The 51555-nt window shown below is 73.2% G+C and carries 23 protein-coding genes and 2 pseudogenes (1 of these 25 cut by a window edge); 8 read left to right on the top strand and 17 right to left on the bottom strand.

The window, feature by feature from the left end; translation table 11 throughout:
- The 8 genes and pseudogenes from RNC47_RS15730 to RNC47_RS15765 form a co-directional block, all read right to left on the bottom strand.
- A pseudogene (locus RNC47_RS15730) lies at positions 1-4640 on the bottom strand (type I polyketide synthase) (its annotated part extends 220 nt beyond the left edge of the window); the annotation flags it as partial.
- A 50-nt stretch (positions 4641-4690) separates the two neighbouring features.
- Positions 4691-15367 carry a type I polyketide synthase gene (locus RNC47_RS15735; RefSeq protein WP_311599277.1) on the bottom strand — a complete coding sequence of 3559 codons (10677 nt, stop codon included), beginning with the start codon at positions 15365-15367 and terminating at the stop codon, positions 4691-4693.
- 202 nt (positions 15368-15569) lie between these two features.
- Positions 15570-16286 (bottom strand): class I SAM-dependent DNA methyltransferase, encoded by a 717-nt coding sequence (locus tag RNC47_RS15740; protein WP_311599279.1) that lies wholly within the window; start codon positions 16284-16286, stop codon positions 15570-15572.
- Positions 16287-16382: 96 nt separating this feature from the next.
- Positions 16383-27749, bottom strand: a pseudogene (locus tag RNC47_RS15745) (type I polyketide synthase); the annotation flags it as partial.
- A complete protein-coding gene (locus RNC47_RS15750) occupies positions 27746-29008 on the bottom strand; it encodes an activator-dependent family glycosyltransferase (protein ID WP_311599282.1) in 1263 nt (420 codons plus the stop codon). The gene RNC47_RS15750 and the pseudogene RNC47_RS15745, both read right to left, overlap by 4 nt.
- Before the next feature lie 54 nt (positions 29009-29062).
- The gene (locus RNC47_RS15755; RefSeq protein ID WP_311599284.1) at positions 29063-30064 is read right to left on the bottom strand and encodes an NAD-dependent epimerase/dehydratase family protein; all 1002 of its coding nucleotides are present in this window, start codon (positions 30062-30064) and stop codon (positions 29063-29065) included.
- A 39-nt stretch (positions 30065-30103) separates the two neighbouring features.
- Positions 30104-31420: an activator-dependent family glycosyltransferase gene (locus RNC47_RS15760; protein ID WP_311599286.1), complete on the bottom strand. Its 1317-nt coding sequence runs from the start codon at positions 31418-31420 to the stop codon at positions 30104-30106.
- 46 nt (positions 31421-31466) lie between these two features.
- On the bottom strand, positions 31467-32687 hold the full coding sequence (locus RNC47_RS15765; RefSeq protein ID WP_311599288.1) for an FAD-dependent oxidoreductase: 1221 nt from the start codon (positions 32685-32687) through the stop codon (positions 31467-31469).
- Positions 32688-32948: 261 nt separating this feature from the next.
- On the opposite strand from RNC47_RS15765, the gene RNC47_RS15770 reads away from it, so the two are divergent.
- The gene (locus RNC47_RS15770; RefSeq protein ID WP_311599290.1) at positions 32949-34196 is read left to right on the top strand and encodes a cytochrome P450 family protein; all 1248 of its coding nucleotides are present in this window, start codon (positions 32949-32951) and stop codon (positions 34194-34196) included.
- A gap of 62 nt (positions 34197-34258) precedes the next feature.
- On the opposite strand, the gene rfbA is transcribed toward RNC47_RS15770, so the two are convergent.
- Positions 34259-35134: a glucose-1-phosphate thymidylyltransferase RfbA gene (gene rfbA / locus RNC47_RS15775; RefSeq protein ID WP_311599291.1), complete on the bottom strand. Its 876-nt coding sequence runs from the start codon at positions 35132-35134 to the stop codon at positions 34259-34261.
- A 250-nt stretch (positions 35135-35384) separates the two neighbouring features.
- Here rfbA and RNC47_RS15780 point away from each other — a divergent pair, with 250 nt between their 5' ends.
- From RNC47_RS15780 to RNC47_RS15795, 4 genes are all read left to right on the top strand, one after another.
- Positions 35385-36494: a DegT/DnrJ/EryC1/StrS family aminotransferase gene (locus RNC47_RS15780; RefSeq protein ID WP_311599292.1), complete on the top strand. Its 1110-nt coding sequence runs from the start codon at positions 35385-35387 to the stop codon at positions 36492-36494.
- Positions 36495-36642: 148 nt separating this feature from the next.
- Entirely contained in the window at positions 36643-37857 is a 1215-nt protein-coding gene (locus RNC47_RS15785; RefSeq protein WP_311599294.1) for a class I SAM-dependent methyltransferase, read from the top strand.
- Between the two features lie 28 nt (positions 37858-37885).
- Positions 37886-39352: an NDP-hexose 2,3-dehydratase family protein gene (locus RNC47_RS15790; protein WP_311599296.1), complete on the top strand. Its 1467-nt coding sequence runs from the start codon at positions 37886-37888 to the stop codon at positions 39350-39352.
- A gap of 30 nt (positions 39353-39382) precedes the next feature.
- Positions 39383-40579: a class I SAM-dependent methyltransferase gene (locus tag RNC47_RS15795; protein ID WP_311599299.1), complete on the top strand. Its 1197-nt coding sequence runs from the start codon at positions 39383-39385 to the stop codon at positions 40577-40579.
- 15 nt (positions 40580-40594) lie between these two features.
- On the opposite strand, the gene RNC47_RS15800 is transcribed toward RNC47_RS15795, so the two are convergent.
- From RNC47_RS15800 to RNC47_RS15810, 3 genes are read right to left on the bottom strand one after another with little or no spacing between them, the layout of a single operon-like run.
- On the bottom strand, positions 40595-41947 hold the full coding sequence (locus RNC47_RS15800) for a carotenoid oxygenase family protein (protein ID WP_311599301.1): 1353 nt from the start codon (positions 41945-41947) through the stop codon (positions 40595-40597).
- A gap of 20 nt (positions 41948-41967) precedes the next feature.
- Positions 41968-42771 (bottom strand): ABC transporter permease, encoded by an 804-nt coding sequence (locus RNC47_RS15805; RefSeq protein WP_311599303.1) that lies wholly within the window; start codon positions 42769-42771, stop codon positions 41968-41970.
- A 5-nt stretch (positions 42772-42776) separates the two neighbouring features.
- Complete coding sequence (locus RNC47_RS15810) at positions 42777-43760, bottom strand: ATP-binding cassette domain-containing protein (protein ID WP_311599304.1); 984 nt, start codon at positions 43758-43760, stop codon at positions 42777-42779.
- Between the two features lie 92 nt (positions 43761-43852).
- Between RNC47_RS15810 and RNC47_RS15815 the strand changes: the two genes are divergently transcribed.
- Positions 43853-44626: a TetR/AcrR family transcriptional regulator gene (locus tag RNC47_RS15815; RefSeq protein ID WP_311599305.1), complete on the top strand. Its 774-nt coding sequence runs from the start codon at positions 43853-43855 to the stop codon at positions 44624-44626.
- Here the strand turns inward: RNC47_RS15815 and RNC47_RS15820 are convergent.
- The 3 genes from RNC47_RS15820 to RNC47_RS15830 are packed head-to-tail and all read right to left on the bottom strand — an operon-like array spanning position 44614 to position 47584.
- Complete coding sequence (locus tag RNC47_RS15820; protein ID WP_311599307.1) at positions 44614-45933, bottom strand: activator-dependent family glycosyltransferase; 1320 nt, start codon at positions 45931-45933, stop codon at positions 44614-44616. The two genes, RNC47_RS15815 and RNC47_RS15820, sit on opposite strands and share 13 nt — an antisense overlap.
- A 46-nt stretch (positions 45934-45979) precedes the next feature.
- Positions 45980-47269 carry an activator-dependent family glycosyltransferase gene (locus RNC47_RS15825; RefSeq protein ID WP_311599308.1) on the bottom strand — a complete coding sequence of 430 codons (1290 nt, stop codon included), beginning with the start codon at positions 47267-47269 and terminating at the stop codon, positions 45980-45982.
- A 12-nt stretch (positions 47270-47281) separates the two neighbouring features.
- Entirely contained in the window at positions 47282-47584 is a 303-nt protein-coding gene (locus tag RNC47_RS15830) for a hypothetical protein (RefSeq protein WP_311599310.1), read from the bottom strand.
- Between the two features lie 229 nt (positions 47585-47813).
- Here RNC47_RS15830 and RNC47_RS15835 point away from each other — a divergent pair, with 229 nt between their 5' ends.
- Together RNC47_RS15835 and RNC47_RS15840 are read left to right on the top strand one after the other, a co-directional pair.
- Positions 47814-48254 (top strand): enediyne antibiotic chromoprotein, encoded by a 441-nt coding sequence (locus RNC47_RS15835; RefSeq protein WP_311599312.1) that lies wholly within the window; start codon positions 47814-47816, stop codon positions 48252-48254.
- 261 nt (positions 48255-48515) lie between these two features.
- A complete protein-coding gene (locus RNC47_RS15840; RefSeq protein ID WP_311599314.1) occupies positions 48516-49511 on the top strand; it encodes a serine hydrolase in 996 nt (331 codons plus the stop codon).
- Here RNC47_RS15840 and mycP read toward each other — a convergent pair.
- Together mycP and RNC47_RS15850 are read right to left on the bottom strand one after the other, a co-directional pair.
- The gene (gene mycP / locus RNC47_RS15845) at positions 49453-50712 is read right to left on the bottom strand and encodes a type VII secretion-associated serine protease mycosin (protein ID WP_311599315.1); all 1260 of its coding nucleotides are present in this window, start codon (positions 50710-50712) and stop codon (positions 49453-49455) included. The two genes, RNC47_RS15840 and mycP, sit on opposite strands and share 59 nt — an antisense overlap.
- Positions 50709-51555, bottom strand: an 847-nt coding sequence (locus tag RNC47_RS15850) for a hypothetical protein (protein ID WP_311599316.1), incomplete at its 5' end; no start/stop codon positions are given. The genes mycP and RNC47_RS15850, both read right to left, overlap by 4 nt.

Raw genomic sequence — 51555 nt, forward strand, 5'->3', positions numbered from 1 at the left:
GGGACGGCGTGACCATCCCCGTCGTCCGGCTGCTCGCCGTCCCCGCCGCCGAGGGCCGCGGCCAGGTATCCGGCCAGTGCCTTGGCGGTGGCGTGGTCGAAGACGACGGTGGCCGGCAGCCGCAGCCCGGTGCGGGCGTTCAGCCGGTTGCGCAGGTCGACGGCGCCGACCGAGTCGAAGCCGAGGTCCTTGAAGGCCCTGCCCGGTTCGACGGCCGTGGGCCCGTCGTGCCCTAGGACGACCGCGGCCTGGCTCCGCACCAGGTCGAGCGCCAGCCGGTCCCGCTCCCCCGGGGGCGCCTGGGCGAACCGGGTCGCGAAGGCCCGCGCCGCCGCGTCCTCGGGGCCGGGGGTCCCCGGCGCGTCGTCGTCGAGCGCGGCCACCGCCTCGGGCAGGGCACGCAGCAGCGGGCGGGGGCGCGCGAGGGCGTAGACGGGCGCGAACCTGCGCCAGTCGATGTCGGCGACGACGAGGTGGCTTTCGGAGTCGGTGAGCGCCTGATCGAGCGCCTGGAGCGCCCGTTCGGGCGCCATCTCGGTCAGCCCCGTGCGCCGCAGCGCGGCTCCGGACTCGGCGTCCACCATGCCGCCCCCGGCCCAGGAGCCCCACGCCACGGAGGTGGCGGCGGCGCCACGGGCCCTGCGGCGCTGCGCGAGGCCGTCGAGGTAGGCGTTGGCCGCCGCGTAGGCGGGCCGGCCGGCGGTGCCCCACACGGCGGCGCCCGAGGAGAACAGCACGAAGGCGTCGAGGTCCCGGTCGCCGAGCAGCCGGTCGAGGTGGCGCGCCCCGGCGGTCTTGGCGCGGGTGAGGTCCGCGATCCGCTCGGGGGTGGTCTCGGCCAGCGGCGGTTCCTCCTCCAGGACGCCCGCCGCGTGGAACACGGCGGTCAGCGGCTCGTCGTCGGGCAGCGCGTCGAGCAGTGCGCGCAGCGCGTCGCCGTCGGCGACGTCGCAGGCGGCGACGGTCACCCGGGCGCCCAGGGCGGTGAGTTCCGCCTCCAGCCGCGCCGCGCCCGCCGCCGCGGGCCCGCGCCGACCGGCCAGGACCAGGTGGTCGGCCCCGTTCCCGGCCAGGGCGCGGGCGACGTGGGAGCCGACGGCGCCGGTGCCGCCGGTGACCAGCACCGTGCCGCGCGGGCGCCACGGCTCGACGGTGGTGGCGGGTTCCGGCCGGGGGGCGCGCACCAGCCGGCGCGCGTACCCGCCGTCGGGCCGGATCGCGACCTGGTCCTCGCCGGTGGTGCCGCACAGCGTCGCGCGGAGCCGGTCCGCCGCCCGGCCGTCGACGGGCCCGGTCAGGTCGACCATGCCGCCCCAGGAACCGGGACGGTCCAGACCCAGCACCGTGCCGAGCCCCCACAGGGCGCTGGCCGCCGGATCCACGTCCTCGTGGCTCCGCACGGCCACGGCGCCGCGGGTCAACAGCCACTGGGGAGCGGCGACCTCGGCGTCGGCCAGCGCCTGCGTCAGGGCCACGGCCTCGGCGAGCCGGTCCCGGTCGGCGCCGCGCTCGGGGTCTGCACCGGGCTCGGGGTCGTCGAACGCCAGCAGCGACAGCACGCCGGCGATCGGCTGCCCCGCCACGGCGGCGCGCAGCCGGTCGGCGAGCTGGCCCCGCCGGGTGTCGGGCGTCTCGACCAGGACCAGGTCCGCCGGCTGGGCGGCGAGGGCGTCCGCCAGCGCCGAGGCCGGTTCCGCGTCGGGCGGGGCGACGAGCAGCCAGCGGCCCCGCAGCGGGCCGGCGGCCGCGGCGCCGGGCAGCGGCTGCCACTCCACCCGGTACCGCCAGGAGTTCACCGTGGCCGCCTCGGTCTGGGCGCGGTGCCAGTCGGAGAGCGCGGGCACGACCCGGCTCAGGTCCTCGGCGGCGACCCCGAGGCGGGCGCCGAGGCCGCCCAGGTCGCCCTCCTCGACGGCCCGCCAGAAGTCGTGGTCGACCCGGTGTTCGGGGGAAGGGACGACCGCGGGCCGCGCGGGAAGGCCGTCCTCCTCGTGCCAGTACCGGCGGGTCAGGAACGGGTAGGTCGGCAGGTCGGCCTGCCCGCCGCCGGGGAAGAACGTCGCCCAGTCCACCGGCACCCCGGACACGTGGAGTTCGGCGGCCGAGGCGGCGAACCGGCCGAGACCGCCCTCGCCGCGCCGCAGGGTGCCGGTCACCACGGCGGCGTGGTCGAGATCCTCCAGGGTCTCCTGGACGCTCGCCGCCAGCACGGGGTGCGCGCTCACCTCGACGAAGGCCGTGCAGCCGCGACCGGCGAGTTCGCGCACCACCGGGGCGAAGCGGACGGTGCGGCGAAGGTTGGCGTACCAGTACCGCGAGTCGAGCTCTCCCGCCCCGACCCACGCTCCGGTGACGGTCGACAGCATCGGCACGTCCGGCTCGCCCGGATCGAGCGGCGCGAGGTCGTCCAGCAGCCGACGCTCCAGGAGTTCGACGTCCGCGGAGTGCGAGGCGTAGTCCACCGGCACCCGCTTGGCCGGTACGCGCTCGGCCAGGAGCTCGGCCCGCAGCTCGTCGAGCGCGGCGCCCGGGCCGGACAGCACGACGGACCGGACGCCGTTGTCGGCGGCGACCGCGATCCCGTCGCCCCGGCGTTCCAGGCGCGGCACCAGCTGCTCGGCGGAGAGCGCGACATGGAGCATGCCGCCGTCGCGGTCGGCGAGCAGCTGGCCGATGGCCCCGCTGCGCAGCGCGACCACGCGCGCCCCGTCGTCGAGCGAGAGCGCGCCGGCGACGCAGGCCGCCGCGATCTCGCCCTGCGAGTGGCCGATGACGGCGTCGGGTTCCACCCCGTGCGCCCGCCACACCGCCGCCAGCGACACCATGACGGCCCACAGCACGGGCTGCACCACGTCCACCCGCTCGTGCGCGGGAGCCGCCGGCTCCCCGCGCAGCACCTCGGTGAGCGACCAGTCGACGTACGGGGCGAGCGCCTTCTCGCACGCCTCGACGCGTTCCGCGAAGACCGGCGACTCGTCGAGGAGTTCGGCGGCCATCCCGACCCACTGGCTGCCCTGCCCGGGGAAGACGAACACGGTCCTGCCGCCCGGCTTCGCTCTTCCTGTGACCACGCCGGGCCGCGGCCGGTCGGCCGCCAGGTCGCGCAGGGCGTCGAGCAGCCGCTCCCGGTCCCTTCCGATCACGACCGCCCGGTCCTCGAACGCGGTGCGGCGGGTGGCGAGGGAGTGTCCCACGTCGGCGAGGGCGACGCCGGGACGGTCCGCCAGGGCGTCGGCGAGCCGCCGCGCCTGTTCGGCCAGCGCCTCCGGGCCGCGGGCCGAGAGCACCAGCGGCGCCACCGGGGGGTCGGCCGGGGGCGCGCCCCCGGCCGGTTCGTCCTCGGCCTGTTCGATGATGACGTGCGCGTTGGTGCCACTGATGCCGAAGGAGGACACGGCGGCCCGCCGTGGCCGGCCCGCGTCCGGCCAGTCCCGTTCCTCGGTCAGCAGCGCGACCGTCCCGGACGACCAGTCGACGTGCGGTGTCGGCTCGGAGACGTGCAGGGTCCTGGGGAGCCGCGCCTCGCGGACGGCCATGACCGCCTTGATCACGCCGCCGACCCCGGACGCCGCCTGGGCGTGCCCGAGGTTCGACTTGAGCGAGCCGAGCCACAGCGGGCGGTCGGCGGTGTGGCCCTGCCCGTAGGTGGCGAGCAGCGCCTGCGCCTCGATCGGGTCGCCGAGGGCGGTGCCGGTGCCGTGCGCCTCCACCAGGTCCACCTCCGAGGAGGCGAGGCCGGCCGCGGCCAGCGCCCGCTCGATGACCTGGACCTGGGCCGGCCCGTTGGGCGCGGCGAAGCCGTTGGACGCGCCGTCCTGGTTGACGGCGCTGCCCCGCACCACGGCCAGCACCCGGTGCCCGTTCCTGCGGGCGTCCGACAGCCGCTCCATGACCAGGACGCCGACGCCCTCGGCCCAGGCGGTGCCGTCGGCGTCACCGGAGAAGGCCTTGCAGCGGGCGTCGGGCGCAAGGCCCCGCTGGCGGCTGAAGTCCACGAACATCTCGGGGGTGCCCATCACGGTGACCCCGCCGGCCAGCGCCAGGGTGCACTCGCCGCCGCGCAGCGCCCCGGCGGCCAGGTGGAGGGCGACCAGGGAGGACGAGCAGGCGGTGTCCACGGTGACCGCGGGCCCGCGCAGGCCGAGGCTGTAGGCGACCTGGCCGGACACCAGGCTGCCGCCGGGGCTGCCGCCCAGGTAGTCGTGGTACATCAGCCCCGCGTAGACGCCTGTCTGGCTGCCGTGCAGGGAGCGCGGATCGATTCCCGCCCGCTCGACCGCCTCCCAGGCCACCTGGAGCAGCAGTCGCTGCTGCGGATCGGCGCGCCGGGCCTCGCGGGGGCTGATGCCGAAGAACTCGGCGTCGAACTCGGCCGCCTCGTAGAGGAACCCGCCCTGCCGCACATAGGTCCTGTCCTGTTGCCCGGGCTCGGGGTCGTAGATCGCGTCGACGTCCCAGCCCCGGTCGGCGGGGAAGTCCCCCACGGCGTGCCGGCCCTCGGCGACCAGCCGCCACAGGTCGTCCGGCGAGGCCACGCCGCCTGGGTAGCGGCAGCCCATGCCGATGACGGCGATCGGCTCGCCCTCCCGCAGCTCGTACTCGCGCAGCCGCCGCCGCGTCTGACGCAGGTCGGTCGTCGCACGCTTGAGGTAGTCACGCAGCTTGTCGTCGTTCGCCATGGCCCGCCCGTTCACGAGATGCCGAGTTCGTCGTCGAGCACGTGGAAGAGTTCGTCGTCCGTCGCCATGGCGAGGTCGTCGGCCCCGCCCTCCTCCGCGGTGTCCCGGTCGCCGCGCCATCCGCGCAGCAGTGCTTCGAGGCGGGCGGTGATCCTCGCCCGGTCGGCGCCCGTCCGCTCCGCTGCCGCGAGCGCCGCTTCGAGCCGTTCGACGCCCTCGACGACCGGCTGGAGGGCGTCCGCGGCCGGCTCCGGGGTCAGCAGGTCACGCAGGTGCCAGGACAGTGCCTCGGGTGTGGGGTGGTCGAAGACCACGGTCGCCGGCAGCGTCGTCCCGGCCGCCGCGCCGAGCCGGTTCCGCAGTTCGACGGCGGCCAGTGAGTCGAAGCCCATCTCCTGGAACGCCCGTCGGGGTTCCACGGCGGCCGGCGACGCGTGCCCGAGCACCGCGGCGGCCTGGGCACGGACGGCGTCGAGCAGGAAGGCGTCGCGCTCCGTCTCGGGCAGCCCGGCCAGGGCGCGCGCGAGGCCGCCGGCGGTGTCCCCGCGGGCGGGAACCGGGGCTTCGCGCCGGGTGGCTCCGCCCGCCAGGCCGCGCAGGACGACGGGTATCTCGTCCGGGGCTCTGCGACGCAGCGCCGGGAGCGTCACCTTCAGCGGCACGGCCAGTGCTGCCCGGTCGGGTGGCGCGCACAGCGCGGCGTCCAGGAGCGCCAGGCCCTCGTCCGTGGTGAGCGGCGGCAGGCCGAGCCGGTCGAGCCGCCGCAGCGCCTGCTCGTCGAGCTGCCCCAGCATGCCGGCGTCCTCCGCCCAGGCCCCCCAGGCCAGGGAGAGCGCGGGCAGCCCCATGGCCCGCCGGTGCGCGGCGAGCGCGTCGAGGAACACGTTCGCGGCGGCGTAGGTGGCCTGTCCGGCGCCCAGTACGTAGCCGGCCGCCGAGGAGAAGAGCACGAACGCCGACAGGTCGAGCCCCAGGGTCAGTTCGTGCAGGTTCCAGGCCCCGTCCCCCTTCGGCCGCAGGACGGCGTCCAGGTGATCGGGCGTCACCGCGTCGACGAGCGCGTTGTCCGCGACACCGGCGGCATGGACCACGGCGGTCAGGGGGTGTTCCGGGGGGATGGCGGCGAGGAGTGCGGCGAGGGCGTCCCGATCCGCGACATCGCAGGCCGCGACCGTCACCTCGGCACCCAGTTCGGTGAGCTCCGCCCGGAGTTCGCCGGCCCCTGCGGCATCCTGACCACGGCGGCTGACCAGCAACAGCTGCCGGACACCATGCCGAACGACGAGGTGTCGGGCCACCACCGCGCCGAGCCCACCCGTCCCACCCGTGACCAACACCGTCCCCACCGCATCGAACCCCACCCCGGGGCCCGGGGCGCCCGTGGTATCCGGAGCCTCCCGAACGAGCCGCGGCACCAGCCGCTCACCGTCACGCAGGCAGCTCTCCGGCTCAGCCGGGTCCAGGGCGCCGCGCAGCACCTGCGACGACAACGGCCGGTCATCCACGTCCAGCAGGGCGAACCGGCCGGGGTGCTCGGCCAGCGCCGACCTGACCACCCCCCACACCGGCGCCGTCTCGAGGGCGGCGGGCGGATCGTCCCCGACGCCGACCGCGCCGGTGGTGACCAGCACGAGCCGGGAGGACGCGAAGGCCGGCTCGCTGAGCCAGGTGCGCACCGCCGCCAGCACGGCGTTGCCCACTTCCCGCACGCCGTCGAGGACGTTCTTGCTGTCGGTGCCCGGGCAGTTCAGCAGCACGGTACGGGGCACAGCCGCGCCGCCGCCCGCGACATCGCGGAGGTCGGTGAACACCGGAACCGAAGAACCCAACGCCGACGCCAAGCGGCTGGCGCCGGGCCCCACCACGGCGACGTCGGCGGAGGACACCGTCTCGTCGGCCACGGGTGAGCGCGCGGCGGGCTGCCATGCCAGTCGGAACATGGTGTCGGGTGTGGTGGGGTCGACGGGGCGGACGGCCAACGACTCGACCGAGACCACGGGTTGCCCCTGCCCGTCCGCGACGAGCAACGACACCGCGCCGGTGCCGGTATCGGCGTCGGCTGGGGCGATGCGGACCCGCAAGGAACCCGTCCCAGGACCGTGCACCACCACGCCGGACCAGGAGAACGGCAACACCGGACCAGCGGCCACCTGATCACTGTCGAGGAGTTGGGCATGCAACGCCGCGTCCAACAACGCCGGATGAAGCCAGAACCCCGACACATCCACCCCAGCCCCCTCCGGCACCGCGACCTCGGCGAACACCTCCTCCCCACGCCGCCACACCGCGCTCAGACCACGAAACGCCGGCCCATAGCCATACCCCGAGCTCTCCAACTCCTCATACACACCCCCCAACCCCACCTCCACCGCCCCCACCGGCGGCCACACCACCAACCCCTCCCCACCCCCACCGGAGACCTCCAAAAACCCAGCCGCATGCCGCACCCACCCCTCAACGTCATTCCCGGCACGGGAGTGAATCGCGAACCCACGCCGCCCCTCCCCATCCGCACCATCCACACTCACCCGCAGATCGACCGCTCCCCGCTCAGGCACCTCCAACGGAGCCTGGAGCGTCAACTCCCCCACCACCCCACACCCCACCTCAACCCCAGCCCGCACCGCCAACTCCACAAACGCCGTCCCCGGCAACAACACCCGCCCCAACACCCGGTGATCCCCCAACCACCCCTGCCGGTCAACCGACAACCGCCCCGTCAGAACAACCCCACCCGACTCAGGCAACTCCACCACCACACCCACCAACGGATGCTCAGCCGACACCACACCCCAACCACCCAGACCAGACCCCGAATCCAACCAAAACCGCCTGCGTTGGAAGGGATAGGTGGGCAGGTCGATCAGGCGGGCCCCGGTGCCGGCGAACAACGCTTCCCAGTCCAGGTCGGTACCGGTGGTGTGCAGTCGAGCCAGGGCCACCAGCACGCTGCGGGACTCGTCGGTGTCCTTGGCGAGAAGCGGCACACACACCGCCTCCCGCCCCTCGGACAGGCAGCCCAGCAACATGGCAGTGCAGGTCGCATCCGGACCGATCTCCACGAACCGGTCCATGCCCTGGGCCTCTACGGTCCGGATGGCGTCGGCGAACCGCACCGGCCGCCGCACCTGCGACACCCAATACCCCGGATCACACCAATCCCCGGCCCCACCCGTCACGGTCGACACGATGCCGACACGCGGCTCCCGGTAGGTCAGCCCCTCGGCCACCGCCCGGAACTCCCCCAACATCGGCTCCATGAGCGCCGAATGGAACGCGTGCGACACCCGAAGCCGCCGCGTCCGGCGGCCCGCCAACTCACGTTCCAAGACGGCCACGGCCTCCGCGTCGCCGGAGACGACCACCGATGAGGGGCCGTTGACGGCCGCCAGGTCCAGCCCCTCGCCAAGCAGCGGCAGGACCTCCTCCTCGGAAGCCGCCACCGCGAGCATCGCCCCACCCGCCGGCAACGCCTGCATCAACCGACCGCGAGCCGCCACCAACGCACACGCATCCGGCAGCGACCACACCCCCGCCACATACGCCGCCGCCAACTCCCCGATCGAATGACCCACCACCACATCAGGCCGCACACCCCACGACTCAAGAAGCCGGAACAGCGCCACCTGCACCGCGAACAACCCCGGCTGCGCGAACTCCGTCGAATCAAGCGCGGTCGCGTCCTCAAAGACGACCTCACGCAACCGCCCGTCGAAGCCCGCGCACACCTCGTCGAACGCCTCGGCGAACACCGGAAACCGCGAGTAGAGCTCCCGCCCCATCCCCACCCGCTGCGAACCCTGACCCGAGAACACAAACGCCGTCCCACCCACGGCATCCGCCACACCCCGGACCAGACCCGGCGCCTCCTCACCATCCGCCAAGGCGCCCAGGGCCCGGGCGAGTTCATCGCGGTCCGCACCCGTCGCCACAGCCCGATGCCGCAGCTGGGACCGGCCCGTCACCAACGACCACCCCAGGTCGACCGGGTTCAACTCGGGTTCTTCAGCGAGACGCGCCACCACGCGACCAGCCATCGCGCGCAGGGCCTCCGGCGTATGGCCCGACAGGAACCACGGCAGCAGGGAACCGTCGTTCTTCGGACCTGTTGTGACGGGGTCCGCCGCCGGCTCGCCCTGCTCCACGATCACGTGCGCGTTGGTGCCGCTGATCCCGAACGAGGAGACTCCGGCGCGACGCGGACGGCCCGGGTCGTCCCACACCCGCTGCTCGGTCAGCAACTCCACCGCGCCCGCCGACCAGTCCACCTCGGGCGACGGTTCGTCCACGTGCAGGGTCCTGGGCAGGACCTCGTGCCGCATCGCCATCACCATCTTGATCACGCCGGCCAGGCCCGAAGCCGCCTGCGTGTGCCCGATGTTCGACTTCACCGAACCGAGCCATAGCGGGCGATCGTCCTCCCGCCCCTGCCCATAGGTCGCCAACAACGCCTGCGCCTCGATCGGATCACCGAGCCGCGTGCCCGTCCCATGCCCCTCCACCACGTCCACCTCGGAAGGAGCCAACCCCGCATCAGCCAACGCCGCCCGAATCACCCGCTGCTGCGCCGGACCATTCGGCGCGGCCAAGCCGTTGGACGCACCGTCCTGGTTCACCGCCGAGCCCCGCACCACCGCCAGCACCCGATGCCCGTTACGCCGAGCATCCGACAACCGCTCCAACACCAACACACCCACCCCCTCCGACCAAGCGGTGCCGTCGGCCGAGCCCGAGAACGCCTTGCACCGCCCGTCAGCGGCCAACCCACGCTGGCGACTGAAATCGACGAATGCCACGGGGCGCGACATCACGGTCACCCCGCCGGCCAGTGCCAGATCGCACTCGCCACGGCGCAGCGCCTGGGCCGCCCAGTGCAGGGCGACCAGCGAGGACGAGCAGGCCGTGTCCACCGACACCGCCGGGCCTTCGAGACCGAGCGTGTAGGCGACCCGGCCGGAGACGACGCTGGCGAGGCTCCCGTTGCCGAGGTAGCCGGCGATGTCCTCCGGAACCTCGCTCTGCCATCCCCAGTCGTGGTACATGACGCCGGCGAAGACACCCGTCCTGCTGCCGCGCACCGAGGCCGGGGCGATGCCCGCCCGCTCGAACGCCTCCCAGGACGCTTCCAACAACAACCGCTGCTGGGGGTCCATGGCGGTCGCCTCGCGCGGGCTGATCCGGAAGAGGTCGGGGTCGAACTCCGCCGCGTCGTGGAGGAACCCTCCCTCACGGACGTAGCTGCTGCCGGGTCGCTCCCCGGACGGGTCGTACAACCCGTCCAGGTCCCAGCCGCGGTCGGTGGGGAATCCGGTGATGCCGTCCGCCCCGTCCGCGACAAGACGCCACAGCTCCTCCGGTGAGGCGACGCCTCCCGGATACCGGCAGGCCATGCCCACGATGGCGATCCGCTCGTCGTCGTCCCGGCCCGTCGTGGTCGGGCCCGGGGCGGTGCCCTGCTCCTGTGCCGTGTTGCCGAGTTCGCTGGCCAGCAGGCGGGCGACGGCCGTGGTCGTGGGGTGGTCGAAGACCAGGGTCGCGGGCAGGGGCAGGCCGGTCGCCGAGCCGAGCCGGTTGCGTAGGTCGAGAGCGGACAGGGAGTCGAAACCGAGTTCGCTGAAGGGCTGTTCGACGTCCACGTCCTCCGGTGTCGCGTGGCCGAGCACGGCGGCGACGTGTGCGCGTACCAGGTCGAGCAGCCGGCGCCGGCGTTCGGGTTCCGGCTGGGTCGACAGTGCCCCCGTCACGGTGGAAGCCACGGGGCCGGCGGCCGGCGGGCGGGAAGCGGACGGTGGGCGCACCAGACCGCGCAGGACGGGCGGCACACCGGCCGTCGCGGCGTGTTCGCGGAGCGCGGCGAGGTCCAGCTGGACGGGGAAGAGCAGGGTCTCGTCGGAGTCGAGCGCCGCGTCGAACAGCGCCAGGCCCTCGTCAGGGGCGAGGGGGCGTACTCCGGAGCGGTTCATGCGGCGCAGTTCCGTCTCGCCGAGCCGCGCGGCCAGGCCCTCGCCCTGTTGCTCCCACAGGCCCCAGGCGAGCGACACTGCCGGTAGCCCCATGGCTCGTCGGTGGGCCGCCAGCGCGTCCAGATAGGTGTTGGCGGCCGCGTAGTTCGCCTGACCGGCCGCTCCGAAGGTGCCGGACACGGACGAGAACAGCACGAAGGCCGACAGGTCGAGGCCGAGGGTGAGTTCGTGCAGGTGCCGGGCCGCGTCGACCTTGGGGCGCAGCACCGTGTCCAGCCGGTCCGGGGTGAGCTCCGTGAGCACGCTGTCATCCAGTGCTCCGGCCGCGTGCACCACGGCGGTCAGCCGATGTTCGGCCGGGATTCCGGCCAGCGCCTCGGCCAGCGCGTCCCGCTCGGCGATGTCGGCGGCGACGACCGAGACGTGCGCTCCCGCGTCGGTGAGTTCGTCGACGAGTTCCCGTACGCCCGGTGCCGCCGGTCCGCGTCGGCTCACCAGCAGCAGGTTCCGCACGCCGTGGGCGTGCACCAGCCGGCGGGCCACCAGGGCGCCGAGCTGCCCGGTGCCGCCCGTGACCAGCACGGTCCCTTCGGGGTCGAGGGTGCCTGGTGTGGGCGAGCCGGTGTCCTCGACCCTCGCCAGTCTGGGCACCAGCATGCGGCCCTGACGCAGGGCGAACTCGGGTTCCCCGGTGGCGAGCGCGGCGGTCAGGGCGCTTCGGGAGTCGGCCTCCGCGTCGAGGTCGGCGAGCACCAGGCGTCCGGGATGTTCGGCCTGCGCCGCGCGCACCAGACCCCACAGGGGTGCGGTGGCCAGGTCGATGGTTCCGGCGGTGGGTACGGCCACGGCGCCGCGGGTGAGGACCACGAGGCGAGTCCCGGCCGTCCGCTTGTCCGCCAACCAGTCCTGCAGCGCGCGGAGCAGGTGTCGTGCGGACAGCCGCGCCGTCCGGGGGTCCTCGGGCTCCCCGGTGCGGGGGACGGACAGCAGTGCGGTGTGCGGCAGGGCGTCGTCGGCGAGTTCCGCCCAGTTTCCGACGGGCGGGCCGAACAGCTCGGACAGGCCGTGGAGGTCCTCTCCGACCAGCATCGTCGGGCCCGGATGCGGCTCGGACATCGGCTGCGGTGTCCACTCCAGCCGGAACAGCGAGTCGCGGCCGGTGCCTTCCCCGGGGTCGATCTGGTCCTCGCTCACCGCACGGAGGACCAGGGAGTCCACGGATGCGACCGGCTCTCCCGACGGGTCGGCGAGTGCCAGGGCGAAGCCGTCGTCGGGGGTGCGGGAGAGACGCACCCGCAGCCCGGAGACCCCACTGGCCCGCCGCGAGAGTCCGTTCCACACGAAGGGCAGCCGGAGCCCGGGCTCGTGCCCGACGAAGAGATTCACCGCCTGCACCACGGCGTCGAGCAGCGCCGGGTGCAGAACGTACGACGGGGCGTCGGCCCGGGCCTCCTCGGGCAGTTCCACCTCGGCGTAGATCTCCTGCCCGTGCCGCCAGGCGGCGCGCAGGCCACGGAACACCGGCCCGTACTCGAGTCCGGCTGTGGCGAGGCCCCGGTACACGGCGTCCACGTCGAGGGCCGAGGCTCCTTCGGGCGGCCAGGCGGTCAGGCGTCCGGAGGTGGGCTCTCCGGTGCCGGCCCGTCGCAGCACGGCCGTCGCGTGCCGGGTCCACACCTCGTCGGCGGGGTCGTCCGCACGCGTTGCCTCGGGCGACCGCGCCGAGTAGAGGGACAGTTCACGCCGGCCCGCGTCGTCGGGCGGGCCGACGAAGACCTGGACCGGGACTCCGTCACGCTCGGGAAGGACCAGCGGCGCCTCGGTGATCAGTTCCTCGACCATCCCGCAACCGACCTGGTCGGCCGCTCGGTGCACCAGTTCCACGAACACGGCCCCGGGCACCACCGTGCGCCCGTGTACCACGTGTTGGGACAGCCAGGGCAGGGTGTCGACGGACAGCCGGCCGGTCAGCAGGGTGCCGCCCGAGGCGGGAAGCGTCACCGAAGCGCCGAGCAGCGGATGGGCGACCGCCCGCAGCCCGGCGGGAGCCGAGTTCGCGTGACGTTCGGGTGGTGCCCAGTACCGCTTGTGCTGGAAGGGGTAGGTGGGCAGGTCGACGCGGTGGGCCCCGGTGCCGGCGAACAGGGCCTCCCAGTCCACGGCGCCGCCGCTCGCGTAGTGCGTACCGACCGCGGTGAGCAGCGCCGTTGCCTCCGGACGGCCACGGCGCAGGGTCGGGGTCAACGTGACCTCGTCGGCGTCGGGCAGGCACGCCTCGGCCATGGCCGTGCAGGTGGCGTCCGGACCGATCTCGACGAACCGGCCCACACCCTGAGCCGCTACGGTCCGGATGGCGTCGGCAAACCGCACCGGCCGCCGCACCTGCGACACCCAGTACTCCGGACCACACCACTCGGCAGCCCCACCGGTCACGGTCGAGACGATGCCGACACGCGGCTCCCGGTACGACAACCCCTCGGCCACCGCACGGAACTCCTCCAACATCGGCTCCATCAACGCCGAGTGGAACGCATGCGAGACACGAAGCCGCCGCGTCCGGCGGCCCGCAAGCCGAGCCTCCAGGCCAGCCACCGCCTCCGCGTCACCGGAAACGACCACCGATGAGGGGCCGTTGACGGCCGCGAGGTCCAACCCGCCGTCGAGCAGCGGCAGGACCTCCGCTTCGGAAGCCGCCACCGCGAGCATCGCCCCACCCGCCGGCAACGCCTGCATCAACCGACCACGAGCCGCCACCAGAGCACACGCGTCCGGAAGCGACCACACCCCGGCCACATACGCCGCCGCCAACTCCCCAATGGAGTGACCCACCACCACATCAGGGATCACACCCCACGACTCAAGGAGCCGGAACAACGCCACCTGCACCGCGAACAACCCCGGCTGCGCAAACTCCGTACGATCCAGCGCCTCCCCGTCCTCAAAGACCACCTCCCGCAACAACCCACCGAAGCCCGCACACACCTCGTCAAACGCCTCAGCGAACACCGGGAACGCCTCATACAGCCCACGCCCCATCCCCACCCGCTGCGAACCCTGACCCGAGAACACAAACGCCGTCCTCGCGTCCGGCCGCGCGATCCCACGGACCAGCCCCGCCGCCGTCTCCCCCGCCGCCAACGCCCGGAGGCCCCGTACGAGTTCGGCCCGATCCGCAGCCGTCACGCCGGCTCGGTGCCGCAGCTGGGACCGCCCCGTGGCCAACGACCATCCGACGTCGGCCGGCCGGAGTTCCGCGCGCTGTTCGACCAGGGACAGCAGCCGAGTCGCTTGCGCGGCCAACGCCGCCGGCGTGTGCCCGGACAGGAGCCAGGGCAGTGAGGAATCCGCGTTGTCCGGGCCGTTCTCGACACGGTCCGCCGCCGGCTCGCCCTGCTCCACGATCACGTGGGCGTTGGTGCCGCTGATGCCGAACGAGGAGACTCCGGCGCGACGCGGGCGGCCCGGGTCGTCCCACGCCCGCTGCTCGGTCAGCAGCTCCACCGCGCCGGCTGACCAGTCCACCTCGGGCGACGGCTCGTCCACATGCAGCGTGCGCGGCAACACCCCGTGCCGCATCGCCATCACCATCTTGATCACACCCGCCACACCCGCCGCCGCCTGCGTGTGCCCGATGTTCGACTTCACCGACCCCAACCACAGCGGGCGATCGTCCTCCCGCCCCTGCCCGTACGTCGCCAACAACGCCTGCGCCTCGATCGGATCGCCGAGTCGCGTGCCCGTCCCGTGCCCCTCGACCGCGTCCACCTCGGACGCGGCCAACCCCGCGTCGGCCAATGCCGCCCGGATCACCCGCTGTTGCGCCGGACCGTTCGGCGCGGTCAGGCCGCTGCTGGCGCCGTCCTGGTTGATCGCCGAGCCCCGCACCACGCCCAGTACCCGGCGTCCGTTGCGCCGGGCGTCCGACAGCCGCTCCAACACCAACACGCCGGCGCCCTCGCCCCAGCCCGTGCCGTCGGCCGCGGCGGAGAACGCCTTGCACCGCCCGTCGGGGGCCAACCCGCGTTGCCGGCTGAACTCGACGAAGGTGCCGGGGGTCGACATCACGGTGACGCCGCCGACGAGAGCCATGGCGCAGTCGCCACGGCGCAGCGCCTGGGCCGCCCAGTGCAGGGCGACCAGCGAGGACGAGCAGGCCGTGTCCACCGACACCGCCGGGCCTTCCAGACCGAGGGTGTAGGCCACCCGGCCGGAGACGATGCTGCCGCCGCTGCTGCTGCCGGGGTAGTCGTGGTACATGACGCCGGCGAAGACCCCGGTGGCGCTGCCCCGCAATGACAGCGGCGGAACACCTGCCCGCTCCAACGCCTCCCAGGAGACCTCCAGCAACAACCGCTGCTGCGGATCCATCTCCAGCGCCTCACGCGGCGAGATGCCGAAAAGCCCGGCGTCGAACTCCGCCGCGTCGTGCAGGAACGCGCCCTCCCGGCTGTAACTACTTCCTGGCCGCTCACCCTTCGGGTCGTACAACCCGTCCAGGTCCCAGCCCCGATCGACAGGAAACCCCGAAACGGCGTCCCGCCCCTCGACGACCAGCTCCCACAACTCCTCCGGGGAACCCACCCCACCCGGATACCGGCACGCCATCCCCACGATGGCCAGCGGTTCGCCGTTCCGTTCCTCGGTCTCTCGGAGTTGCCGCCGGGTTTCGCGAAGGTCGGTGGTGGCCCTCTTGAGGTAGCTGAGAAGTTTTTCCTCGCTGGTCATCGATATTCCCCTACGGCAAACGGTCGGAGTTCTCGCCTGAATCAACGGGATTCCAGGAGCGGGCGCGCGGAATGCGGAATCGGGTATCCGGGGGAACCCGGTCGGACGATAGCGCGCGGCCCGCCGGCGCAAGACCCCTAGTTCCCCGCGTTTCCGCCCCCTGACATCGCTCTTTCCGGCGCGGGCCCTAGGGGTTGGGTGGCTAACGTCGCACGCCGACGAAGAGTCCGCGGCCGGAGAGTCCGCCCTGGAGGTAGGTGGGCGTCAGGCCGGCCCGGTCGAAGGCGTCCTCGTACTCGTCCCGGGTGAACAGGGTGATGAGAGTGCTCTCGGTGAGGTGCCGGACGCCGTTCTTGGGGTCGGCGATGAGGTAGTGCACGTCCATGCGGCTGGCCCTGCCCTCCACGCTGGAGTGCGAGACCCGGGCCACGGTGCGGTGGTCGGCCGTGACGACGTCGCCCGCCACGTGGTGGGGGGTGAAGGTCTCGGGGAACCACCAGGGGTCGATCACGACCACGCCGCGCCGCTCGGCGGCGTGCCGGGCGAAGCACCGTAGCGCGTCGGCGAGTTCGGCCACCGTCGACAGGTGTCCCACGGAGGCGAACAGGCAGGTGACCGCGTCGAAGGTGCGGCCGAGGTCGAAGGAGCGCATGTCCCCGAGGTTGAGTCGGACGTCGGGGAGCCGCCGCTGGGCCCGGGTGAGCATGTCCATCGACCGGTCGAGCCCTTCGACCTCGTCGAACTCCCGGGACAGGTGGGCGAGGTGGAGGCCGGTGCCGCAGGCGACGTCGAGCAGCGAGCTGGCGTCCGGCTTGCGGGAGCGGATCACCTCGCGCAGGTGCTCGGCCTCCGCGGCGTAGTCCTTGCCTCGGCCCTGGTGGACGAGGTCGTAGATCTCGGCGTCCTCGGCTTCGTACATTCGTCCCTCACATCGGTCGCGTCGGGCGTTCGTCGGTGGCAGGGCGGGGGCGCGGCCTGGTGTGGTCCGGCCGCGCCCCCGCCCCCGCTCGGTGTCTCAGGTGAGCGAGTCGAGCCAGGTGCCGATGGTTCGTGCCGTGTCCTCCGCGTGGTCCTCGACCATCGAGTAGTGGTCGCCCTTGACGGTGCGGTACTCGTCGGCCCTGCTCCACGTGGTCTGCCAGTCCTCGGCGCCGTCGTCCTGGCCGTCGGTGCGCGTGGTGAAGCGCTCCTCCGGGCGGAGCAGCATGACGGGTGCCGCGAGGTCGGGCAGCGGGAAGTCGGGCAGCAGGTCGACGTAGCGGGCCATCGCCGTGAGCCGGTCGCGGTCGAACAGGCCGTACTCGGACTCGCGTTCCAGCATGCCGATGGTCAGCTCGTCCATGACGCCGTCGGTGCGGTCCCCGCCGCCCTCGGTGTTCTCCGAGCCGTGGACCTCGTAGGTGTCGAGGAGGACGACCGCGGTCGGCTTGGCGCCGGTGTCCTCCAGGCGGGCGGCGACGGAGTGGGCGAGGATGCCCGCCGACGAGTAGCCGAGGAGGGCGAAGGGTTCTCCCGCGGCCGCCTCGCGCAGGGTTTCGGCCAGGAGGTCGATGACCGCGTCCGCCGAGCGTGGCAGCCACTCGCCGGGGAGGAAGCCGGGCAGGGGCACCGCCGCGACCTCCCGTTGGCCGCGGAAGTGGGCTGCCATTCGGGCGTGTTGGTAGGCGCCGCCGATGGCGACGGGGGTGTTGACGCAGAACAGCCTGGGCCGGGGCGGTCCTTCGGCGAGCCGCACGATCCGGGGCGGGGCGGGCAGTTCGGCGGGGGTTCCGAAGGTCGGCCGGAGGCCGGCAACGGCCCGCAGGAGTTCCAGGCCGGCCTGGAGCTTGCCGCCGGTCACGGCCTCGTGGAAGAGCGCCCTGAGAGGGTCGGACGACTGGTGCTCGGCGGGGCCCGTGCCCGGCGTCCCGTCGTCGGGGCCCGGCTCTCCCGCGTTCGGGTCCGTGACCGCGCCCCACTCCTTGTTCAGGTGTCGGGCCAGGTCGATCGGTGTCTCGTTGTCGAACACCACGGTGGCGGGCAGCCGCAGCCCCAGGGAGGCGTTGAGGCTGTTGCGGAGTTCGACGGCGGTCAGCGAGTCGAATCCCGAGTCGAGGAAGTGCTGGTGGACGTCGACGGCCCCCGCGTCGGTGTGTCCGAGCAGCGCCGCCGACGTGTCACGCACCAGGTCGAGGAGGGCCTTCTCCCGCTGGCTCCCGGTCAGGCCGGCGAGGCGTCGGCGCATGACGTCCTCGTCCGGCTGGGCGGTGCCGGTGGCGGTGCGCCGGGTGGGCTTCACGAGTCCGGCGAGGACGCTGGGCACCGGCCCCTCGGCGGCATCCGCGCGCAGGTCGATCCTGAGCGGGACCTGGAGGTGTCGGGTGCGTCGGGTCGCGGCGTCGAACAGGGCCAGTCCTTCCTCCTCCGACAGCGGCAGCATTCCGCCGCGCGCCATGCGTGCCCGGTCGCCGTCGGTCATGGCGCCCGTGGCCGTGCCGGTGTCCGCCCACAAGCCCCAGGCGAGTGACTGGGCGGGCAGCCCCTGGGCCCGCCGGTGTGCCGCGAGCGCGTCGAGGACGGTGTTCGCGGCGGCGTAGTTGGCCTGTCCCGGCGCGCCGAAGAGTCCGGCGGCCGAGGAGAACAGGACGAACGCCGAGAGGTCCAGGTCCCGGGTGAGGTCGTGCAGGGCGAGTGCCGCGTCGGCCTTCGTCCGCAGGACGGTGTCGAGTTGCTCGGGGGTGAGCGAGGTGATGGTCGCGTCGTCGAGGACCCCGGCGGCGTGCACGACGGCGGTCAGCGGGTGCTCCGCGGGTATCGCGTCCAGCGCGGCGGCGAGTTGGACGCGGTCGGTGACGTCGCAGGCGACCGGGCTCGCGTCGGCTCCCAGTTCGCGTAGTTCCTCGGCGAGTTCCGTCCCGTCGCCGCGGCTGAGCAGCAGCAGCCGGCGTACCCCGTGTTCGGTGACGAGGTGTCGGGCGACGCGGCGGCCGAGCGCGCCCGTGGCGCCGGTGAGGAGGGTGGTGCCGTCGGGTCCGAAGCCGCTGCCCCGCGGGTCGGCGTCCGTGGGGGCGCGGTCGGCCCTGACGAGCCGGGCGCCGTGGACGACGCCCCGCCGGACCACGGCCTGGGGTTCGTCGCCGGCCGCCACGCCGCGGAGGGCGCGGTGGGACGCGGGGTGCCCGTCCGTGTCGACCAGGACGAACCGGTCGGGGTGTTCCGCCTGCGCGGACCGGACCAGGCCCCACACCGCGGCGCCGGGGAGGTCGGTGACGTCCTCGCCGTCCGGGGCCGTCGCCCCGCTGGTGAGGACGAGGAGCCGGGTGGTGGCGAAGGACTCGTCGCCCAGCCACGCCTGGAGGGTGCCGAGCGCGCGCCGGGTGGCCGCGCGCACCGCCTCCGCCGGGTCGTCGGGGCCCGGGTCGCCGTGCCGGCAGTCGAGCAGCACGACCTCGGGGCTCGTGCCGTCGGGGTCGGCGGCCAGTTCCGCCACGTCGGCCGCCGCGCTCGCCGTGACGCCGGCGCGGTGGAGGTCGGCCGCGAACTCCGCGGCCCGGGCCCCGAGTACGGCCCAGCGCGCCGGGCCGGCCGGCTGTCCTGCGTCGGGGAGACGGGTCCACTCCCAGCCGAACAGGTGCTCCTCGGGCCGGGATCGGGCGGCGGCGAGCCGGTCCGGGTCCACCTCCCGCAGTACCAGGGAGCCCACCGAGGCGACGGGCCGCTCACCGGGATCGGTCAGCCGCAGCGACACCGCGCCGCCGCCGATCGGGGTGACCCGGACCCGGAGCCGGGAGGCGCCGGTGGCGTGCAGCTCCACGTCCGACCAGGCGAACGGCAGGCCGGACGCGATGTCGTCGCCGCCGCACAGCCCGATGGCGTGCAGGGCGGCGTCGAGGGCCGCCGGGTGCAGGCCGAACCGCTGGGCCTGGCCGGCCGTCGGCTGTTCGAGCGCCACCTCGGCGAGGACGTCGTCGCCCTGCCGCCAGGCGGCGCGCAGGGCCCGGAACGCCGGGCCGTAGTGGAGGCCCCTGGCGGCCAGGTCCGCGTACAGCGAGGTGGTGTCGAGGGGTTCGGCTCCGACGGGTGGCCAGACGGCCTCGCCCTTCGGTTCGGTGCCGGAGGCGGCGGTCAGGAGTCCGCCGGCGTGCCGCGTCCAGGCGGTGCCCGGGTCGGTGCCCTCCGGCCGGGAGTGCACCGTGACCGGGCGCGCCCCCGAGCCGTCCGGCGGCCCGACGGCGACCTGGACCTGCAGCGCGCCCCGCTCGGGCAGCGGCATCGGGGTCTCCAGCGTCAGGTCGGCGACGCGCCCGCAGCCGACCTCGTCGCCGGCGCGCAGGACGAGTTCGAGGAAGGCGGCGCCGGGCAGCAGGACCGTGCCGTCGACGGCGTGGTCGGCGAGCCATGGCTGGGCGCTCACGGACAGCCGCCCGGTCAGCACCGCGCCGTCGGAGTCCGCCAGGGCGAGGGCCGCGCCGGCGAGCGGGTGGTTGGCCGAGTCGAGTCCGGCCGACGAGACGTCGCCGCTGGCCCACAGGGCGTCCATGTCCGCCCAGTAGCGGCGGCGGTGGAAGGCGTACGGCGGCAGGGGCACGCGGCGGGCGCCGCGCGTGGCGAACAGCCGGGCCCAGTCCGGGTCGAGGCCGTCGGCGGCGAGCTGTCCGGTCGCCAGCAGCGCCGAGACGGCCTCGGGCCGGTCCCTGCGCAGCAGGGGGACCGTCAGGGTGTCCTCCTCGGCGCCCGTCAGGCAGCGCTGGGCCAGTCCCGCCAGCACCCCGTCGGGGCCGAGTTCGACGAGTCTGGTGACCCCCTCGGCCTCCAGGGCGCGAACCCCGTCGAGGAAGCGGACGGAGTGCCGCGCGTTGTCCGGCCAGTACTCGGGGTCGGACAGCTCGTCCGCGGTGGCGAGCCGGCCGGTGACGGTCGACACCAGCGGGATGGTGGGGGCGTCGTAGGAGAGGGCGTCGGCGACGTCGTACAGGTCGTCCAGCATGGCGTCGATGCGGGGTGAGTGGCCGGCGACCCGGATGGCGAGGCGTTTGGTTCTGCGCCCCTGTTCGCGCCAGTGGCGGGCGAGGTCGAGGACCGGTTCCGCGTCGCCCGAGACGACCACCGACCGGGGGCCGTTGATGGCGGCGATGTCCGTGTCCTCGCCGATCATCGGCCGCACCTCGTCCTCGCTCGCCTCGACGGCCACCATGGCGCCGCCCGGGGGCAGTTCCGCCATCAGCCGGCCGCGGTGCGCGGCGAGCTTCACGGCGTCCCGCAGCGACAGCACGCCCGCCACGTGGGCGGCGGCGATCTCGCCCGCGGAGTGGCCCAGGACGTAGTCCGGGCGCAGCCCCCAGGATTCGAGCAGCCGGAACAGGGCGACTTCCATGGTGAACAGCGCGGCGTGCGTGAAGGTCGTCTGGTCGAGGAGCTGGGCCTGGACGGTGCCCTCCGCGGCGAACATGACCTCGCGCAGCGGCCGGTCGAGGTGCCGGTCGAAGCGGGCGCAGATCTCGTCCACGGCCTCGGCGAAGACGGGGAAGGCGTCGTACAGTTCGCGGCCCATGCCGGGGCGCTGGGTGCCCTGTCCTGGGAAGAGGAAGGCGGTGCGGCCGCCGCGGACGGCGCCGCTGGTCACGGCGGGCGACGCGGTGGAGTTGGCGAGGGCGGTGAGGCCGCCGAGCAGTTCCTCCCGGTCCGCGCCGACCACGACCGCCCGGTGCCGGGCCGCGGGCCTGGAGACGGCCAGCGAGTAGCCGATGTCCTGGAGCCCGACCGAGGGGTTGGCCGTCAGGTGGTCGAGGAGCCGCTTCGCCTGGGCCGGCAACGCCTGCGGGCTGCGGGCGGAGATCAGCCACGGGAGCAGCGGCCCGGTGTCCTCGGTCGCGTCCGGCTCCCCGGTCTCGTCGGGGGACGCGTCGGCCGGGGGCTCCTCCAGGATGGCGTGCACGTTGGTTCCGCTGTAGCCGAACGAGGAGACGCCGGCCCGGCGGGGGCGGCCGGTGTCGGGCCACGCCCGTGGTTCGGTCAACAACTCCACGGCGCCCGCCGACCAGTCGACCACGGGCGTCGGCTCGGCCACGTGCAGGGTGCGCGGCAGGACGCCGTGCCGCATCGCCATCACCATCTTGATGACGCCCGCCACGCCCGAAGCGGCCTGCGCGTGCCCGATGTTGGACTTGACGGAGCCCAGCCACAGCGGGCGGTCCGCCGGCCGGTCCTGGCCGTAGGTGGCCAGGACGGCCTGGGCCTCGATCGGGTCGCCGAGCCGCGTCCCCGTGCCGTGCGCCTCCACGGCGTCCACGTCGGACGGCCGCAGCCCGGCCGTGGCGAGGGCCCGTCGGATCACCTTCTCCTGGGCGGGGCCGCTGGGCGCCGTCAGCCCGTTGGAGGTGCCGTCCTGGTTGACGGCGGTGCCGCGCACCAGCGCCAGCACCTGGTGGCCGTTGCGGCGCGCGTCGGACAACCGCTCGACGACGAGCACGCCGACGCCCTCGGCCCAGCCGACGCCGTCGGCGTCGGCGGAGAACGGCTTGCACCGGCCGTCGGCGGCGATCGCGCTGCTGGCGAAGTCGGCGAACGGGCTCGGGGAGACGATCACGGTGACGCCGCCGGCCAGCGCCAGCCGGCAGTCGCCGCGGCGCAGCGCCTGGATGGCCCAGTGGAGGGCCACCAGGGAGGAGGAGCAGGCGGTGTCGAGGGACACGGCGGGCCCTTCGAGCCCCATCGTGTAGGCCACCCGGCCCGAGACGACGCCCCGCGACAGGCCCGAGTTGCGGAACCCGCCGGTGTGTTCGGCGGTGTCGAACATGCCCGGGTCGTAGTCGGACTGCATCACGCCGGCGAACACGCCGGTGGAACTGCCGCGCAGCTCCGCGGGGTTGATGTCGGCCCGCTCCAGCGCCTCCCAGGACGCCTCGAGCAGCAGCCGCTGCTGCGGGTCCATCATCAGCGCCTCGTTGGGGCTGATCCCGAAGAAGTCGGCGTCGAAGTCGGTGGCGTCGTGGACGAAGCCGCCCTGCGGGGCCCTGGCCTGTTCGGCGGGGATCTGCCAGTGCTCCAGGTCCCAGCCCCGGTCGGTGGGGAAGTCGGAGATCCCGTCTGCCCCGGTGGACACCAGGCGCCACAGGTCCTCGGGGGAGGCCACGCCGCCCGGGTAGCGGCAGGCCATGCCGACGATGGCGATGGGCTCGTCGTCGGCTGCCGGCTCCCGCGGGTCCTCGTCCCGGGCGTCTTCGAGCGCGCCGTCGAGCAGCTGGTCCAGGTGGGCGGCGAGCGCCGTGACGGTGGGGTGGTCGAAGACCAGGGTGGTCGGCAGCTGGATCTCGGTGACGGTGCTCAGCCTGTTGCGCAGTTCGACGGCGGTGAGGGAGTCGAAGCCGAGGTCCTGGAACACCCGGTCGGCGTCGACGGACTCCGGGGAGCGGTGTCCGAGGACGGCGGCCACCTCGGTGCGCACCAGCTCCCGCAGGGTGTCGGAGCGCTCGGTGGCCGGGAGTCCGGCGAGGCGCCGCGCCAGCGAGCCGGTGTCGCCGCCGGCGGCCCGGCGGGCGGGGGCCGGCACCAGGACGCGCAGTAGTTCGGGGGGCCCGCCGGGCGCGGCGCGCAGTTCGGTCAGGTCGAGCCGCATGGGCACCAGCACGGGCTCCTCCGAGGAGCGCGCCAGGTCCAACAGCTCGAAGCCCTCCCGGGTGGTGAGCGCGAGCATGCCGTGCCGTGGCCGGTGCGGCGCCGTGGGGGCGCCGGCATCGGTCCTGGTCGCGGCGCCCGCCATCCCGCCGGCCTGATCCCACTGGCCCCAGGCGAGGGACTGGCCCGGCAGGCCGAGGTGCCGCCGGTGGCCGGCCAGCGCGTCGAGCCAGGCGTTGGCGGCCGCGTAGTTGGCCTGGCCAGGGGCGCCGAGCACGCCCGCGGCCGAGGAGAAGAGCACGAACGCGGCCAGCGGCTGGTCGCGGGTGAGCTCGTGCAGGTTCCAGGCCGCGTCGACCTTGGGGCGAAGTACCCGGGCCAGGCGCTCCGGGGTGAGGGAGAGCAGCACCCCGTCGTCCAGCACGCCCGCCGTGTGCACCACGGCGCGCAGCGGCCGGGCGGCGGGGATCTCGGCCAGCAGGGCGGCCAGGGCGGCGCGGTCGGCGACGTCGCAGGCCGCGACGGTCACCGTGGCTCCCGCCTCGGTCAGTTCGGCGCGCAACGCCTCGGCCCCGGCGGCCTCCGGGCCGCGGCGGCTGGCCAGCAGCAGGTGCCGTACGCCGTGGACGGCCACCAGGTGGCGGGCGAGTTGACCGCCGAGCGCACCGGTGCCGCCCGTGACGAGGACGGTGCCGTCGGTCGGCCACGCCACCGCGTCGGTTCCCGCGGGCGCGCCGGGCGTCGCCTTCACCAGCCGCGGCAGCCATGTCTCGCCGGCGCGGACCGCCGTCTCCGGCTCGCCGGTAGCCAGCGCGGCGAGCAGGGTACGCGGGTCGCCCGGCTCGTCGGTGTCGACGAGCAGGAGCCGGTCGGGGTGCTCCGACTGCGCGGAGCGCACCAGGCCACGCACCGCGGCCTGCGTCGGGTCGACGTCCTCGTCCGGCGTGACCGCGACGGCGCCGCTGGTCACCACCACCAGCCGGGCCCGGGCGCAGCGGTCGTCGGTGAGCCACCTGGTCAGCCTCTCCAGGACGAGGCCCACCGCGGCGGAGGTCGCGGCGGCGGGGTCGTCCTCGGCGCCGGCCGCGCCGCGCGGGCAGCGCAGCAGCACGGTGCCTGGCACGCCCGCGTCGTAGGCGAAGTCCGGGTCGAGTTCGGCGGGCGGTTCCGTGGCCGGCGTCGCGGAGGCGGTCGCCCGCACCCAGCCGAGGCGCAGCAGCGCGTCGCCGAGACCGGCGGTCGTCGGCCGCAGGGACTCGGCTGAGGCGCGCCGCAGCACCAGGGAGGCGATCCGGGCCACCGGGCCACCCTCCTGGTCGGCGAGGTCGAGCGTCACCTCGCCGGGGCCGATCGGCGACACCCGGACCCGCAGTGCGGTCGCTCCCGAGGCGAACAGCTCCACCCCGGACCAGGCGTAGGGCAGCCAGGTGCCCTCGCCGACCGTGTCGGTCAGGCCGATGGCGTGCAGCGTCGCGTCGAGCACGGCGGGGTGCAGTGCGAAACCGTGTGCCCCGCTGCCCCGCGCCTCCGGCAGCCGGACCTCGGCGTGGACGTCGTCCCCGTGCCGCCAGGCCGCGCGCAGGCCGCGGAAGACCGGGCCGTACGCCAGCCCGTGGTCCGCGAGTTCCTCGTAGACGCCGTCGACGTCGATCGCCCGCGCGTCGGCGGGGGGCCAGGCACGCTGCTCGGGCGGCGCCGTGGCGCCGGCCGGCTCGACGCGGCCCGAGGCGTGCCGGGTCCAGGCGGACGCGCCGCCTTCCGCGTCGGGCGCGGAGTACACCTGGACCGTGCGCGCGCCGGTGTCGTCCGGGGCGCTGACGGTCACCTGGATCCGGAGGCCGCCCTGGTCGGGCAGGTGCAGCGGCGTGTGGACGGTCAGTTCCTGGAGCCGCCCGCAGCCGACCTGGTCGCCGGCGTGCAGGGCGAGCTCGACGAATCCGGTGCCGGGGAAGAGCACCGCGCCGCGCACCGTGTGGTCGGCGAGCCAGGCGTGGGCGCTGACGGAGAGCCGGCCGGAGAGCACGAGGCCGTCGGAGTCGGCGAGCACGAGCGCGGCGCCGAGCAGCGGGTGGTCGACGGACTCCAGTCCGAGCGAGGCCGGATCGCCGTCCGTGGCGGCGGCGTTCATCCAGTAGTGCTGGTGCTGGAAGGGGTAGGTGGGCAGGTCGGTCCTGCGGGCCCCGGTGCCGGCGAACAGCGCCTCCCAGTCCGGTTCCGTGCCGTGGACGTGGAGTTGAGCGATCGCCTCGGCCAGGACGCGGGGCTCCTCCCGATCCCGGCGCAGGGTCGGCGTCAACACGACACCATCGGTGCCGCTCAGGCACTCCTGAGCCATGGCGGTGCAGGTGGCGTCCGGACCGATCTCCACGAACCGGCCCACGCCCTGAGCCTCCACCGTCCGGACGGCGTCGGCGAACCGCACCGGCCGCCGCACCTGCGACACCCAGTACCCCGGATCACACCAGTCCCTAGCCCCACCGGTCACGGTCGAAACGAACTCGCAGTGCGGCTCCCGGTACGTCAGCCCCTCGGCCACCGCCCGGAACTCCGCCAACATCGGCTCCATGAGCGCCGAGTGGAAGGCGTGCGAGACGCGGAGCCGAGCGACCCTGCGGTCCTGGTCCCGAAGCTCTTGTTCGAGGACCGCCACCGCCTCGGCGTCGCCGGAGACGACCACCGACGAGGGGCCGTTGACGGCCGCCAGGTCCAGCCCATCGCCGAGCAGCGGCAGGATCTCCGCTTCGGGGGCCGCCACCGCGAGCATCGCCCCACCGTCTGGGAGGGCCTGCATCAACCGACCACGTGCCGCCACCAGAGCACAGGCGTCCTCCAGCGACCACACCCCGGCCACATACGCCGCCGCCAACTCCCCAATGGAGTGACCCACCACCACATCAGGGCTCACACCCCACGACTCAAGGAGCCGGAACAACGCCACCTGCACCGCGAACAACCCCGGCTGCGCGAACTCCGTACGATCCAGCGCCTCCGAGTCGGAACCGAAGACCACCTCACGCAACGACCCACCGAAGCCCGCGCACACCTCGTCGAACGCCTCGGCGAACACCGGGAACGCCTCATACAGCCCACGCCCCATCCCCACCCGCTGCGACCCCTGACCCGAGAACACGAACGCCGTCCTAGCGTCCGGCCGCGCGGTCCCACGGACCAGCCCGGGGGCCGTCTCCCCCGCCGCCAAGGCCCGTAGGGCGCGGACGAGTTCGGCGCGGTCCCCGGCCGTCACCGCCGCGCGGTGCCGTAGGTGAGGCCGCCCCGAAGCCAACGACCAGCTCACGTCCACGGGGTTCAGCTCGGGACGCTCGTCGAGACACGCCACCACGCGCCCGGCCAAGGCGTCCAGCGCCGCCGGCGTGTGTCCCGACAACACCAGTGGCGCCACCACCCCGCCGGGCGGCGGCGTCTCGGTGCTCGGCGCCTCGGCCCCGGGCGCCTCCTCCAGGATCACGTGCGCGTTGGTGCCGCTCATTCCGAAGGCGGAGACCCCGGCCCGGCGCGGGCGGCCCGGGTCGTCCCACACCCGCTGCTCGGTCAGCAACTCCACCGCGCCCGCCGACCACTCCACCTCGGGCGTCGGCTCGTCCACGTGCAGCGTGCGCGGCAACACCCCGTGCCGCATCGCCATCACCATCTTGATCACGCCCGCCACACCCGCCGCCGCCTGCGTGTGGCCGAGGTTGGACTTCACGGAGCCCAGCCACAGCGGCCGGCCATCGGGCCGGCCCTGACCGTAGGTGGCCAACAGCGCCTGCGCCTCGATCGGGTCGCCGAGGGAGGTGGCGGTGCCGTGCGCCTCCACGGCGTCGACCTGGTCCGGGCTGATCCGGGCGTCGGCCAAGGCGGCCCTGATCACCCGCTGTTGGGCGGGTCCGTTGGGTGCGGTCATCCCGTTGGAGGCGCCGTCCTGGTTGATCGCCGAGCCCCGCACCACGGCCAGCACCCGGTGTCCGTTGCGGCGCGCGTCCGACAGTCGCTCCAGGAGCAGCATGCCCGCGCCCTCGGCCCAGCCGGTGCCGTCCGCCGACTTCGCGAAGGCACGGCAGCGGCCGTCGCTCGACAGGGTGCCCTCGGCGCTGAACTCGACGAAGGTCCTGGGGGTGGCCATGACCGACACTCCGCCGGCCAGCGCGAGACCGCACTCGCCGCGGCGCAGCGACTGGACGGCCAGGTGGAGGGTGACCAGGGAGGACGAGCAGGCGGTGTCGACGGTGACCGCCGGCCCTTCGAGGCCGAAGGTGTAGGCCACCCGGCCCGACACCACTCCCGACGAGCCGTAGCTGCCCGGGTAGTTGTGGTACATCACGCCGGCGAAGACGCCGGTGGCGCTGCCCTTGACCGATCGGGGGGAGATCCCCCCGCGTTCGAACGCCTCCCAGGAGGTCTCCAGGAGCAGCCGCTGCTGCGGGTCCATGAGCAGGGCCTCGCGGGGGCTGATGCCGAACAGGTCGGCGTCGAACTCGGCGGCCTGGTGCAGGAAGCCGCCCTCCCGGACGTAGCTGCTCCCTGGTCTCGCGCCGCTGGGGTCGTAGAGCCGGTCCAGGTCCCAGCCGCGGTCGGTGGGGAACTCGCCCACCGCGTCGACCCCGCCGGCGACCAGTCGCCAGAACGCGTCGGGCGTGGTCGCGCCGCCGGGAAACCGGCAGGCCATGCCGATGATGGCGATGGGTTCCTGGGGGGCCTCGCTGAGCAGCCGGTTCTGTTCCCGCAGCCGCTCGGTCTCCTTGAGGGACGCGCGGAGGGCGTCGACGAGCTTGGTTTCCGGCATGTTCATCGCGCCTCCCTGTGGCGTATGACCAGCTCTTCGAGCCCGGGGACGAGTTCACGGGGGCTTGGTTTGGCGAGTGCTTCCTGCCGCAGCCGGGCCGCCGCCTCGGCGAAGGAGGGGGTCTCCAGCAGCTGGCGGAGCTGCTGGACGAGGGTGGGCGGGTCGCCGACCAGGCCGGCGCCCCGGCTCTGGAGTTCACGCATCACGCCGGTCTCGCCCCAGATGTTGCCGGGGATGCCCAGCTGGGGTACCCCGTGGACGACGGCCGCCCCGACCGTTCCCATGCCGCCGTAGTGGACGACGGCCGAGCAGCTGGGCAGCAGTTCGTTGAGGGGTACGAAGTCGAAGAGGCGCAGGTTGTCGGGGATCCTGGTACCCGGCGGGATCTGGTCGGTCCGCAGGGTGGCGACCACCTCGGCGTCGAGGTCCGCGAGACCTTCGAGCACCTCGGCCACGGAGATCTCCTCGCCCCCGGCGGTGCCCTGGACGCCGAGGCTGCGGCGGGTCTGTCCCAGGGTGAGGCAGACCCGGGGCCGCTTCGGTTCCTTGCGCAGCCAGCCGGGTACGACGGCGGGCCCGTTGTAGGGCACGTGCCGCATCGGCCGGTGGTCGGTGGGGAGGGGGACGTGGAGCCACTCGGGCAGCGGGTCGATCGTCGCCTGCCCGAACACCATGTCCTCGGCGAACTCCCCGCCGAACGGCCGCAGTCGGGCACCCAGGTAGCCGGCCATGGGGTCCTGGGCCGGGTCGGCGGCCTCCTTGTTCGCCAGGTCGCGGTAGAGCTGCCACATGCGGCCCCAGTGGTCGGGGGCGGGCAGGATCCGGGCGTGCGCGGCGTCGATGGCGCGGGCCAGTACCGGTCCCGCGTAGTGGTGCGCGTCCCACAGCACGAGGTCGGGTCGCCAGGCGCGGGCGAACTCCACCAGGTCGTCGAGCGTCGCCCGGTCGGCCAGGTACTCGCAGGCGGCCTGGGTGTACGCGGTGAGCGTGCCGCGCACGTACTCCAGGGAGAGGGTCTCGGGGTCGGTCTCGGCGATGTCGTACCCCAGGCCGAAGGGGGTGCCCGAGGTGCCGGCCGTGCCGCGGGGCGGGGCCAGGCTGTCGCCCACGGCCACCGCGGTCAGCCCGGTGCTCTTGATCGCCTCGGTGAGGTTGGGCTGGCTCGCCACGCAGACCTCGTGCCCCGCGGTGCGCAGGGCCCAGGCGATCGGCACCAGGTTGTTGAGGTGCGAGTTGACGGCGGGTGTGGTGATGAGGACGCGCATAACCCTCTCCAGCAGGACGGGCGAGGACGGGGGACGGGGGTGGACGGGCGCCGGTCAGCGCGCCGTGGCGGCGGGGCCACGGTGGCGGCGGTACCACCTGACGGTCTCCTCCAGCCCCTCCCGCAACGACCGGGGCTGGAAGTCGATGACGCTGTTGAGCCGGCTGACGTCGAGCGTCCGGCTCGGCCGGCCGCCGGACCGCCCGGGATCGAAGGTGATGCGCTCGGGCTCGCCGAGGGCCGCGGACACCAGCTGGGCCAGCCGCAGCACCGAGACGGTCTCGGTGGTGCCGATGTTGAACGTCTGGTGCTTGTCGGCCTCGACCATCCGCAGGATGCCCCTGACCAGGTCGGACACGTACATGTAGGTGCGGGTCTGGCTGCCGTCGCCCCAGATCTCGATGGACTGCCCGGCCAGCACCTTGGCGAACATGCTGGGCACCACCCGGTCCGTGTCCGGCTCGAAGTTGTCCCGCGCCCCGTAGACGCTGGTGAGGCGGGGGACGAAGATGCGCATGCCGTGCTGGTGCCGGTAGGCCTCCGCCAGGATCTCGGCGTAGCACTTGGACAGGTAGTAGCCGTCGGGCGCGTAGTGCATCCGCCGCCGGAAGTCGTCGTCCTCGGGGATCGGGTCGGTGCGGGCCGAGGCCGCGTAGATGTCGCTCGACCCCAGGAGGACGGTCTCCGGGGTGTCGTGCCGCCGGGCGCAGTCCAGGATGTTGGAGACGGCGCGCATGTTGTCGTCGAGGATGCGTGCCGCCTGGTCGCGCCGGGCCTCGACCGTGCCGGAGACGACGGCGCAGTGGAAGACCGCGTCGACGCCGCCGGGGGCCTCGGCGAAGACCCGGCGCATGGCGGCCTCGTCCCGCAGGTCCATCCGGAGGGTCGTCAGCCGGTCGGTGTCGGGGAGTTGCGGCAGCACCCGCCGGTTGTCCCTGCGGTACAGGCAGAGAACCCTCGCCCCGCGCTCCAGCAGTTGCTCGACGAAGTGGGAGCCGATGAATCCGCTGCCCCCGGTGACGACCACGGTCTTCCCGGCCCAGCGTCCAGTAGGCATCTTCTTCCTTCCCGTCCGTGGACGGCCGACGGCGCCCGGTCAGGCGCGGTGTCCGGCCACCATTTCTTCCAGTTGGGTCACCAGGGCGCGGGGGCTGGGGGTCCGCTGATTCTCCTGCCGAATGCGCTCGGCGTTCTCCCGGTACGAGGGGTCGTCCAGAATTCGGGAGATCTTGCTCTGCAGCGAATCGCCGTCGACCTTGCTCTTGAGTGCCTCACCGGACAGCTGCTCGTGTTCCAGCAGCATTCCGGCGCCGCGCGCCTCCAGATGCCGACCGAAATCGAGTTCGTCCCAGTACCGTCCGGGCGCGATGATCTGTGGAACTCCGTGTACCAGGGCGTTTCCCAGGGTTCCGAAACCGCCGTGGTGAATGACCGTCGAGCAGCTGGGCAGCAGTTCGTTGAGCGGTACGAATTCCACCGCGCGCACGTTCTCCGGGAGGGTCCGCAGTTCGCGGAGTTGGTCGGAGTTCAGGGTCGCCACGACCTCGACGTCCAGTTCCGCGACGGATTCCAGCAGATCCTGGACGGAGAAGACGTCACCGCCGAGGATCTCCCTGGCCGTCATGCCGAGCGTCAGGCACACCCGGGGTCGCTCGGGCGGCCGGTGGACCCAGTCGGGCACGGTGGTGGGCCCGTTGTACGGCACGTACCGCACGGGGAGGGAGGGCAGGTCGAGGGCGACCTGCATCCAGGGCGGCGTCGGGTCGATCGTGCGCTGTCCGGTCATCATCTCGGTCGCGAGACCGTCGTGGAACGCGCAGCCGAAGCGGGCGAGCCGGCCCGCCAGCCAGTCGCCGACCGGGTCGTCGTGCCGCTCCGGCTCCTGGTGGGCGAGGAGTCCGGCGTAGGTGCGGTACATCCGGCCGATGTGGTCGACGCCGAAGAGCATCCTGGCGTGTGCCGCCCCGCTGGCCCGGGCGGCGACCGGCCCGGCGAAGGTCATCGCGTCCCAGACGACCAGGTCGGGCCGCCATGACCTGGCGAACTCCACGAGGTCGTCCAGCATCGCCCGGCCACCGGTCGCGTGCTCGTAGTGCGTGGAGCACGCGACGGTGAACGTGCCGAGCACGTAGTCCCAGGTCAGCATCTCGGGCCTGGTCTCGGTGACGCCGGCGTTGAGGTTCCGCCACGACGTGCCGCTCGTGACGTGCTCGCCGTCGTGTCCTGGGCGGCCGGGGATGCTCTCCTCCTCGCCCACCGACACGGCGGCGAGCCCGCTGCGGCTGATGGCCTCCACCACCTGGGGCTGGCTCGCGACGCACACCTCGTGCCCCGCGGCACGCAGCGCCCAGGCGACGGGCACCATGTTGTAGAAGTGCGTCTTCGCGCCGTACACCGTGAAGAGGACACGCATCGGTTCTCCTCGGGCCTCCGTCGTCCCTGGTCGCGGCGGGACGGCCTCAGGCCCCGACGCCGGCGCCGGCGCGCCCGACGGGCGAGTCCCAGTCGATGCGGTGCTCGTAGAGCCAGCGCATCTCCTTCTGTCCCTCCTTGGAGCCGCGCTCGCTGTAGGCGACGCGGGCGAAGATGTCCCGGCCGATGCGGAAGAGGCGGCCGTTGACCTGGAGCGCCCGGCCGCACTGCCTGCCGAAGTCCACGACGCGCTCGACGCGCTCCCGGCGGATCTCCTCGTAGCGCCGGAAGGCGTCCCCGACGTCGGGGATGTCCCGCAGGCACCTGGCGAGTTCGACGGCGTCCTCGATCGCCATCGACACGCCCTGCCCGGCCGAGGGGGAGGTGGCGTGGCAGGCGTCGCCGATCACGATCATCCGCTCGTTGTGCCACGTGGGCAGGTGGGGGATGTCCTGGATCGGCCGCGGCGGCCAGATGTCCTCGGTGGCCTTGATGATGTCGACGGCCGAGTTCTGGTCCTTGGCGAAGAGCTCGTACAGCGTCTCGCGCCAGACGTCGGGGGTGAAGGACGCCAACTCCTCGGCGGTGGGCTCCTTCGGCCTGGTCACGCTCGCGTACCACCAGATCCGGCCCTCCTGGTCCGGGATGTGGCAGAAGAAGGCGCGCTTGCCCAGGTACATGAACTCGGTGCCGGGGTCGCTCGGGGCGGAGATTCCCGTGGCGTACCCGCCGGTGGTCCACAGGCCGCCGTACCGGAAGGTGAGTTCGGCCGGTTCGATGATCTTCCGCGTGACGGAGTGCAGCCCGTCCGCGCCGATGAGGAGGTCGCCCCGGGCCGTGGTGCCGTCGGCGAAGACGGCGGTCACGCCCTCGTCGGTGATCTTGGCGTCGACCAGCCGCTTGCCGAAGTTGACCTCGACGCCCCGGTTGATCGCCTCGTCCCTGAGGGTGGCGTACAGGTCGGACCGGGTGATGGCCCGGGCCACCGTCCCGTCGGGCAGCGGCGCGCCGTTGGGGACCTGCGCCAACTGCTTGCCGTTTCCGAGGTGGAACCGGTAGCGGGGAATGTCGAAGCCGTCCGCCAGGTGGCTGATGCCCAGCGTGAGCAATGCGCTGTAGCCGTTCACCGCCAGGACGAGATTCTGGCCGATTCCGTCCGCGCCGCGATCGTACGCTTCATAGACAACGGGTTCGATGCCGGCTTTCTGGAGGGCGATGGCCGCGGTCGGCCCGGCGACCCCACCACCGACGATCAGGGCTTTGGTCATTGACGTCGACTTCCTCAGTCATCCGGTCGGGTAGTTGGCTTTCGACGACCTCGCAGAGCGGGGCGGTGGCATTCCTCGGTTGGCATGGCGTGGCGCCAGGCGAATCCCAACCCTCACACGGGAAGACGGTCTCGGCAGCCCCTATCCACCCCTTCTCACGGGTGCCGGAACAGTGGGCCGAGACGCCCCGGGCAGGGGTGTTCCCGGCCCTCGCGCCGGGCTATGAACGGGGGAGGCCGTAGTGAATGGAGCAGTCTTGGCATGACCAGGCATCAGATCGATCCCAGGCTTTTCAACGACAGCGACGTGACGCGGCATCTGCTGGCCGCCCGCGGCACGCAGTGGATGAGGGGAAACCGCGGCGACCCGTACGCGCTGCTGTTGCGGGCCCAGGAGGTCGACGCCCAGCGGCTGTTCCGCGCCATGCGGGGCCGGCCGGAGCTGCGGCAGAGCGAGTCCGACGTGTGGGTGACCGTCGACCACCGGCTCGGCTCGGAGATCCTGCGCGACCCACGGCTGACGCTCGGCGATCCCACCGCCCGTCGGCGGCGCCGGGTCTTCGGCATCGACTCGGGGACCACGCTCAAGCACGTGCTCACGCTCGACGACGGGCTCCTGGCGATGGACCGCGCCGAGTACGGGCGGCTGCGGGACCTCGTCTCCTCGGCCCTCGGTCCCGGGGTCGGGGAACGGCGGGCGGCGGCGGAGGCGGTCTTCGCGAGCATGCTTGACCGGCTGGCCGGCGCCGGCACCTTCGACGCCATGACCGACCTCGCGCGCCCGGCGGTGGTCGCCGGGTTCGCGGCGGCGGCCGGCCTGCCGGCGGAGCGGACCACGGAGTTGGCGGCGCTGTGCGCCGACGTCGCTCCCCTGTTGGACTCCCTGCTGTGCCCGCCCACGCTGGACGGCACCCGGCGGCTCGTCGCCGCCTTCGACGAGCTGCGCGCCCTGACCGCGAAGGCGACCGCCGGCCGGGACGGGAGCGAGGCGGACGGCGCGGTCCTCGCGCTGCTGTTCACGGTGGGCGTGGAGGTCGCCGCGAACCTGGTCTGTAACGCCGTCCTGGCGCTGGCGGAGCATCCCGGGGAGTGGGACCTGTTGCGCTCCGGCGCCCGGTCGGCGTCCGACGTGGTCGAGGAGACGCTGCGGCACCGCCCGCCGGTGCGTCTGGAGAGCCGTATCGCCGCGCGGGACGTCACGCTCGCCGGGCAGGAGGTCGACAGGGGCGCTCAGGTGGTGGTCCTCGTCGAGGGCGCCAACCGGGACCCGGAGGTGTTCGCCGACCCGGACCGGTTCGACTCGGGGCGTCGCTCCGGCGGCGTCCACCTGTCGCTGGCGGACGGTTCGCCGGTGGGTGCGGTCGGCCCGGCCGTGCGACTCGTGGCGGAGGCCGCGGTCTCCGCGCTGGCCGCCGGCGGGCGCGCGCCGGTCGTCGCGGGCGAGGTGGTGTTCCGGATGCGCTCCCCCGTCGTCCGGGGCGTGGCCCGCTGCCCGGTCGCCGTCGGCTGAGGCCGGGGCCTCCTCCCGGTCGGGGCGCGCGGGCCGTCCTCCGGCCGGGAGGTGGCGACCGTTCAGCCCGCCAGTTCCCTGGCGATGTCCATCACGTACTGGCCGTACCCCGACTTCCCCAACGCGGTGCCGAGCCGGTGGCACTCGTCGGCCGTGATGAACCCCTTGCGCAGGGCGATCTCCTCCAGGCAGGCGATGCGCACGCCCTGCCGCTCCTCCAGGGTCCGTACATAGAGCGACGCCTGCAGCAGCGACTCCGGGGTCCCGGTGTCCAGCCACGCGAAGCCGCGGCCCAGGTCGATCAGCTTGGCCCGGCCGCGCGCCACGTAGACCCGGTTCACGTCGGTGATCTCCAGCTCACCACGGGCCGAGGGCCGGACGTTCTTGGCGATGTCGACGACCTCGTTGTCGTACATGTAGAGCCCGGTGATGGCGCGGTTCGAGCGTGGGCGCGCCGGCTTCTCCTCGATGGAGATCAGCCGGTCGGTCTCGTCGGTCTCCCCGACGCCGTACCGCTCCGGGTCCTTCACGGGGTAGCCGAACAGCACACAGCCGGCCACGTTCCTGGTGTTCTCCTCGACCAGCCCCTGGAAGCGTGGGCCGTGGAAGATGTTGTCGCCGAGCACCAGGGTGACCGGGTCGTCGCCGATGTGGTCGGCCCCGATGATCAGGGCCTCGGCGAGCCCGTTGGGCAGCGCCTGTTCCGCGTAGTCGAGGGAGAGTCCGAGGTGGCGGCCGTCTCCGAGCAGCCGCTGGAACTGCGGGATGTCATGGGGTTTCGCGATGATCAGGATTTCCCTGATGCCGCCGAGCATGAGAACGGAAAGCGGGTAGTAGATCATCGGTTTCTCACCGACCGGCAGAAGCTGCTTCGAAACCGCCAGCGTCACCGGACTGAGCCGGGATCCCGACCCACCCGCAAGAACTATTCCCTTCATTCGCCTGTATCCCTCGATAGCGAACCGAATTATCACCCTGGCCGGTCAAGAAGCTTGCTGAGAAACTAGTCACGATGTCGGCGGCACATCAAGGAGGTCCGTTGCGGACTGGGGTGGGAAGCACTCCGCTGGGGCGCCTAGGGGTTGTTGGGATTTCACCCCCTGTAGTCGAATTCTCTTTGACGCCGACCGCCGGGGCCGCCGGGGCACCGGCGTGAATCCGTCGACGACACAGGAGGTGGAGGCAGCCGTGGTCACACGTGTGTGGGACTACCTGGCGGAATACGAGGAGGAGCGAGAGGACATCCTCGACGCCGTCGACCGGGTCTTCAGCTCCGGGCAGCTCGTGCTCGGCTCGAGCGTGCGCGGCTTCGAGGAGGAGTTCGCCGCCTACCACGGCAGGCGGCACGCGGTCGGGGTCGACAACGGCACGAACGCGCTGAAGCTGGCCCTGCAGGCGCTGGGCGTGGGTCCTGGCGACGAGGTCGTCACGGTGTCCAACACCGCCGCGCCCACGGTGGTCGCGATCGACTCGGTCGGCGCCACCCCGGTCTTCGTCGACGTGCACGCCGAGAACTACCTGATGGACGTCGAGCAGGTGGCGGCGGCCATCACCCCGCGGACCCGCTGCCTGCTCCCGGTGCACCTGTACGGGCAGTGCGTCGACATGGAGCCGCTGCGGGCACTGGCGGAGCGGCACGGACTGACCGTGCTGGAGGACTGCGCGCAGGCGCACGGGGCCCGTCAGCACGGGCGCGTCGCGGGCAGCATGGGCGACGCCGCCGCGTTCTCCTTCTACCCCACCAAGGTGCTCGGGGCGTACGGCGACGGTGGCGCCGTCATCACCTCCGACGACCAGGTGGAGCGCAACCTGCGCCGACTGCGGTACTACGGCATGGAGGAGCGCTACTACGTCGTCAGCACCCCCGGCCACAACAGCCGCCTGGACGAGGTGCACGCGGAGATCCTGCGCCGCAAGCTGACCAGGCTCGACGAGTACACGCGGGGCCGGCGGGCGGTCGCCGGCCGCTACGAGGAGGCGCTCGGCGACACCGACCTGGTGCTGCCGAGGACGGTGCCGGGCAACGAGCACGTCTACTACGTCTACGTGGTCAGGCACCCGAAGCGCGACGCGATCATCGAGGCCCTGAAGACCTACGACATCATGCTGAACATCAGCTACCCGTGGCCCGTCCACACCATGGACGGTTTCCGGCACCTGGGGTACGAGAAGGGGTCGCTTCCGGTGACCGAGGCATTGGCCTCCGAGATCTTTTCGCTGCCCATGTACCCCTCGCTTTCCGAGGAACTCCAGGACAAGGTCGTCAGCGCTCTGCGCGAGGTCCTCAGAACCCTCTGAGCCGCTTTTCCCATCCCCCGAGGAACGATTGCGGTGCCCCTGGGCACCGCAATCGTTCCTCTTCCCTTTTCCGGCGACCGCGCCTCCCTTATTCCTCGCCGGCGAATAGGGGTTGGCCACCGTGCGGGTCGTCAGTACGCTGCCGACCATGACGAATTGCCGTATCTGCGGCGGCAACGTCCGAGAATTCTTCGACTTCGGACGACAGCCGGTTTCCGACGCTTTCATCGACCCCAGCGGTGGCGAGACGGAGTTCTTCTACCAACTCGCCGTCGGCTACTGCACGGCGTGCGCCATGGTCCAGCAGCTGAAGGAAGTGTCCCGGGACCGCATGTTTCCCGCGGACTACCCTTACCGCTCGTCGGGATCGGCCGTGATGCGGGAGCACTTCGCCGCGACGGCGGACCGTTTCCTGGCCACCGAACTCGCCGGCGACGACCCGTTCTACGTCGAGATCGGCTGCAACGACGGGATCCTGCTCGGCGCCATCAGCCGGGCCGGGGTGCGGCACCTCGGGGTCGACCCCGCCGAGGGCGCCGTCGAGGTGGCCAGGGCGCACGGCTGCCGGGTGCGCGACGGCTTCTTCGAGGCGGCGACCGGGGTCGGGATCCGGGCGGCCGAGGGGCCGGCCCAGCTGATCTTCTCCGCCAACACCATCAGCCACATCGGGTACATCGACTCGATCTTCGCCGGCGCCGACGCCCTGCTGGCCCCGGGCGGCGTCTTCGTGTTCGAGGACCGCTACGTCGGCGACATCATCGAGAACACCTACTTCGACCAGGTCTACGACGAGCACTTCTACCTGTTCGGGGTCCGCTCGGTGCGGAACATGGCGCGGCGCTTCGGCTTCGACCTGGTCGACGTCGAGCACCTGCCGGTGCACGGCGGCGCCATGCGGTACACGACGGCGCGGGCGGGCGAGCGCGTCCCCACCGACGCGGTGGGTGACTGGCTGGCCGTGGAGGAGAAGGGGCTCACCGAGCTGTCGGTCTACGAGGAGTTCGGCGCCCGTGTCGAGACCAACTCCCGGGCGCTGGTCGAACTGCTCACCTCGCTGCGCGCCGAGGGCCGGAGCGTCGTCGGCTACGGGGCCACGTCCAAGAGCGCCACGGTCACCAACTACTGCGGGATAGGCCCCGAGCTGATCCCGTTCATCTGCGACTCGACGCCGGAGAAGCAGGGCCGGCTGACCCCCGGGTCCCGCATCCCGATCCTCCCGCCCGCGGCGTTCTCCGACCCCTACCCCGACTACGCGGTGCTGTTCGCCTGGAACCACGCCGCGGAGATCATGGCGAAGGAGCGGGCGTTCCGGGAGGCCGACGGCCGCTGGATCCTCTACGTGCCGGACGTCCACATCGTCTGACGAGGCGACGCCGAGCGAGGAGCATTCCATGACGGACCTATCGGCTCCCCCCGTCGGCCAACCGGCCGCCGGGAGCCCCTTCATCGCGACGAAGATCGCGGAGTCCGTGTACGCGCGGGACAGCACGCTCACCGGCCTGGACGAGTTCCACCGGTGGTTCGGCGACGTCGCCCGCCGGTCGCCCTGCGAGGTGCGGCCCATCCCGCTGGACGACCTCGTCGGCTGGCACAGCGACCCGGTGACCGGCGACCTCGTCCACGACAGCGGCCGCTTCTTCCGGGTCGAGGGCCTCGACGTGCACATCCCGGACCACCCGGTGCCGCGCTGGAACCAGCCGATCATCAACCAGTCGGAGATCGGCATCCTGGGGATCCTCGTCAAGGAGTTCGACGGCGTGCTCCACTGCCTGATGCAGGCGAAGGTGGAGCCGGGCAACGTCAACGGGTTCCAGCTCTCGCCCACCGTGCAGGCGACCCGCAGCAACTACACCCGGGTGCACCGGGGCCGGGCGGTGCCCTATCTGGAGTACTTCCTCGGGCAGGGCCGGGGCCGGCTGATCACGGACGTGCGCCAGTCGGAGCAGGGGTCGTGGTTCTACCGCAAGCGCAACCGGAACATGGTCGTGTGGGTGGAGGAGGACGTCGAGCTGCTCGACGGCTTCCGCTGGCTCACGCTGGGCCAGGTGCACCAACTGCTGGGCGAGGACGACCTGGTGAACATGGACGCCCGCACGGTGCTGTCCTGCCTGCCCTTCTCGGGCGCCGCCCCCCTGACGCCACTGGCGGCCGGCGACGAGGGCTTCCACCCCGCGCTGGCCCGCTCCTGCGGCGGGGCCGGCGGCAGCCGCCACACGGTCGACGACATCCTGAGGTGGATCACCGAGGTGCGGAGCCGTTCCGAGGTGACCACCGCGCGGCTGCCGCTCAACCGCCTCGACCGCTGGCACCGCACCGAGTACGCCGTCACCCACGAGACCGGGCGCTTCTTCGACCTCGTCGCCGTGGACGTCCTGGCCGGCGGACGCGAGGTCAAGCACTGGTCCCAGCCGATGATCAAACCGTGCGACACCGGGGTGGTCGCCTTCCTGGTGAAGCGGATCGACGGGGTGCTGCACGCGCTCGTGCACGCCCTGGTCGAGCCCGGCTACCTGGACGTGGCCGAGCTGTCCCCCACCGTGCAGTGCACCCCGGTGAACTTCGACCACCTGCCGGCGGAGGCCCGGCCGATGTTCCTGGACGAGGTGCTGAACGCGCCGCCGGAGCGGATCCGTTACGACGTCGTCCTCTCCGAGGAGGGCGGGCGCTTCTTCCACGCGCGGAACCGGTACATGATCGTGGAGGCGGAGCAGGAGACCGAGCCCGGCCATCCCGACTTCCGCTGGATGACCGTCCACCAGTTGGTCGAGCTGCTGCGGCACAGCCACTACGTCAACATCCAGGCCCGCAGCCTGGTCGCCTGCCTGCACAGTCTGTCCGGGCAGCCGTCCGCCGCCTGAGTCCACCACGCCCAGGAAGGGTCCGCTCCCATGTCGCGTTGTCGGGTATGCAGTGCAGCGGTTCGTGAGTTCCTCGACTTCGGACGGCAACCGCTGTCCTCGGCGTTCCGCTCCCCCGGCGAGACGGCGGAGGAGTTCCGGTTCCGCCTCGCCGTGGGGATCTGCGAGTCCTGCACGATGGTCCAGCTGCTCGAGGAGGTCCCGCAGGCCCGCAGGGCCCACCAGGGCTACCCCTACCACTCGTCGGGGTCGGTCGTGATGCGGGAGCACTTCGAGCGGACGGCGCGCCGCCTCCTGTCCACCGAACTGTCCGGCGGCGACCCGCTCTTCGTCGAGATCGGCTGCAACGACGGAGTGGTGCTCGGCACCGTGGCGGCGGCCGGCGTGCGGCAGTTGGCGTTCGAGCCGTCGGGAGAGGCCGCGGGCCGGGTCCACCGGGCCTTCTTCGACGCCGCGTCGGCGCGCGAGGTGCGGGCGGCTGAGGGGCCGGCGGACGTGGTCTACGCCGCCAACACCCTGTGCGACGTCGCGGACATCGCGGCCGTGCTCCAGGGCGCCGAGGTGCTGCTGGCGCCGGACGGGGTGCTGGTCTTCGAGGACCCCTACCTCGGCGAGATCATCGAGCGGACCAGCTTCGACCAGATCTACGACGAGCACTTCTACTACTTCACGGCCCGCTCGGTCCTCGCCATGGCGCGGCGCTCCGGCTTCGACCTGGTGGACGTCGAGCACCTGCCGGTGCACGGCGGCCAGATCCGCTACACCCTCGCCCGCGCCGGCCGGCGCCCGCCGACGGCCGCGGTGGCGGAGCTCCTCGCGGAGGAGGAGGCCAGGCGGCTGACGGCGCCCGAGACCCTGGACGGGTTCGCCGCCACCGTCGGGACCATCAGGACCGACCTGGTGAAGCTGCTCGGCCGGCTGACCGAGGAGGGGCACCGCCTCGTCGGCTACGGGGCGACGGCGAAGAGTTCGACGGTGCTCAACTACTGCGGGATAGGCCCCGAGCTGGTGCCCGTGGTGTGCGACTCGACCCCGTCGAAGCAGGGCCGGCTCACGCCGGGGGCGGGCATCCCGGTGGTCCCGCCCCAGGCGTTCTCCGCGCCCTACCCCGACTACGCGGTGCTGTTCGCCTGGAACCACGCCGAGGAGATCATGGCGAAGGAGCGGGCGTTTCGGGAGGCCGGCGGTCGCTGGATCCTCTACGTGCCGGACGTCCACATCGTCTGAGGGGCGGTCGCCGGCTCAGTCGGGCAGCCAACTGCCGTGCAGCCCGAGCGGGATCCGGCGCGGCAGGTGGACGCGGGCCAGCGGTTCCGCGGTGAAGTCCTGGGCGGCCAGCACCACGAGGTCGGCGGCGCCGCGGTCCGGGTCGTGGACGTACGCCAGGACGTACCCGTCGTCCTCCGCGGTGGCGGACTCGGCCGGCACGAAGACGGCCTCGCCCACGGCGGCGTCCGACGCGAAGCGGTGGATCTCGCGGGAGCCCCGCGCCAGGTCGTGCTTGATCAGCGCGTTGTCGAACGCGCCGTCCGGCACCGGCCCGTCGAGCGGCACATAGGCGCGGAACATGGCCGCGGTGGCGGCCAGGTAGCCGTAGCGGTGGCGCCGGGAGACGACCGAGTCGCTCACCCGGGGGAAGTCCTGCGGGTGGTCGTCGAGCCCCTCCTCGCGCACCGTGCCCGCCGCCGGGTCGACGGTCCAGCGGACCAGGGCGCCGTAGCGGTCGGCGGTCAGCCTCCCGATGTCGAAGCGCTCCGGGAAGGTGACGAGTTCGACGACGACGCGCGGCCCGTCGTCGTAGGCGTTCAGCGTGTGGGAGGCGAAGCAGGGGCTCACCTCGAACCACCGGACGCCCCCGCCGGCCCGCGGCAGCAGGCCGACCCGGGTGGGTCGCCGGTCGTCCCAGGCGAACGGGACGGCGGCGCCCGCCCGCTGGGCCTCCGGGCGGAAGGTGATCGGCGAGTCGTAGACGACGACGTACCGCTCGGTCAGCGCCAGGTCGTGCACCATGACGCTGCCGCCCATCTCGACGTCCTGGACGTGCGTCAGCTCACCGGCCGCGTCCAGCACGGTGTGCCGGACGTGGTCGAGGCCCACCACGTACGAGACGCCGTGCAGTTCCCCGGTGCGCGGATCGCCCTTGGTGTGGGCGGGGATCGTGAAACCCGGCCCGGACGCGCCGAGCGAGCAGGGACCGATGCTGTCCAACTCGTAGGAGAGCTCCTGCGGTGCCGCGCCCCCCTCGGTGAGGGTGAGGACGCGGCCGCCGTGCCCGATCACGTGCGTGTTGCAGGAGAAGTCGGCGCCCACCCGGGGCCTGATGCCGAGCTCCGGCTCCCCGAGACGTCTGCGGACCTCGTCCGAGCGGACCCAGCGGTTGCGGTACCACTCGGCCCGGCCGTCCCGCAGCCTGACCCCGTGCACCATCCCCTCGCTCCGCATCCAGTGGTGCGCCGCGGCGTCCTCGACGCCGAGCGCGTTGGGGCCGATCCGGAGGTAGCGGCCGCGGAGTTCGGCGGGCAGCCGCCCGGTCACGGGGAGGTCGAAGGCGGTGACCTCCTCCGTCACCGGGGCGAGCGCGGGGTCGAGGCGCACGGTGTCTCCTCTCCCCCGGCTCAGGCGAAGCGCCGGCGGAAGAGCCGGGCGGAGAGCGGAACGGCCACCAGGGTGATGCCGCCCCACCACAGCAGCGCCAGCCACAGCGAGTTCCCCACGGGCTGGTCGAGGAAGAGCGCGCGCAGCGTGTCGATGACGTGGGTGACCGGCTGGTGCGCCACGAAGGCGCGGAGCCCGGGCGAGATCGTCTCGGTCGGCGCGAACAGGTTGCTCGCGTAGGGCAGGAACGTGATGATCAGCGCCAGGCCGCTGGCGCCCGCGGTGCTCTTGGCGACCTGTCCCAGCAGGGCCGAGATCCAGGCGACGGCGGTGGCGAACAGCAGCAGGACCAGCACGGCGCCCAGCCACTGCAGCGCGTTCGCCGACGGCCGGAACCCGACCAGGAACCCGATGCCGATCAGCACGGCGAGACCGATGACGGCACGGAGCACGGCGGCCACGACATGGCCGATGATGACCGCCACGGACAGCACCGACATGGACCGGAACCGGTCGACGAAGCCCTCCTGCATGTCCAGGAAGACCCCGGTCGTGGTGGACACCGCGATGAGGGTGACGCCGATGGTGAGGACGCCCGGCATCAGGAAGTTCACATAGCTGCCCGTGCCCACGTCGACCGCCCCGCCCAGCATGTAGCGGAACAGCAGCAGCATCACGGTGGGGATCATCACCGAGGTGACGATCTCGTCCGGCTGGCGCAGGATGTGGTTGACGTAGCGTCCGGTCAGCACCCGGGCGTCGTTGATCGCCCAGGAGAGCCTGGACCCACCGGGCCGGGGAGCGTGCGCCGCGCCCTGAGACATGACCGTCACTTCTGTCCCGCCCTTTCCGATGCGCGCTCGGCGCGGCCCTTGGCATTCTCGGTGAGTTCCATGAACACGTCGTCCAGGGAGGGTTTCACGAGCGCGAGCGAGCCCATTCTGGCCCCGCTCCGCTCGATTTCGCCGAGTTTTCCGACCAGGTACGCGACATCGTCCACCGCGATGCTGGCCTTCATCTCGTCGGCGTTCCAGCCGACCCGCTCCTCGCCGACGAAGCCGCGCGCGGCCGAGAAGTCCTCCGGGGTCGGAAACGCGATTTCCATGCGCTCGCTGCCGACCCGGGCCTTGAGCTCCTCCGGGGTGCCCTGGGCGATGATCCGGCCCTGGTCGAGCACCGCCACCCGGTCGGCCAGCTGGTCCGCCTCCTCCAGGTACTGGGTGGTGAGGAAGACGGTGGACCCGCTCGCCACCAGGCTCTTGATGGCGTCCCACATGCCGAGGCGGCTGCGCGGGTCGAGGCCGACGGTCGGCTCGTCGAGGAAGAGCACCGGTGGCGCGGTGATCAGACTGATGGCCAGGTCGAGCCGGCGCCGCATGCCGCCGGAGTACGTGCTCACGGGCCGGTCGGCGGCCTCCGTCAGCTCGAACCGCTCCAGCAGCTCGTCGGCGCGGCCGCGGGCCCCGGCGGTGCCGAGGCGCTGCAACCGCCCGAGCATCACCAGGTTCTCCCGGCCGGTGTGCACGTAGTCCAGCGCCATGAACTGGTTGACGAGGCCGATGGACCGGCGCACGTCGTCCGCCTGCCGGGCCACGTCGTGGCCGTGCACCCGGGCCGTCCCCGAGGTGGCGGGGATCAGCGTGGTCAGGATTCTCACCAGCGTGGTCTTGCCCGCGCCGTTCGGACCGAGGAGCGCGACCATGCTGCCGCGCTCCACCGTGAGATCGATACCATTGAGCACCTTCACATCCCCGTAGACCTTACGAAGATCCTCGACCTCAATGGCATGACTATCGTCCACGTGCGCCTCCAAGCCTCGCCGGACAACAACTGAGTATATGCCGCACACTGCGTGTGTATAAGATACACACGGTGCCCGGAAGACGTCAACGAACAGGCGGAGCTATGGCGACCACACGCGGTTCCAACGAGAAGTCAGGCAGCAGCCTCGATCTCCTGTGGGGCGATCGCACCAAACCGCAGCGGAGCGCCAGGCCCGGCCTGAGCGCCGAGCGGATCGTGGCCGCCGCGATAGAGCTCGCCGACGCCGAGGGCCTGGATGCCCTGTCGATGCAGCGCGTGGCCAACATGCTCGACTTCACGACCATGTCGATCTACCGCTACTTCCCGGGCAAGAGCCAGCTCATCGACGTGATGATGGACACCGCCGCCGGCTCGCCGCCCGACCTGCCGGAGGCGGCCGGCTGGCGGGAGCGCGTCGAGCTGTGGATGGCGGCCCTGTGGGACCGCTACCAGCAGCACCCCTGGATGCTCCAGGTCCAGGTGAGCGGCCCGCCCGTCGGCCCCAACCAGCTCGCCTGGCTCGAGGCGGCGCTCCGCTCGCTGCGGGACACCGGCCTGACCCACAACGAGATGCTCTCCGTCAGCCTCTTCCTCAACGGCGCCGTCACCGGCCTCGCCCGGCTCACCTCCGACGTCGCGCACGCCGCCGCCGCCATCGGGGTCGACCAGCGGGACATGAACTCGGAGTACGTCCAGACCCTGGAGCGCGTGCTGGACTCCGAGCGCTTCCCGACGCTCTCCGCCATCGTCGCCGCCGGCGCCTTCCAGCCCGGCGACGCCCCCGACAGCGACACCCGCGGCTTCAGCTTCGCGCTGCGCCGGCTGCTCGACGGCATCGAGGGCTACCTGGAGGAGCGCGCGGATCAGCACCGGTGACGCCGGGTCAGCGCCTCGGCCTCCCGCACCACCGCGCCGGGGCTCGGCGTGGCCAGCAGCTCGTCCCTGACCCGCCGGGCCTCGGAGCGGAAGGACGGCTCCTCGACGAGCCGCCGCAGACCGTCCCGCAGGGCGTCCGCGGTCACCTCGTCCGGATCGAGGAACAGCCCGGCGCCGCGCGCCGCGATGCGCCTCCCCAGGTCGGCCTCGTCCCACCAGGGCGCGGGCACGGTCAGGTTCGGCACCCCGTGCGCCAGGACGTTGCCGACCGTGCCGAACCCGCCGTGGTGGATGATCGCCGCGCAGCTCGGCAGCAGCTCGTTCAACGGGACGAACTCCACGGCACGCACGTTCTCCGGCAGCTCGGGCAGCGCGGCGAGCCGGTCCGCGCTCAGGGTCGCGACGAGCTCGATGTCGAGCCCGGCCAGGGTGACGAGCAGTTCGTGGAGGGACACCTCGGCCGCCGTGCCCCCCGTCACGGAGACCTTGTCGCCGCCCAGCAGTTCACGCCCCGACATGCCGAGCGACAGGCAGACCCGCGGCCGGGAGGGCTGCTCCAGCGGCCAGTCCGGCACCGTGGTGGGACCGTTGTACGGCACGTAGCGCACCGGCGTCCTGGGCACGTCGAGGGGGAGCTGCATCCATGACGGGGTCGGGTCGATGGTCCACTGCCCGGTCATCATCTCGGTCGCCCGCTCCGACTCGTGGACCAGGCCGTACCGCGACAGCCGCCCGGCGAGCCAGTCCGCCACCGGGTCGTCGCGCCGCTCGGGCGGCTGCTCGGCCAGCAGCCTCCGGTAGGTGGCCCACATCCGGGAGGTGTAGTCGAGGCCGAACAGCATCCTGGCGTGAGCCGCCCCGCAGGCCCGCGCCGCGACCGGGCCCACCAGCGTGAGCGCGTCCCAGACCACCAGGTCGGGGCGCCAGCCCCGGGCGACGTCCACCAGGTCGTCGAGCATCGGCTGGCCGGCCATGTGCTCGTACTCCATGGAGCAGCCGATGGTGAAGGTGCCCAGGACGTAGTCCCAGGTGAGCTTCTCCGCGCGGGTCTCGGTGACCCCGCTCAGCCGCTGCCAGGTCGCGCCGCCCCCCGCCCCACCGCCCGACCCCCGGTCGGCGAAGGAGTTCGACAGGTTCAGCTCGTCGCCGACCGGCACCCCGACGAGGCCGGCGCGGGTCACGGCGTCCATCAGGTCCGGCTGGCTGGCGACCCGCACCTCGTGCCCCGCGGCCCGGAAGGCCCAGGCCATCGGCACCAGGTTGTAGAAGTGGGGCTTGGCGGCGAAGACGGTGAACAGGACGCGCATCCGGGTCTCCGTTGGGCGGCACCGGAGCGCCCGCGGTGGGGCCGGCTCATCGCCCGGTCCCGTGCTCGGCGGTCAGCGCCTCGATGGCGGGTACGAGGTCATGGGGGCTGGGCACGGCGAGCAGCTCCTCGCGCACCCGGGCGGCCCCCTCGGCGAAGGCCGGTTCGTGCAGCAGTCTGGCGAGCCCGTCCCTGAGGGAGTCGGGACCGAGCGCGGCGGGCTCGACGACGAGGCCCGCGCCGCGTTCCGCGATGTGCCGACCGAGGTCGGCCTCGTCCCACCAGGGGGCGGGCACGGTCAGGTTCGGCACCCCGTGCGTCAGGACGTTCACGACCGTGCCGAAGCCGCCGTGGTGCACGACGGCGGCGCAGGTGGGGAGCAGGTCGTTCAACGGGACGAACTCCACGGCGCGCACCCGGTCGGGGAGCGTCGGCACCGAGGCCAGCTGCGCCGCGCTCAGGGTCGCCACGAGTTCGACGTCCAGGTCCGCGAGACCGGCGAGCATCCACTCCACCGGGATGGTGTCGCCGCCCATCAGGTCGCGGCCCGACATGCCGAGCGAGAGGGCGACCCGCGGCCGGGTCCGCGGCTCGTGGATCCATTCGGGCACCGCGGCCGGGCCGTTGTAGGGGACCTGACGCACCGGCACGTACCGCAGGCCGAGCGGGAACTGCATCCCGGGCGGCGTGGGGTCGATCGACCACTGCCCCGTCATCAGCTCCAGCGCGTCGGGCTCGGCGAAGCCCAGGCCGTAGCGGTCGAGTCGGCCGCGCAGCCAGTCGGACACCGGGTCGTCCCACAGCTCGGGCGGCTGCCGGCGCAGCAGTTCCCGGTAGCGCAGGTAGCCGCGCGACACGTAGTCGAGGCCGAACAGCATCCTGGCGTGGGCCGCCCCGCAGGCCCGGGCCGCGATCGCGCCGGCGAAGGTCAGCGCGTCCCAGACCACCAGGTCGGGACGCCAGTCCCGGGCGAGCTCCACGAGTTCGTCCAGCATCGCGCCACCCGCGAAGAACTCGTACTGCACGGAGCAGCCGACGGTGAAGGCGCCGAGCAGCCGCTCCCAGTCCGCGTCCCGCTCGTCGGCCCAGACCAGGTCGCCGCTCATGCCCTGGAAGGTCTGCGCGGTCGGCCCTCCCGAGCCGCCTCCCGAGCCGCCGCCCATCCGCAGCTCGTCGCCGACCGGCACCCCGGTGAGGCCGGCGCGGGTCACGGCGTCCATCAGGTCGGGCTGGCTGGCGACCAGGACCTCATGGCCGGCCGAGCGCAGGGCCCAGGCCATCGGCACCAGGTTGAACAGATGTGTCTTGGCCGCGAAGACCGTGAGGAGTACGCGCATGGAGTCCTGGGCTCAGTCCGTGATCTCGGGGGCGTAGAACGTCTCCAGCGGCATCGGCCCGACGTACCTGCGGCAGGTGCAGGGCCGCATCTCGTATCCCACCGCGCCGTACACCTTGTCGAACTTCACCGCGGTCTTGACCAGGCCGTGGCAGTCCTGGCTCTCGCGGTCGTGGTAGGCGAGCCCGTGGCCGCAGGTGCAGAGCGGCTCCACCTGTTCCGGCCGCTCACCGGCGCGCCGACGGGTGCCGAACCGGCCGGCGAGGAAGCCGGACACGGCGATTCCGGCGCCCACGAGAAGCGAAAGGGGGTCCACGGCACTCTCCTCGCGTTCGGATCCAGATCGCCGTTGCGTCCGCCCCAGGAGCGTACGAGCGCGCACCACACGGATTAACCCCTAGCTTCCCCTAACCCATTCCAGGGGACGACAGGGGTTTACCGGGTCTCTCTTCCCCCACGATCGTTCTTCTCCGCGGGCCCTCTCGGGACAGAATCCGAAAGGGAGAATTCCCGCTGCCCACTTGTCGCAGAAAAAGGGAGAGAGAATGCGAATCAGCACGAGGCTACGCCCGCTCGCCGGCGCGGCGACCGTGGCCGTCGCGGCCCTGACGCTGGCCGTCTCCGGCACGTCACCGGCCTTGGCCGCGGCCCCGGCGGTCACCGTCACGCCGGCGACGAATCTGACGGACGGGGCCGACATCACGGTGTCCGTGTCGGGTTTCGGCGCCGGTGAGCAGATATACGCGGCCCAGTGCGCCGAGATCTCGGCCGGCGATGTCGTCTGTAATCTGCCGGACGCGCTGAACCTGGTGGCCGACGCCTCGGGAAACGCCTCTGGGGAGACCTGGGCGCGCAGGAGCTTCGAGGGCACCGCGCCGAGCGGCGAGTCGGTCACGGTGGACTGCACGACGGTTTCCGGCGGCTGTTTCTTCGGGGCGGGTTCGCCGGAGAACCCCGGCACGTCGACCCCGATCTCGTTCCAGTGACGCGGTAGCTCCCCCCGGGGCCGTGCCCGACCTGTGCCTGGTCGCCCCCATGGACCAGGCGCAGGCCGCCCGCCGGAGCCAACCGGGTGTCCGTCCTTCGGGGTGTCTCGCGCGACACGGTCGGGTGCCGTCCGCACGTGGCGGCAGCGGGTGATAAAGGGATCCGCCGCCCGCGCGGGGTGATGTTCGTCACGCGCCGTTACGTGTTCTTCATGCCGGAGGCGGTGACTCGGCCACCTGTGCGGGATACGGTGCGGAGTCATGAGCCTGATCCCCCGTCCCGTGGCACGGCGGATTCGGCCTGCCCTGGTCCTGAACGCCGCGCTCGCCACCTCGCTGCTCGCCGTCACGGTGGCCGGCGACTCAGCCGTGGATGCCGCCGACGCGGTGCTCGGCGGCGCGGACCAGCCGGCGCAGGGCGCGCTGGACGCGGCCGACGTGGCGCCCCCCGCCGGCCGCGCCACCTCGGGCACCGGGCCGAACGCGATGGCGCCGGGCGACCCGGACACCGTGCTCGCCGAGTCGCTCGCCCCCCTGTTGCGCGACGAGCGGGTGCGGATATCCGTCACGGTGCTCGCCGAGGACACCGGGCTCACCGCCGCCTTCGGCAACGGGCGGTTCGACACCGCGAGCATCGTGAAGGTGGACATCCTGGCCGCGCTGCTGCTCCGGGCCCAGGACGAGGGGCGTGAGCTGACGGCCGCCGAGCGCGCCCAGGCCGCCGTGATGATCCAGCACAGCGACAACGACGCGGCCGACGAGCTGTGGCGCTCCATAGGCGGCCGGCAGGGGCTTGACGCGGCCAACGAGCGGCTCGGGCTCGTCGAGACCGACGGCGGCACCCTGGGGCACTGGGGGCTGACCCAGACCACCAGCGCGGACCAGCTGGCCCTGCTGCGCGCCGTGTACGGCACCGACTCCCCGCTCACCGCCGAGTCGCGCGGCTATCTGCGGGAGCTGATGGGCGCGGTGACGCCCGAGCAGCGGTGGGGCATATCGGCGGCCGCCGACGGGGACTTCGAGCTCAAGAACGGTTGGCTGCCGCGTTCCAGGACGGACCTGTGGGACGTCAACAGCATCGGCCGGATAACCGTCGAAGGCCGGTCCTACCTGGTGGCGGTGGTCTCGGACGGGCACGCCGGCTTCGAGGAGGGCGTGCGCCTGGTCGAGGACGCCGCCCGGGCGGCGGTGGCCGCCGTCACGACGGATCAGGAGGCCAACTGGAGCGCGAGCCGAACGCTGGGCCCGATCGCCTGAGCCGGTCCCCGAGCAGCGCCCGCGCCCGCCCGGCCACGCCGCCGAGCGCGCCCGCCACGCCGAGCAGGATGACGCCGAGGGCGCCGGCGGTGGGAGCGAGCCAGGCGGTGCCGCCCGAGCCGTCGCGGACCTCGCGCGGACCCGGGCCGAAGTACTCCTCGTCGTAGGGTCCCGCGGCGGGCGCGAGTTGGCGCCCGGTGAGCTCGGCCCCCGCCCGGATGGCCGCCGCCGCGTCGACGACACCGGCGCCGACCGCGTCGTTCCGCCCGCCCTCGGGCGGCTGCTGGGCGGTCTCGGTGAGCACGCGCCGCACCTGGGCCGGGGTGAGCTCCGGGTTGGCGGCCAGCATCAGCGCGACCGTGCCGGAGACGAAGGCGGCCGCGGCCGAGGTGCCCCAGCCCGCGTAGTAACGGCCGTCCGGGTCGGCCACTATGACGTCCTTGCCGGGGGCGCTGAGCGTGGCGTACCAGCGGCGGGTGGAGAACTCGGCGGGTCCGCCGGTGCGGTCCACGGCGGCGACGGCGATGACGCCCGGGTAGCCGGCCGGGTAGGAGACCGGGTCGCCGCGCTCCCCGCCGTTGCCGGCTGAGGCGATGACCACGGCGCCCCTGGCCAGCGCGTAGCGGACGGCGGCGTCCTCCTCGGGGTCGGGGTGCGCGGACTCGCTGTCGTCGCCGAGCGAGAGGTTGATGACGTCGGCGCCCTCGTCGGCGGCCCAGCGGATGCCCTCGGCGACCGCGCCGGCGCGCGCCTCCCTGGCCTCGTCGCGGGCCGGGTCGTCGTCCTCGAGCAGCACCCGCACGGGCAGGATCTCGGCCTGCGGGGCGACGCCGACGACGCCGCTCCCCCGGCCCGCGCCATGGCCGCGGCCGGCGATGATGCCGGCCATGGCGGTGCCGTGGGCGGCCCAGGTCGGGTCGCCCGGCTCGGCCCCCATCCCGACGAGGTCGCGTCCCTGGCGCACGGCCCCGGCGAGGTCGGGGTGGCCGGCGTCGACGCCGGTGTCCAGGACGGCGACGGTGATCCCGTCGCCGCGGGTGAACTCCCACGCCTCGCTGGCGTTGATGGCGTCCAGGGCCCACTGCTGCTGGTCGCGGATGGAGTCGGCGTGGGCGGTGGGCGCGGCCCCGGGCAGCAGCTGGGTGGCGACCAGGGCGCCGAGCGTGAGGGCGAGCGCCGGCAACCGGCGGGGGAACGTCATCGCGCCTCCTGGGTCCTGGTCTCGGCGGCCCGGTTGAGGCCCGTCTCGATCCGGTCGGCGATGCCCTGGGCGTCGTGGCCGAGGCCGGCGAGGGCGATGGTGGAGTCCTGGCCTTCGGCGGCGGCCTCGGCCGCCGGTTCCGGCTCCTCGATCTCGCGGCCGTCGGCGAAGCCCGTCACGGTGTAGAGGACGACGGGCAGTTCGGTGAGGACGCGCAGCGACCAGGAGGCGCGCTGGGCGTCGCCGAAGTCCTCGGCCGCGGTGCCGGGGGCCGCGTAGGGCTTGGGCAACAGGTCGGCGCGGTCGGCGAGTTCCTGGTCGGCGAAGCGGCGGCTGAGGGTGCTCGTTCCGTCCGGGTCGGCCTCCGTGAAGAGCAGGCCCACGGTGGTGACGGTGGTCTCGGTCTCGTCGGTGTACGTGGCGCGCACCAGGCGGTGGCAGCCGGCGCTCGCCAACACCTCGGCGAGCAGTGGGTCGAGGGCCTGGGCGCAGGTGCTGTCGGGGGCGACGGCCACGCGTATCCAGCGGCGGTCGGCGCCGCCGGGGCCCGCGCCCGCGCCGTCGATCTCGGGCGGGAAGAGCTCGTCCACGGGGCGGTCGCGCCAGAGTTCGCGGGCCTCCTCGAAGACGGTGCCGGCCGCGCCTTCGCCGCCGGTGAGCCAGGCGCCGGCGGCCGCGCCGCCGAGCAGGCCGGTGCCCAGCACCAGGCAGGCGACCGCGGCGACGACGCGGTGTGAGGCGCGGCGGGCGATGATGCCGCGCAGGTCGAGGGTGACCGGGGAGTCGCTGACGGGCCGCCGGGGCGCGGGCGGCGCCTGGGGTGCGGGCGGGGCGGCCGGGGGC

Source organism: Streptomyces millisiae (assembly GCF_031845425.1).
Lineage (GTDB): Bacteria > Actinomycetota > Actinomycetes > Streptomycetales > Streptomycetaceae > Streptomyces > Streptomyces millisiae.

What these genes read in the sequence shown, in the direction of transcription:
- RNC47_RS15825 (WP_311599308.1), bottom strand. Translation starts at nt 47,269, where the DNA reads ATGCGCGTACTCCTCACGGTCTTCGCGGCCAAGACACATCTGTTCAAC.
- RNC47_RS15760 (WP_311599286.1), bottom strand. Translation starts at nt 31,420, where the DNA reads ATGCGTGTCCTCTTCACGGTGTACGGCGCGAAGACGCACTTCTACAAC.
- RNC47_RS15785 (WP_311599294.1), top strand. Translation starts at nt 36,643, where the DNA reads ATGACGAATTGCCGTATCTGCGGCGGCAACGTCCGAGAATTCTTCGAC.
- rfbA (WP_311599291.1), bottom strand. Translation starts at nt 35,134, where the DNA reads ATGAAGGGAATAGTTCTTGCGGGTGGGTCGGGATCCCGGCTCAGTCCG.
- RNC47_RS15790 (WP_311599296.1), top strand. Translation starts at nt 37,886, where the DNA reads ATGACGGACCTATCGGCTCCCCCCGTCGGCCAACCGGCCGCCGGGAGC.
- RNC47_RS15755 (WP_311599284.1), bottom strand. Translation starts at nt 30,064, where the DNA reads ATGCCTACTGGACGCTGGGCCGGGAAGACCGTGGTCGTCACCGGGGGC.
- RNC47_RS15770 (WP_311599290.1), top strand. Translation starts at nt 32,949, where the DNA reads ATGACCAGGCATCAGATCGATCCCAGGCTTTTCAACGACAGCGACGTG.
- RNC47_RS15815 (WP_311599305.1), top strand. Translation starts at nt 43,853, where the DNA reads ATGGCGACCACACGCGGTTCCAACGAGAAGTCAGGCAGCAGCCTCGAT.
- mycP (WP_311599315.1), bottom strand. Translation starts at nt 50,712, where the DNA reads ATGACGTTCCCCCGCCGGTTGCCGGCGCTCGCCCTCACGCTCGGCGCC.
- RNC47_RS15750 (WP_311599282.1), bottom strand. Translation starts at nt 29,008, where the DNA reads ATGCGCGTCCTCATCACCACACCCGCCGTCAACTCGCACCTCAACAAC.
- RNC47_RS15840 (WP_311599314.1), top strand. Translation starts at nt 48,516, where the DNA reads ATGAGCCTGATCCCCCGTCCCGTGGCACGGCGGATTCGGCCTGCCCTG.
- RNC47_RS15735 (WP_311599277.1), bottom strand. Translation starts at nt 15,367, where the DNA reads ATGACCAGCGAGGAAAAACTTCTCAGCTACCTCAAGAGGGCCACCACC.
- RNC47_RS15820 (WP_311599307.1), bottom strand. Translation starts at nt 45,933, where the DNA reads ATGCGCGTCCTGTTCACCGTCTTCGCCGCCAAGCCCCACTTCTACAAC.
- RNC47_RS15805 (WP_311599303.1), bottom strand. Translation starts at nt 42,771, where the DNA reads ATGTCTCAGGGCGCGGCGCACGCTCCCCGGCCCGGTGGGTCCAGGCTC.
- RNC47_RS15835 (WP_311599312.1), top strand. Translation starts at nt 47,814, where the DNA reads ATGCGAATCAGCACGAGGCTACGCCCGCTCGCCGGCGCGGCGACCGTG.
- RNC47_RS15795 (WP_311599299.1), top strand. Translation starts at nt 39,383, where the DNA reads ATGTCGCGTTGTCGGGTATGCAGTGCAGCGGTTCGTGAGTTCCTCGAC.
- RNC47_RS15740 (WP_311599279.1), bottom strand. Translation starts at nt 16,286, where the DNA reads ATGTACGAAGCCGAGGACGCCGAGATCTACGACCTCGTCCACCAGGGC.
- RNC47_RS15765 (WP_311599288.1), bottom strand. Translation starts at nt 32,687, where the DNA reads ATGACCAAAGCCCTGATCGTCGGTGGTGGGGTCGCCGGGCCGACCGCG.